Raw genomic sequence first — 57,671 nt, forward strand, 5'->3', positions numbered from 1 at the left:
TGCCATTACTATAAAATGTTAAATTTACAACTTGTTAGGGTTTTGTCTTTTGTCGTAGTTCCTTGTTGGATACTTATTATTAAATTTGAATGTACTTTGTTTGACTTTTCCATAGGTTCGGAGTTTGAATGAAAGGTTTCTCCTTTAATATTCTTTCCCCCTTCCTCATCGCCACCACCATTTCATCTCAACTATCGTTACCCGTTAGCTTAATTTTTCTTCATCCTTGGTTAAAAACATCGCTCTATCTCTGCTAACTAATTCCTAATCATGTCAATGACTTGTTTCGCAAACGCAGCATAGGGTTCGATCAGATCAGGACTCCGATCAATAGCCCACCTGAGGTTATCGAAAGCCCTTAATAGCAGCAAATGCCTCGTTTCAGAAAGGTCTTTTTCACTTATTCCGTACCCGTCCATAAACGCTTTGAATTCCTCAACACTTGCGCTTTCTTCTAGTCCTAGGATTTGGTAATGCATCAATTGAGCAACAGTTGCATGCGGTACCACGCTTACTTCTGCATTCCAATCCAGCAATATAACTTGGTTTGCCTGATTGACAATCGTATTCTTTAAAGAGATATCTCCATGGTTTAAACCGAAGCGGAACGGTTCACTCTTCAAATTTTCAAACAGTTTTCTTACTCTCTGCGATTCCATCTGAGTGATTACTCCAAGCTCAATCAAGCGATCATGCTCAGTCAAACTATTGATATTATACTGCACATACCCTTGCCAACTGCCGTCCGATCCTTCATGAGAAGGTGACTGAAACTCACCATGGACTGGATCAATCAGATTTCCCCCGTATCCTTTCACTGGAATCGAATGAATAAGCCTGGCATATTCGCCAAGCTGCCTCCAAATATCGGATTTGGGAACCATACTGTCTACCCCGTTGTTGCCATCTATAAAAGTTTGAATCATATAGGCTGTTTCATCAACGATACCAATGGACAAAACCTCAGGTCCAGGGATGCCAACTACGGCTGCTTGCTCGATGCACCATTTTTCTTTGATAAAGCTTGGAAATGTATCTTTATCGTTCATGCGGACAACAACTTTGCGACTCTCCGTCTCAACTACGCAAACCTGATTTGTGATGCCTTTACCTATGATCTGATATGAAGTTTTTACTTGTTCCAGAAGAAAATCGCCTGCAATTCGTTCTGCTTGTATAACTACAGAGTCTTCCATAGTTTCTTTAATCCCCCTCAAGTGCCGTGCTTCGAACAGTTTACCACACACTTTTTTGGAAAGTACGTTTATAACTAAACTATACTGCCCGTTAGCGTAATGAAGCAGCCGAACATTGTGGTCGGCTGCTTCCGTTTTTTTATTGAACTATCGTTTCCCCTTAGCTCAATGAATGCCTATCATAACGTGTTTCCATCAATGTACTGAAGTATCCGAATGCCTTCTCTTATGCGGTCGTGTTGTAATGGAGCCGGGTACTTTCGTTCGCATACTGTACTGCATAGCATAGTGGCTGTTCGATGCAGGGAATGAGGAGACAGTCACACCAATCTCGCGTATCTCCTGGATCATCCGCAGCCCCTGCCATACAAAACGCTTGCGTTCCGTTCCCACACATAACCGGGCGCTTCCTCGACCAAATTCATTTTGAGGGCGTACCATGTATTCAGCAAGTACACCAGCGATGTATATTTTTCATTAGCCAGGTAATATTTCTTGCCGTCGCGTTATAAATTTCCATTTTATGAAGCTTGCCGTTTCGTCGAGAGAACCGTATCATAAGTTACGTTGCTATTATTCAAAGAATAAGAAGAGCAGGAAGGATGACTGACATCATGAACATTACTGAAAAACAGATCGTCGTATCCTTGGAGCCCGAATATGAAACCGAATACTTGAAGCTTTTGAATAATTACTTTACGGCTTCCGAGCGAAATATCCGGGCCTCCTCCATTCATGAAAAAAAACAGCTCATGGCGATTAAAGAGCAAATGGCGCTTATGTGCAACCAGAATCCGCAAAAAATGAACATGCTGAGGTCCATCATCCGAGATGTGAGTGACAGAAGGGAAAAGGCGGTCATCATCTCCAAATCGAATGCCGTCACCGCCCTGTTATTTGACGAGCTTTCTGCGGACCAGGACATCAAGGGCGTTCTTATTATTACGACACAGCTTTCCATCCATGAGGTCAATGAGATGATTAACAGATTTAATAAAATCCCGGAATCCACCGTTCTGCTTATTACAGATTCCGTCAACACCGGTCTCGACGTTACGGCGGCAAATCATCTTGTGCACTATGATTATCCGGCCCGCTACTCTGATATTCTGCAGCGCAACAACCGCATATCGAGACAAACTTCATATCATAAAGAAGCGACCATATATTATCTCCTGACGTCGGGCAAAATCGACGAGTTCGAATATCGGGAATGCCGGAACCCATAGTGTAACGCTGCAGCAAGGCTGCCAATCATTTCCGCGGCAGCCTCATGCTGTTGTCTGATGCCCTGCTCCCACCAGCTCCAAGGTGAAACGATCGATATAAATACAAATTATCATTTTATTGTCGATAAGGATCGAGAACGTTTCCTCGTCTTGGTCAGGAATCCATTCAATAACATAAAATCACATCGTACCAAGGGAGTTTAATGAAAATGAGCAGGCTTCGCAGCTCCTGTGAAGCAAAGACCGTCCGAACAATCGTCCGGCTGTCCTTTGGGAATTCTTTTAAGGTCTGACATTTTTCTGACGATGGATCTTACAAGTGCGGGCTGACTCCGCCTTCCTTTTGAACCGCTCTTGTCTCGTCAATCGCCTTGTTCATTTCTTCGTTGGCGACCCGAAGCGCCGTCTGGCTGTCTTTGGATTCTTCAAAGATCAAAGGGTTGAATACATTGCGCACTTTAGGATCGATGAACGTCAACCCGGGTTTGCGGGGAGCCGGCATCGCACTGTCCAGGGCAAAGATCGACTGGAGCTGTTTTCCTTTCATCTCCGGAACGCTTTGCAAATACGCAGCCCGAACGGCATCGCTATTTAATGGCGAACTGATGCCCAGCTTGGACCTTTCGATTTGGATTTCTTCCGAAAGAAGATAAGCGAGCACCTCGAAAGCAAGATCTTTCTTCTTGGACTGATTCGTAATAAACGCTCCGTAAGAGTAGGGTTGATACTTGGAGTTGGACGCTTCCTGAAATAAGGGCACCGGAGCAATGTCGAAATTCAGGTCTTTATAGTTTGTTGCATAATCGACGATGCCTTGTTCGACATCCACCGCCATGGCGATTTGGCCTTTCGGAAAATCTTTAACCGTCGTGAATTGATTACCGGGAATGTCGTAGAACCGCCTGAGATTATTTACGATCTTGCTCCAATTGTCCGATAACAAGGAAGCTTTGTCTTCGATCGGGTCGAGAGCGGGCTCCGAAAGCTGGTTTAACATCATATAATATTCAGGGTGCTGCTGGTACCCTTTATAGGTAATATCTCCTTCCTGACGCGTTAGCTTTTTGGCCAATTCATAAATTTCATCATAAGTCATCCCCGGTTTAGGATAATCCACGCCGAACTTATCGAAAATGTCCTTGTTGTAATACAGCAGGTACTCGCTTCCTTCGAAGGGCAAGGAGTAAAGTTCCCCATCCGACGCGTTTTTCGACATCTGCAGGAAGGCAGGATCCAATTTACTTGTGTCAAAATTATACTTTTTGATCAGTTCGCTCATATCATATTGCAGATTGTACCTTTTCACATACCGGTGCGTATTGCGGCGTACATCCTCAAGGATAATATCGGGAAAGGTTTGTTTCGCTACCAGATCCTCGTAACGGTTGCCATCGTCCCATTGAACATGTTTGACCACAATATTCGGGAACTTTTTTTTGATAAATTGGCCGATGAGCATTTCAAAATCGTCTTCATCCACATAACGTTTGTTAAAAAGCTGGTCCCCCGTATAGATGAACAACTCGTTGTCATTCGTTTCGGCGGATTCCTCATTGACGTTACCAGGCTCTTCGCCGGGATCCTTATTGACGTTGCCCGGTTTATCGGAGGATTCTTCCTTTTCACTGCTGTTCGGCGTATTGGAAGGTTCATTCGTGCAGCCAGCGATAGCCAAAACAGCCATGATGATCAGAAGCGTAATACTGATAAACTTTTTCAAGATCATATAACCTCCATCCAATTTCAATGTTCCAGTCTGTAGTAGCGCATAATTCTCAAAGAAAGTGCTTACATAAAAAACGACATACTCAACAAAAATCCATTTCAGCAAGAATTGAAAGTTCTGCTACCGGCTTTTCATAATTTCACCTCCGGATCATCTCGAAAGTCTGAAATAATGCGACACAGTTGTGATCCCATAAGTTGCTTTTCCAACATAAAGGATGCGCTACCTAACCTCAACGGGGCATTACCGCTATGTTATAGGCTCATTTAACCAACCGACTTCTTTAAAAAATATCCGCTTCTCGGGCTCGATGTAATCTAATCGCTCCAGCTCCTACTTAACGAAGCTGCCGTTCATAACGTCAGCTTCGCCGTAATTGTTTATTGAGCTATGCTGCCCGTTAGAGTGGAAAAGGCAGCCAATCGGCTGACTGGCTGCCCTAGTGTCTTTATCCAGCTATTGTTACCCGTTAGCGTAATGGATGATGGTTATAAAAGAATATCATCTAATGTTAGTAATGTTTTATTATAAAAAAACTCTTTAGTGATTAGTTAGATATCTTCATATATAATTTCCTTACTTATGAATTTACTTTAGAGAGGACTAAGCTATTGATAAAAAACGATGTTCCTAACAATGATTTAGTAATAAAAATTGTAAGTGATTGCCTAAATTCCACAGCCTTTAAAATAGAAAGAGTATTAAGTGGTGTATCTACTTATGTATATCGTGTTCAGTTAGGTGAGAATACCTTTTACCTTCGGATTCTTCCAGAACAAGATATGAGTTTTGGAGTGGAAGTACATGTACATTCATTATTAAAACAAAAAGGAGTCCAAGTTCCAGAAGTTATACACTTTGAACACTTTAATGAAGCCTTAGGCATGTCAATGATGCTTGTTAAAGAAATCCATGGTTCCAATGTAGAAGATTGTTCGTCAATAGATGAATACGAGGACATACTATTTGAGGCAGGAAAACAAATTGCGGTTATAAATCAAGTAAGAGTTGATGATTTTGGTTGGATTAAAAGAGGTAATGATGAATATGGAACTACATTACGAGGCGAGAAAAACTCATTATATGAATACATATATGAATTTCTAGACAAAGATTTATTTTTATTATCAGAGAATATTTTTAATAAGAATGTTACAAACCAAATCATATCCACATTAAATACTGGAACAGCACTAATGTTAAGACACCAATCCTATTTAATCCACGGAGATTTTGATGATTCACATATTTTTTTTCATAATGGAAAATTCACAGGTATCATTGACTTTGGTGAGATTCAAGGAAATAGTCCTCTATATGATTTAGGGCATTTTAAATTACATGATGGTCAGCGTTATCTTGGCTATAATTCCTTAGCAAAAGGATATAACGAAGTTAGAGACCTCTCATACGATGACCAAATAGAAATTGACCTCTGGGCATTATGGATAGGGGTTAGACGGCTTGGAATTGTATGCAAGAGAACTTGGGGAGGTTATCATGAACATTTAATTAAAGCTATAAAGACTCAAATGGATATATTAAATAAAAAATTGTAACTCCTTAAAAGGAATATTAAAAAGAGAAATTTAGATATATTACGGTAACCTGATTCCACCCCTGTCCGAAAGCTTTGTGACACTCATTTTCCTTCTAGCCAGCATCACATCAATATGGATTATAATGGCCATGTTATTCACCTAGACGGTTAAGTCATTTTCTGATTTTATATCTAAGGCATCTTGTAAAATCTTTTGAAGAACAACTGCAAACGCAGCAATTACGCTTGAAGCAAAAGTGCACATTAGTCCCAGTGATATAAAACCTGCTACGTCATCATCAATAAATATAGCTACGAATAGTATTCCTAGTACAATTAAGATACTGATTGTGATTGTACTGTACTTTATATAACTCAAAGCTCTAACAGATAATTCCGAAAAAGCCTTGTTCCTATCTATGTAGCTTAAAAGTTTAAACGCTTGATACAAAGCAACAAAAAATGGAATAGAAAATACATACGCACATACTAAAAAGGGATATTGCAAATAATCAGTCTCTGGATGCGCTGCTGCATCTCTACTGGCTATCCCAGGCAACCAAAAAATACACAAAGCAAGTGCCGTAATTCCAATAAGAACAACAACTCCTCTTAAAAAAACGTTGATCCTCGTTTCATAAAAAAACACCTCACATAGTTATTCTCAATTTGACTTTAACCTATAATTTATCGTTAAACAATATGATTTAACCTTTATACAATATATTATTATTGTTTTATATATTACCCTTGAATTTTATTCAAAGATAAAAAGCATTTCTCATGACAGAGAAATGCTCTATAAATAAACTTGTGGCATCATCTACTCGTGCGGAAGTGAAAGGGATAAACGCGCTGATTGCAGAGTAATCGGCCCTACTTTTTTTACTGCTTACGGGTTCAGTGATTTGAATAAATTGGCATCTCTCATTTCCGCGACCAGCTCTTTCTTTCGGCTTATAATAGATGAATGTCTATTTGGCTTTGAGAGAAGGAGTTTTTGTTCGTTATGAATAAACGATTTGTACGAAAGTGCGTGCTGCTTTGCGGTATCGCGATGGTGCTGTTGAACCTGAGTCCAGCCGGTCTTCCGTCAGTAAGCGCAGCATGGGTCTACACGCCGCTTGTGTCGGAGGTTAAACTCGAAACGGGCTCCGAGATCAAGAAAATGAAAATGGATGATCAACGAGGGTATCTGTATGCAACGGCATCCGATACGAATGAGTTGCTGTTCATCAACTCTAATACGATGAAAATAGAGAAGCGGCTTGCAGTCGGTTCGCATCCGGGCGGGATGGACCAGGTGGGCAATAAAATGTATGTTGCTCTCCAAGGGGCAACCTTAATTGCGGTTGTGAACTTGGATACGAAGCTGGTGGAATCTACGATTATTACAAGAATACAACCTGCGCAGGTTGCCGTAGATGGCAGCAGCTTGTTCTATGCCGATGGCGATCAATCGACCGAGATTCATCAAATTAATATGACAGATGGCACGGATACGATTATCGAACGCAGCCTATATGAACCTGAGCTTGCCGTCGACCGGCTGTCACACCGTCTGTATGCTGGTGAGACAGGTGTTTCAGCTTATAAACTTAATGCCTATCAAACGACTACCGGAGAGAATCTGTGGTCATACAAACCTGAAGGTAACGGATATGCAAGCTCTCTCGTAATCGATAATGGAGCTGTTTATTACGGCAGCCTTCATGTAGATCCGGACAAACTGAGGATCATCTCCATTTCACCGGGTGAAGTGTTGGATGCCGATTCCGCATTTGTCTATACGACAAATGGCATTTACACGAAGAGTGTAGGTGCAACATCCGCCACCTTTAATCCTCTATACGAAAATTCGCTTATTCAAGCGGACAGCAGAAGAAATGTATTCCGTTATGAACCTTTTTCGAAGACCATTAAGAAGTGGGTCTATAACCTGAATCCATCTCAGAAGGCGATAGAATTCCAGCGAAGTGCCGACAGCGGCAGCATTTCGTTTAATTACAATCTTGCTTCCTGGGTACTTGGCAAAAATGAGAAATACATGTATGCCATTTCGCCTGAAGCGAACCGTCTTCTACAGATTGATACTGCTTCGTTTACAGTTACTGGGGATCGGTACGTAGGCTCACTGCCTTCGGATGTGGATATAAAAAATGGCGTTCTCTATATCTCGCTGAAAGGCAGTACGCATATTGCCATAATTGATACACATCTGGAAACAAACTTTATGGCGCCGCTCACTGAACTGGAAGTCGGCCGGTTGACTTCCGACGTTGCTGCAGGGACAGGGAAGGCTTACTACACGACCGACAAAAGCTGGAATGAAGTGCATGAGTGGCCTTCAGCTGCGATTCACTTCACAGGATCTTACAATGATCCATCGCTTTCGCTGAGCCCGGATGAGGCAACGCTTTGGATCGGTGAAACTGGTTCGACAGGAAAATATGGAACTTTTTTATCTAATTTGCAATAATAATTTCCCCCTCATTTATTGGTTCCTCAAATCCATTAAGAAAGGTTGTTAAAATTTCTTCAGTTATAGTAAAAGCTGCATTTGCATCAAAACGTTGGCTTCGTGTCTTTAGGCGCTTTCGCAATTCATCAGGGTGTACTTTCAGATAAATAAGTCTCCATTTCCCTCCAGAGTTTTCAATAAGCTGTTTAATTTCATCCCTTTCTGACCGTTGCCAAAAACTAGAGTCAACCACAACCAGTTTTTTATCTTGTATTAATTTTACTAACTTATTACGTAATCTTATATGCGCTTCATCCAAATACTCCCTGTATTTTTCAGCTGGATAATCAATTCCATAGCGACCATTCGTAGACCATACTTCTTCATCAATAGAAAGACGTACGAAACCATCCTTTTCTAATTTTTGAGAGAAGGTTGTTTTTCCCGAACCAGCTATTCCACACATTAATACGACTAAAGAAGAATCCCCCTCTCTTTCTCGATCAATCAAATAATCAATGCTCGACTTTTCAACCATATTTTATCCCTCCAAATTATCAAAAACCTCCGTTAAAAAGTTACCTGAATTACGCCATAACAGGTAAATAGATTACTCAACTATCCTGCCAGTTAACGTAATGAAGCTGCCCGATTATGCTGGCAGCTTCAAATTGTGAATTAATTATGCTCTCGTATCCGTTAGGAAAGTTTCACATCTATGCGCCATGCAAATCTTCCCGTGCGTTCACGATTCTGAAGCTATCACCCGTGTCTTCCATTTCGTAAAGTTTGCACCTCGATTCAGGCATTTTGAACGGCTGGTGGAGGATTAGCATCCAGGTTCCTTCAAATGTTCGGAAAAGCATCCCGTGACCACTGTCTTCTTTCACTAAAGGGGGGAGTTGTTCCCAAGGACCTTCCAAATTTCCGGTTTTAGACCGCGCGATTGTCTGCACATAACTGCCCGACTGATAGCTCGACCAAAGCATGATCAGACAATCGCCCGAAGTTCGGTACAATTGGCATCCGTCCGTTACGTAAACACGAATGTTGTCGTCGGGCAGTACCTCTTCATTTGTCCATGGTGCTTCTGAAGCATTGAACAGACGAATCGGATCTCCGACCGCTTCGGTTAAATCATCCTTTAATCGGACGCCTTCGACCGTACCGTCAATCGTCTGGATCCACTCATGACAAAAAACCATCCACGGGGAACCGTCTTCTTCCACATATAATGTCCCGTCTAGCGTCATCATCGTTTCCGGCAGAACATGCCCCTCATCTTTCAACAACCTGAACGGTCCTTCCGGTGACTCGCTTACGGATATAACGGTACCTCTCCAATGCTTAGAAAACCCATTTACGGGCTCACCTTCTAGTCGCCTGTCATTATTATGCAACGTGACGAACAGGTAGTAGCGCCCATTATACTCGTGGACCTCAGGCGCCCAAGCTCCATGCTGCGGATGGGCCCACACCCCGTCAGGGACGGTGAATACCACATATGGCCCTTCCCACTGGGATAAATTCGTGCTTTTGTAAGTGATGACCCCGTGACGTTCCATTCCGTTCAACCTAGGTGCCCCTCCGGTATACAAGTAATAAACACCGGTACGGCTGTCAGCTAATACGAACGGGTCGTGTGCGGGAATATCGGCCAAACGGTGCCCCTTTTGCGGTTTATTTACATCGCAGGCGGCATTATAAATAGGCAACTGGAATCAACTCCTTTATCAAAACCATGGCTTTGCTCAAAGAAAGCAATTTTGTATGGATTTTGTATTTAATATATTCTCTTCACAATTTGGATTCCCTTCCATAAAAGTGACCTTGTAACCACGTTAGCCTACCCGTTAACCCAACAAGGCTGCCGTTCTATGCCGGCAGCCTCGTTCCATCCTTTTTGTGCTACTCCTCCACAACGCCAAGCGCCTTATTCTTTTCCTTAAATCGCTCATTATGAGAGGAGACATAAGCCACTTTCGGCGCCTCAGGGTCCATATACAGCTTCGCGCTGTTCACAGCAAGTGCCGCGTCCGTGAACGCCCCAGCGATAAGATTGAGCTTGCTGTCGTAGTTAGCGAAGTCGCCCGCTGCGAAAATGCCCGGGAGGTTCGACTCCAGCTTCCCGTTGACAAACACATTCCAGTCATCCATCTTAAGGCCCCAGTCCTTGATACCGCTGAAGTCAGCTTTCAGCCCATGATTGACGATAACAGCATCAACTGCAAGCTGTTCAGTCGTTCCAGACTCCAGATGAGCAACCGTTACACGGTCAATCATCTCCCCGTTACTGCTGAATAGCTGCGTAAGCTCATATGGCGTCCTTACGTCAACAGATGATTCCTTCATTTTGACAATGTTTTTCTCATGCCCGCCGAATTGCTCGCGACGATGCACGACCGTGACCTGCTCGGCGATAGGCTCCAGCTCATTCGCCCAGTCAACCGCCGAATTGCCGCCTCCGGATATAAGCACGCGTTTTCCGCGGAATGGCTCCAGCTCCTGAACCGTATAGTGCAGGTTAGATACCTCATAGCGCTCCGCCCCTTCAAGCTCAAGCTTCGCCATCTTTAGAATGCCGCGCCCGATCGCCAAAATAATGGTACGCGTCCAATGCTTCTCTCCTTCAGATGTCACCAGTATATAGGTACCGTCTTCCTGCTGATCCATACCATATACCTGTGTGCCGAGTACGATGGTTGGCTCAAAGGTCTGCGACTGCTGCTCCAATTGGCCAATTAGCTTCTCACACAATATCGGCGTGACACCCCCGACATCCCAAATCATCTTCTCCGGGTAGATCAGCATGCGGCCTCCAAGCTGCTCATTCGCATCAATCACCTTCGTTTTCAAATCTCTCATTCCGCTATAGAAAGCAGCATACATCCCAGCAGGACCGCCGCCGATAATCGTGACATCGTATAATTCCAATTGCTCCGTCAACGTATTTCCTCCTGAACTTGTATTTGAGATTGATTCTCACTATAATTGTAGACTTCGGTCTCTTCCAAGATCAATGGACAAACTGTAAGGAGATTTTGTACAAACTTTGCAATTCGCGCACATCTTAGAAGCATTGATTAAGCAAGCGCATGCAAGATATCATCGATTTTTTTGATGTTGGAGATAACGCCGTAATTCATCCATGTCATAAAATCCACCTCATATACGCGGTTGTTCCTTACAGCCGGAAGCGCGGACCATACAGGATGCTGAAGCAGCGCTCTCTCTTCACCTTCAGCCTGACTATGCCATTTATCAAATGTAACAAACAAATGATCAGCCGTTAGCATGGATAGCTCATCCGGCTTGAGCCTTGTCATTCTTGCAGTACTTGCCCCAGCCTCAGCTTTCTGTATCCGGTGTGGAGACAAACCTAGGTCTCCATAAAGTACGGCTGTGGCAAAACCTCTCCCCGTATCCGTGTATTGATGAACGAAATCGGCTGATATTCGCAAAAATGCGACAGTCTCTCCGCTCATGCTGCTCAGCTTGGCGCGGGCCTCTCTTGCTTTTGCCTCGTAACCCGCGATCACTTCCTCGGCCCGCTCCAAGCGCCCGACATAATTGCCAACCATTCGAAGCAGCGACCGCCAATCATCGCTTTGCTCATCCAAAACACAAAGAGGAGATACGCTGCGGCATTGTACATATTCATTGTTCTGATAACGATCCCGCAAAATAATAAAATCGGGATTATACACAGACAGCGCTGTGAAATCTTCTCTGAACTCATCGAATGTCGGGACATGGTGAAGCGCTAAGTAATCCTGCTTCCCCCATTTAGCATGCGAATACTGCACAATCGGCAATATATCAAGCGCGACTAGGAAATCCTCCAAAAACGGAGCCGCCACCCTGGGCTGGTTGCGGTGGCTGCGTCGGAATTTTCCTGGCGATACGCCAACCATTTGCTTAAAGCGCCTATTGAAATAATATTCATTCGTGAACCCGGCATGCTCCGCAATATCGGATAAGCGCTCTTCTCCCCGCATCAACCGGCGTTTGGCTTGCTCGATCCGTACCCCATTCAAATATTGGAGCGGCACTAACCCTGTCTTTTCCTTAAACAGACGGGTATATTTCCAGCGGTCAATTCCCGCTAGGTCCGCCAGTTCCTCAACCGTCAGCACATTCCGGTAATGCTGCTGAATATGGCGAATGGATTGGTCAATGCCTTCCCATTCAGTTGAACCAAACCTGCCGCTTACTGCTGCATGGTCTTGATTCTGACTAATGAGCAGCAGCAGAAGCTCCTGAAAGCGGACATAACAGTGAAAATGTCTCAGCTCTTCTTGCCCATGAGCGCAGCCATAAATATCCTCCATTAGCTCCAGCACTCTGGCAAACGGCGTGCAAGCCAGCTCCACCTTCTCTGGCAGCAATCCCTTCCCTCCACATTCCTCTTTAATCGATCGCAATCCGAATATGAGCAAGTAGTAGGAAACGCCTTCGCCTTCAGGCTCCAATCCGGCAGAAGCCTCTGGTTGTATCAAGAAGCACTTTCCCGTACCCATCGGAAGCGCCTCGCCTTTCATATGAATGCTGCCCCTTCCCCTCGTTACAATGAGCAGCGCATAGAAGCTTTCAGGTATATCCGGTTGATGATCACGCTGTGCATTCCTTATGAACCGGATCGTATGCAGGCTATATTGAGCGGCAGGAGCCGTAATAATAAGTTCGCTGTTGTGTTCTTCCATCGTTGAAACCCCGTTCCAATAATGAGAATGATTATCATTATTTATTGTAACGCAAAAAGAGCGGCTCTTCAACCATAGTTGAAAAACTGCTCTCTTTGGAATTAAGCCGGCTAGTAATACGTTGCCTATTATGATCGAACTGTTAAGGAGCCAACAGTTTCAGCAATTCGTCCATTTTTTTGAAATTCGCTGTGATCGCGCCCGTTTGCCAATAAGATCTTTCGACAGGATACACATGGCCTTCCTTTACAGCAGGAATCGATTTCCATATTGGACTATCCAGCATTTCCTGCAAAGCTTTGGCGTTCTCCTCATCCTCCCAAGCTCCGTTGGAAGGGAGCAGCACGATATGATCCGCCCCAAGCTCTGGTAAGGATTCCTCAGCCAATACCATATTGCCCTCAGTCATCGCTTGTGCATAAGCAGGCGCTTTGAGCTCCAAGTCCGTATAAAGGAGTTCACCAATAAATATGTTCTGAGTGCCAAAAATATTGATGGAATGGTCAACCACATTCATCCGCAGTACGACGAGACTCTCATCTCCAAGCGCCGATTTCAGCTCCTCTTTCACTTGGCTGATCCTACTCTCGTAGTCTTGCAATACCTGCTCGGCTTTCTCTGGCAATCCCAATAGACCCGCAATCACCTTCAATGTTTCACGGGTATCGGACAGCACCTCATTCGTAATGTGGTAGGTAGGCGCAATCTTAGAGTAATTCTCATACTGGGCTGCATCTCCCTCTCCAGCAGTTATAATCAAGTCAGGCTCAGATGCAAGAAGTGCCTCGATGCTGCCGGTCACGTCTAACAATGGAACCTCTAACCCGAGATAGTCCTGCTTGCCCCACATCGGGTTATAATATTGCACGATCGGCGTCACGCCAAGGGCAACCAAATAATCCTCGCGATATAATGCGGTTACGCGTTTCGGTTGTACCGGTATTTCTACCTCGCCGAATTGATCCGTGACGAGTCTTTTTTCCGCTGCCGCATTTCCTGCTTGGCTATTCGTACTCGTTTCTGTCGTTGCTGAAGGCTGCTGTACCACAGCATTCTCCGTTTGATCTCCCTCAGCGCCGCATCCAGACAGCATTATCGCTGCGGATAACAACAATATGTATCCCGCTTTTACTAATCCACGCAAAGCCATGACCGTACCCTCTCCTATGCCCAATCGTTTTGTAAATTCGAATAATGATTATCATTATCACTCACATAGGCTCGATTGTATCGCACAACCATTACAGTTCTCAATGCACATTCTGAACAAAAGTATTTATACAAACTCGGCAGTTGCTTAAATGCAGGGTTTCATAAATCTGATTTAATTCCGCTTTAGCTAAACGGTTTTCGTTCCACACGGTCAGTGTTCGCTCGTCAAGTTCTAGTCGTTCATTAAGCTCATTCGCAGATGCTATCCTCAACTTATCCATGACTAATGAGCTCCAATTGAACATTTCTTTGCTCGTTTTTTCGCGTGTGAACCCAATTGAAATGATAAAACCATCCTACTTTTTCCGTAATTTACTTACTACCCAGACACAAAGCAAGTACAATAAAAATGTAAAAATTGCTCCTACTAGATAAACAGGCCAACTGAGATGGAAAACTACAAAGTAACTGTTTTGATACTGAAAATCCTCAGGCGTCCTCGAAACTATATACCCGACAAGCAGGAAAATAAGGTAAGGGGTTGATAAACTAAGCGTAACACCCAATAAACTCTGCCTTTTTGTAAGCTTCATATCAGTTTCATCCTATCTGTTTAAATTAGTACACCATGCCTTCAATAGAACCGGAAGCACTTATATTGAAACATAAGATGCCTCCTGTTTATGGTTAGCTATTTTTTTCAATATAGCATACGGCTGTCAAGTACCTGTACGGTTTTAACTAAAAGTCAAGCTCTTTATTTTTATCAATACCTATTAAACATCAGCGCAAAATTTAGCTCAAAGAGGCTTCCGTTTCATGCCGGCAGCCTGGTTTTGTTTAAGTTATAGTTACCCGTAGAATGATTTTCAATTTAGTTTAATTTGTTTTCCGTAAAACCCAAGATGATTTTCCAGCTAAAAAACCGTCAATTATACTATATACAAAACCGCATATCGCGAAGACGATAACTGCAGTGAGATCGTTTAAATCATATCCGTATCCCTCAATAAAATTGCTATATTGCTTGTGGAAGACCCACTTGCCCCCAGCCGCCCCCAGTATGCTAAAAATAACCGTCCTTATCCAAAACATCAATCGGCTCCTTTTTCGCAAGAGAACCGACAAGGGCAGGACCGTTACAAAATATAGCGCTGATGCGGGCAGTGAGATAAATAAAAAAATCACAGCTAAATACGTGAACCCTAAGTTTTGCAGTCCGTAATATTCGGTTGTCTTGATTTTCTCCCCTTCCAAAATCTCTAATCCGAATGCGCTGATGCTGACTAAGAGAACAAATACAATCCACATTGCTCCATAATGCTTCGCGAAACGAGACATTCAAATCCTCCTATATCTTTCTATAATACAATTTTATGGTATCAAGTGAAATGGAATCCGCCACGCAATACAGCCCCATGCCGCATAGGAATAAGGTTTATTGTATACTAAAAGAAAAGTACAGAGAAATGTACCGTTGATACACCACCCGCTCCTTAGCAGAAGATTGCATAGGCGTTGCCAGAAATAAAGGGGATGAAGTACTGATATGAACGTTAATGAAGACGATCTCAGTTTACAATATATGAATACAAACATGATTAAGCTTGATATCGGCGAGAGCTGCCTCCTAGCGGCAATCGACTGTCACCGTTTCGGGGTCAGTCCAGACTGCGACCTTTTATTGAAGGAAGATGACGGTCGGGTCACTTCCCATATATTAGCCGGAGATATTTTCTATCTGGCAGCCGGATGTTCCGTATCGCTTCGCAGCAATACGTCATCCCGCACCCGAATCGTCGTTATCGAATTTCAATGCAAGGATGGGCAAGGCAATTTTGCCCCAATCGGAAGTCGGCAGGCTGCGGCTTCTTTCCGCATTCCCCAGATGAAAAACTGGGTGCACGCCTTCACGTCGGACCAGCAGCCAGGCAGCCTCGCGGAGCGATGGCAGCTGCAAGCGCGCCTGTATGCGATAGCGGCGGAATTCGTGAAGTCCTCGTCCGCGCCGGACCATGCAGGGCCATACGAAGCCGAATTGAATACCTATATCGAGAAGACGAAAAGAATGATTCACGGCAGCTACGATTCCGCGCTGGATATGGAGAGTCTGGCGCGCGGATCGGGCGTTGGGGCAAGCCAATTCTACCGGGCTTTCAGGGAACGTTCGGGGCTGAGCCCGCTGAAGTACGTCATATCGACGCGGTTAAATGCGTCGCTCCGCCTGCTTGCGGATCCGGCTGTTTCAGTGTCTGAAGCGGCGCATTCCGTCGGCTACTCGGACGAATATTATTTCAGCCGGCTTTTCAAGAAGCAGATGGGGCTCGCGCCTATCGAATACGCTTCAAAAGCGCAGGTCGCGATCGCCAATCTGAGCGCGATCTTCACGGGCGACTTGCAGGTGCTCGGCATTACGCCTCGCGTCAATGTGCCGCGCGACTGGCATTTGGATCCGAGCCTTAGGAAAAGCTGCATTGAGGCCATTAGAGAAGCGAAGCCGGACCGTATCCTTTCCGGTCCTATCCCGGAGGAGCTGCTAACGGAGCTCAGCCGAATCGCTCCCGTATCCGTCTATCACTGGCGGACTTATTCATGGAAGAAACGGCTGCTCGAATTCGGGCGTTTGCTCGGGATTGCGAGCGTCGCGGAACGGTGGCTGACGGAGTTCGCCCGCAAGACCGATAATGCCCGCAAGCATGTCATCGCCAAATATCCGAATACGCCGTTCCTGCTGATCGGCGTTCGCAAGGATGAGATGTGGATATACGGCTCCCAGCGGCGTAAGTTCACCGATCTGATGTACGACGAGCTAAGATTTGCCTCTCCTCCCGCGGTCGATACGATCGGTTTCCACGGCATCGCGAGCCTAAGCGAGGCGGTCGACCTTGGTTGCGGCAATGCGATTTTCTTGTTCGAATATCCGGCAACCGAAGCGGACGTAGCCGCGCTGGAAGGAGAATGGAGACAGCTTACTGATCCATCCTCACATTTCTTTTCCATCCGCATGCAAGGGCAGTTCCTGTATAATGCAGCGATGCACGAGCAGCTTGTCGACCAGACGGTCGCGCTGCTGCAAGCCAGTGCAAATGGCAAATAGAAAAATCCATTCAGTAATCGGAAAGTCCATTCCGGTTTCTTTTTTTATGCTGTAAGATAGGTAGCTGTAAGTGGTTATGATAATCATTATCAATTACAATCTCTGAAAATTGAACGAAGGAGCGCCGATGAAACTCACTTACTTATGGATCGTCTTTCTTGCATTGTCGCTCGTCTCCTTGTTCGTAGGCGTTACCGACTTGCGTCCGTGGGATCTATTCTCGATGACCGAACAACAAGCGCAGGTCATGCTTGTAAGCCGTATTCCCCGCTTGGTTAGCATATGGCTTGCGGGCATCGGCATGAGCGTCGTCGGCTTGCTTATGCAGCAGCTCGCGCGCAATAAATTCGTGTCGCCTTCAACAGCCGGCACGACCGATGCAGCCAGTCTCGGCGCACTGTTGTCCATTCTGCTCGTGCCGAACGCTCCGCCGATTATGAAGATTTCCATCGCGTTTGCGTTCGCGCTGCTCGGTACATACGCGTTCATGCGAATTCTGGACCGCATTCAATATCGCGAGCCTATCCTAATCGCGCTCATCGGCCTGATGTTCGGCAGTGTCATTGGTGCGGCCACAACGTTCCTGGCGCTTAAGTACGATCTGCTGAACAGCATCAACAGCTGGCTGAACGGCGACTTCTCGGTCGTGCTGAAGGGTCGTTACGAGATGCTTTACTTGAGTATACCCGTTATCGCCATTGCCTACCTGTTCGCCAATCGGTTCACCATTGCCGGCATGGGGGAGCATTTCGCGACGAATCTCGGCTTGGCTTACCGAAGAGTTGTCCGAATCGGTCTCATTATCGTAGCGCTCGTCTCGACGGTTGTTCTTCTGACGATCGGCTCGCTGCCTTTTCTCGGGCTCATCATTCCGAACATCGTCTCACTATATAGAGGCGACGACCTAAGGAGCAGCCTACCGCATACAGCCCTGCTCGGCGGAGTGTTCGTGCTCGCCTGCGATATTATCGGACGCGTGGTCATCTTCCCGTACGAAATTCCGATTGGATTGACCGTCGGCGTGCTCGGAAGCGCGATCTTCCTCTATTTGCTGCTAAGGAGACCATCATATGCGTGAACTTTGGAAACTTCTGCTGCTCGGCGCGCTTACTATTGGACTGATCACCGTCTTTTTGACGATTGACGCTGCCGGCAATTGGGACTATGTGCTGCCGCGAAGAGCGCGCAAGATCGGCGCGATCGCGCTGACGGGCGCGGCGATTGCTTATTCGACCGTCATGTTCCAGACGCTGACAAACAACAAAATTTTGACGCCCAGCCTCATCGGGCTCGATTCGCTCTACCTGCTGCTGCATACCGCCATTGTATTCGTATTCGGCTCAACGGCATTTACGACCTTCGGCAAGCACGAGCAATTCGCGCTATCAGTCGTACTCATGATCGCCTTCGCTATGCTGCTGTTCCGGGTGCTGTTCCGCATACAAGGAAGATATCTTTACTTCCTGCTGCTTGTCGGCATCATATGCGGCACCTTCTTCTCCAGTGTATCGTCGTTTCTGCAGATGCTGCTCGACCCGAACAACTTCCTGCTCGTACAGGACAAATTGTTCGCGAGCTTCAATAACGTGAACGCCGATATTTTGCTGCTGGCAGCAGCGCTTTCGATTGGAGCGGTTGCATTCTTTCATCGCGAGTTCAAGTACTTAGACGTGCTTGCGCTCGGCAGGGAACATGCCGTTAATCTAGGTGTACCGTATGACCGAACCGTTCGCAGGATGCTCATATGCGTCGCCGTGCTCGTCGCCGTATCGACGGCACTTGTCGGTCCGATTACATTCCTGGGGCTGATCGTCGCAAACGTTGCCTACCGCGTCGTCGGCACGTTCCGTCACAGCGTCATCATCCCTGCGGCTGTACTCATTAGCGTTGCGGCGCTCGTCGGCGGACAGCTCGTCGTTGAGCGGGTATTCACCTTCTCCACCTCGTTAAGCGTCATTTTGAATTTCATCGGCGGCGGTTACTTTCTCATCTTGATGCTGAAGGAGAACAAAACATGATTAACATTCGAGGCGTAACAAAACGATACGGCCAGCAGCAAGGCATCCACGACATAAACGTTCAAATCGCAAAAGGCCGCATTACATCGCTTATCGGACCTAACGGCGCAGGCAAGAGCACGCTGCTGTCCGTCATGAGCAGGCTTGTCCCGATGGATGACGGTGAAGTGAGCATTGACGGGCTGGACGTCAACAAAACGGACAGCGAGCGGCTAGCGCGAACCGTATCGATCCTAAAACAAACGAACGACATCAATGTCAGGCTGACCGTCGAGCAGCTTGTCGAATTCGGAAGGTTCCCGCACTCAAAGGGCAGATTAACAAGCGAGGACAAAAAGCGTGTCGAAGAGGCCATCCGCTATTTGGAGCTTGAGCCGATGCGCAAGAAATATCTCGACCAGCTAAGCGGCGGACAGCGCCAGCGCGCGTTCATTGCAATGGTCCTTGCCCAAGATACCGAATATATTTTGCTCGACGAGCCGCTCAACAATCTTGATATGAAGCATTCCGTGCAAATCATGAAGGTGCTGCGGCGTTTAACGGACGAACTTGGACGCACAGTCGTGCTTGTCCTGCACGACATCAACTTCGCTTCCTGCTATTCAGACGCTATCATCGCGATGAAGGACGGACAAATCGTCCATGAAGGCCCGACCGGTCAGATGATCGACGCTTCGGTTTTGAGAGACGTCTACGACATGGATATTCCGATTCACAACATTAACGGTAACAACATTTGTGTTTATTTCTCATGAATCATCGAAGGAATAAGCGATTCCTTTATGACGATAAAACAATCTAATTTAAAAAGGAGCGACCATCCATGAAGAAATCATTTGTAACCATCATCCTTACACTCGTGCTTGCAGTCATCGTGTCCGCTTGTGGCAGCAATAACGCTAACAATAGCAGCGGAGCGACGAACGCATCTACCGAAGCACCGACTGAATCGCCAACCGCGCCTGCCGAAGTGACGATTACGCATTCTCTCGGTACAGCCACCGTCAAATCGAATCCGGCCAAAGTCGCCGTCTTTGACTACGGCGTACTCGATACGCTCGACAAGCTCGGTATCGAAGTTGCGGCCGTACCGCAAGATAATCTTCCTTCTTACTTGGAAAAATACAAGGATAGCAAATATGAAAATGCCGGCACCTTGTTCGAGCCGGACTTCGAGAAGCTAAGCGCGCTGGGGCCTGACGTGATCTTCATCGGCGGCAGAACGTCGGAAGCGTACGAGGAATTGAATAAAATCGCCCCTACGATTCTCGTGTCGGTCGATTATGCAAGCTATGCGCAATCGTTCGAATCCAATATGAAGATGATCGGCCAACTGTTTGGCAAGGACGCCGAAGTTGCGGCAGAGATATCCGCCATTCAAACGGCAAGCGCCGACCTGAGCGCGAAAGCAGCGAACGCCGGCAAGGCGCTCATCCTGCTTACGACAGGCGGCAAAATCTCTGCGTACGGCCCAGGCTCCCGCTTTGGCATCATCCATGACGTGCTCGGCTTTGTCCCTGCCGATGCGGCTATCAAATCCGACACTCATGGACAAAGCGTATCCAACGAGTACGTACTGGAAACAAACCCGGACATCCTGTTTATCGTCGACCGCGATTCCGTAGCTGGCGGTGAAGGCACTCAGCCCGCGAAGCAAGTGATCGAGAACGATTTGATAAAAAATACAAATGCCTACAAAAATAATAAAATCTTCTATCTCTCCCCTGGTTACTGGTACTTGTCCGGCGGCGGCCTGATCTCCGCTAAGGAAATGATAAACGAAGCAGCAAAGGCGGTGGAATAATTATGCTAGTACAGACAAGAACGATTGTTGTAAAGCCGGGTAACGCCGACAGTGTCGTCGAGCGTTTCAGCGGTCCAAGTCCGCTGGACGAACGTGAGGGGTTGCTCGATATCACAGTCATGGTCAATAAGAAGACGAAAGAGCACGAAGAAGTAGTGGTCACTATCCGCTGGGAATCCATTGAAGCGTGGAAGAACTGGGAGAAGAGCCCCGAGCATATTAATGGTCACCGGCAGAACCGCGGCCAGTCGGCACCTGACTACGTGATCAGCACCGATGTCAACTTCTACAACGTCAAAGCCGTTAAAACAGGCGGACAGCTTCGCACCTTCGAAAGCGAGTAAGCTAAAGCCGAATACGGCATACCTATCTGTATCAAATGCCCGGGCATTTGCTTTCCTTTAGCTTCTTAAGTCAGGTTAAAAGTTTAAGACCCGTAAGATGGGCTCTTCATACGCGAAGAGTCCATTCTTACGGGTCTTTGTTTTATTTTAAGAACTATTTTTTCGAACGTTTTTTGGAAGATGTTTTAACATTTTTTCCGCGTTTCACGCTCGAAACCATAACATTTTTCTCCGTATGCGTGTAATAGTGCTGATAGACAGGACAACAATGATGCTGCTTTACCGTTTCAATATTTTGAACGACATTCACGATCTGAGGATGGAAGTAGTTCTCGTATTGCGTAATTGGAGGATCATAAATCGTCTGCGTTGGACAATCGGGACAAAAGCCAGCGTCGGTCATGCCGCCTACGTTGCCCAAAGTATCGTAATTATTTCGGTTCACAGTAATTATCCCCTTCCTGTTTTGGAATACACCTTATTGTATTCACAGTGAAGCCATACGACCTGTACGCTTGACATGGAAGGCGATGGCCTGCCAGGTTTCTGCGGTTAGGAGAGCGGGAGAGTTACCGTGTACCGGTTACATCTTGTGATTTTATTATTTAAAAGGTTTGATGTTTCGTCTAGCTTTCATGAAGCTTTAAATTGGAGAAAACCTGATTTCGACCATTTTGTTTTGCTTTATAAAGGGCTAGGTCCGCTTGCTCGATGATATCGTCCTGATGGCTCCTCGATAAAGATGCAACACCGATTGAAATCGTAATATTAATTCTGTTTCCATCGTTTAATTCAAATGGATGGTCCTGTACGGCAAGTCTGATTCGCTCTGCGATAACAAGTGCATCGTGGTGAGGACATTCAATTAGTAATATTGAAAACTCCTCTCCTCCGATACGAGAGATGACGTCAAAATTGCGAGATGTGACTTTAAGCAGCTCTCCTACCTGTTTTAATAAACTGTCACCGTTTGGATGCCCATAAGTATCATTCACTTTTTTAAAATAGTCGATATCAACCAGCATTAACGTTAGTTCCTGATTTTTATCTATTGCATTTGATAACTTCTTATTGAACAAAAGGTCAAACATGCGGTGATTATTCAATCCAGTTAAATAATCGACTGTCGCATCTCTTTCCATTCGTAATGAATAACGCTTTGCTTTTTCCAAAAACAGGGCTAGATGCGCAGAAAACAATCCTCCTGCAGACATCATCAAGACAAATAAGACCGTTGGACTAAGCCCATGGCTTCCTAAAATCAAGAAGAAAACGATTGAAGTAAGTACATTGCATATCAGCAGTGAATATACCCATTTTTTCCAATAAGAAAAGCCCATGCTGCAAACAATACCTACACCAAGAGCAATGAGCATCGTATTCCAGGTGGCAATCAAAGTATCCGTGGTGATAGAGCCAAAAGCAAATAAACGCATCAAACTAATAATAATTCCTGTTATTAAGGTTGGAACGATACCGCCCGCAAGAGCCGTGAGAATCAACGCAAGCTGCCTAAAATCCAGAATGGTATTATCAAAACTTACTGTAAAAATAATAAGCAGGGTACCTAACAAACCGCCTATCAATCCGATTATAAATTTTTCGGACCAGGTTAGCGGTTCACCAAGACCTCTTTTCTTAAAAAATACTTGGCTAGTCATAAATAAAAATGCTGTAACAATAGCAAAATTAGCGATTATGTCTTGGAAAGTATCAAAAATAACTACTCTCATAATTATCTCCTTATAGAACACCCGGAAACTCCGCGCAGTATAGTCTTGATGTAGCTGTTAGCCATCTTTCACAACTTTTTTAGAAACAAACAATAATAATAACATCAATAGTAAAAAACGGATACAGGTAAAAGAAAAATCATTATTAGCAAGCTGCTGTGCGTTACCCTGCCGTTAGCTCATAAAGAAAGGGAGCAGCTGCCACATAGCAAACTGCTCCTTGTAGATTCAACTATATTGAGCGACCAATCGAAATCGTTATTTTAACTAGAAGCCGCATCATAAGAAGGAACAAACTTCTTCAACAACGCCATACACGTGGAATAAATTCGATAACCAATTAATCCGCCTAATGAATTCAGAATGACATCGTCTATATCGAAGCTTCCAACATGCAAAATCATTTGTGAAACTTCTAAAATAACAATAACAATCACTAGTAATAGAACGAAGCGATTAACATTCCGAGTTTTTTTAAAAAAGTACGGCGAACTAAATCCTAACGGTATAAACAATAAAATATTTCCGAAGAGGTTGTTAAACCAAGTGTTAAAACTGTAATGTTCATACCTTGTAATATACGTGGCAATTGTTTTAAAAGGAATGACATTGTAGTCGTAACCGCTTTGACGGTAATTGCCATTCAACAACATGAATAACCAGTGATCCAAAAACAAAGTCTTCACGACGAACATCACATAAATAATAAACAATCCAACCATAGCAACTGTTGTGAATAATCTAAATAGCCTCATAAACTCCCCTTTGCCACTCTTCGACTTATTTGAAACAGACGCTTTAGATAAGGGGATGGTTGCACATTTCGTTAAAATGATAAAAGCCGCAATTAGCGGCTTCTGAACGCAAAAAAGAGGATCGATAGGCTATCCATCAATCCTCTTTTACCTGGCAATGGCCTCATGACCTAACTGCCAGTATTAGCGTAATCGCCACGGCTAACAAAGGACTGCCTGCGATTAAGCATTAATCCGCTAAAATCGTGTCAATGCGCTGTATAACCTCTTTCGTCAGCGTAAGCTCGCTTGCTTTGCTATTTTCCACTATCTGATCCGGACGGCTGGCTCCGACCAAGGCGCTGGCGACGTTTGGCTGCCGGAGCACCCAAGCGATGGCAAGCTGCGCGGTAGAGAAACCAAGCTCCCCTGCCAATTCTTTCAGCTGATCCACGCGGGATAGATGCCAATCGCTCAAATAACCTCCGATATACATATTAGAGCTTGCGTCCAGCGCCCGGCTGCCCTGCGGCTTTCCTGCTTCCCCGCGGCTGTATTTTCCCGTAAGCACGCCCTGTGCAAGCGGCGAGAACACGACCTGGCTTATGCCGTTACGTTCGCCCAGCGGAATGATTTCCTTCTCGATTGCGCGGTGGAACACATGGTATTGCGGCTGATTAACCACGATGCGGTCAAGCAAATATTTATCCGCTACCTGCAGCGCTTCCTGCATCTGCGCAGCCGTCCACTCGCTTACGCCGACATAAAGCACTTTGCCGGAACGGACAAGATCCTCTATCGTGCGAAGCGTCTCATCCACCGGCGTATTCGAATCAAAACGGTGACAATAATAAATGTCGATATAGTCAAGGCCAAGCCTTTTCAAACTGGCATTCGCCTGTTCCAAAATATGCTTGCGGGACAAGCCGCGATCGTTCGGGCCCGCCCCCATTTCACCAAACACCTTCGTCGCAATGACGTACGACTCGCGGGCATAGCTCCGCAATGCCTCTCCGACGACCTCCTCGGCTTTTCCGCGCATGTATACATTGGCTGTATCGAAGAAATTGATGCCTAAATCATAGGCCTGAGCAATCGTTTCGGCTGCCGTTCTGTTATCAACCGAATTTCCGTACGTCAACCAGCTTCCAAGACTGATTTCGCTTACCTTTAAGCCCGTTCTTCCGAGATTTCTATATTTCATGTCAACCTCCGCTGCTTTCATTATTTTAGCTGTTCATCCTAAAATAGTTCGCTTTTCTACTATTGGCGTGTGATAGATGATAGATCTGTGATCCACGAGATTTCACGCTTCAGCAAGCTCAAAAACTCCGAGTGCAGCAAGCCCTCTTCGCGATGGGCAGGCGTTAGGCAGCTCACTCTTCCGCTGCCATAGGGATGGCGCCAGCCTGCAATGGATTCCCCGTCTTCCGAAGAGGAGCGCAGAAAAACCTCCGTGTTCTCCTCGTCGCAATGGACAAAATAATGCTCATCCACAAAGGCAAACCGCTCCTGCTGTCCGTTGTCCGCCGCAGAATAGCTCACCTGCTTGTTCTGCTCGGGATGCGATAGGAAATAACCGCGCAGCATCTGCGTATAACTGCTATCCGGAGGATAGGAGGCTAACCCGGAATGCCACGCCAACCAGCCTCCGCCATTTTCCACGTATTGCACGATCTGATCCGAAAGAGCCGGCGTCATCCATTTCAAATCCGGCTGTTCAATGGGGGCCACACGGTCCTCTGCGAACAATGCGACGGCAGCCGGTTGATTGCGGAGCTTGCCGATGAGTTGATCCGGATGGCTGACAAAATGCACCTGGAGCTCCGATGCCTCGATCAACCCTGCTAACGCTTTAAGCAGCGATTCTCTGGCGAGCTCCTCCTTGTGATAGAAATCGCCTACGAGCGCGACGAGCGTTTTCATCCTGCGCTTTCCTCCTCGTTCATGCGAATTTGATTACATTTTCATCGGCGCCCCGGTATGGTCGATAAACAGAGCATCCGCTTCGGTTTTCCGTTCTGCGAGGTCAAGGATACCGGCAGCGGATACGGTCGCATCGCCTGGAGCCTGCTCTCCGCCCATATCCGTTCTAATCCAGCCCGGATGAAGCGCATGAACGATAATTCCTGACGGCGCCAGCTCCTTGCGAATCTGAGCGGAGAACATATTCAGCGCCGACTTAGAAAGCGCGTAGGAATAGTCCCCGCCGTATGCGCCGGCAAAGCTGCCTGCTTCCGAGCTAATATTAATGACGCACGGCCTTTCCCCTTTGCGGAGCAGCGGCAAGAAATGCTTCAGAACGACTATAGGACCGTATAAGTTCGTTTGGAAGGATTGCTCTACCAGCTCCATATCAAGCTGTTCGAGCTTCTGGTCTCGGCCAAGCAATATGGCTGCGCTGTTAATGACAGCGTCAAGACTTTGAATGCGGCTCCCGACTTGCTCATAGGCATAACGGACCGAGTTCTCATCGGTTACATCTAGCGGCACTATCGTTACCTGGCCTGGAAAACCCGTAATCAGATCCTGCAGGCCATCGGCAGAAGAACCTGGGCTGCGAACTCCGGCCAGCACATGATGTCCCCGCTTACAAGCCTCGGCAGCAAGCGCAAGCCCTAACCCACGATTTGCACCTGTAATCAATATGTTCATATGGTTTATATCCTCCTATCAATCTATGCTTTGTTTTTGCCGCGTTGCTGAACAAACGGCTGCTATTTTTTGTCGTTCTCCAGCAGCTCAAGCATGATTTTTAATTGTTTAAAGGAATCCATATAAGCGTATCGTCCGCCTGTATACTCCCCTTTTTGTACCAAGGCCATACCTTTCTTTTCCATTGCAGCAACCTTTTCTTTCATTCCATCCACCACAAAAGCAATATGATGCGGACCTTCACCGTGCTGATCAAGATGCTCTCTCCATGTGCTTGGGTGCTCATCCGGCTCGATTAGCTCAAGCTGCAAGGCTCCCATGTCAAAAAAAGCAAGCTTAGCGCGCGCCACCGACGGCTCTCCGTTATATTCAGTCTGCGCTTTGTCTACCGTATCGGTCCAGAACCAAACCGGCTTCTCCACGCCAAAAAAATCGGCATAGGCCTGCGACGTTTCATCAATGTCCTTCACCAATAATCCAATTTGCGTAATCGTGCGTGTTCCCAGCACATTGCTGTCCATGCCCATCTCTCCCTATTCGTTTTTTATGATAGACTTCGTTTCTTCTATTCGTAAAAAGCATTATTGCCTTCTGCTATACAAGCGCGAAATACTACTCTCTTACAAAAGCTACATGCCTATCACCCCTCTCGCTAATGGTAACCGCATCGCATGAACGCGCGTTCATTTTGCAGAAAAGAAAGTTGAAAGAGCTGTCTGATTATACGCATACCGTCTATATGAAATGCACCAATATACTCTAATTTCATTTTTGAATACCGTTATTTGCAGCCAGCTTCCGAATGAAAGCCCATCATTGCGAAGCAGCTTTCCTGCCCATATTGCCGCCTCGGCTCTCTTGCTTATTTTTGCCTGGCACTCCGACCGGAGAAAGATTGCACACAAATACTTTAACAGGAAAATTTCCATCTATTTTGTGCGAAAAAGCGGCTTATCTACGTTTAACTGGAAATTTTCCCTTTAATAATATGTAAACCGCTGCAAACTGGAATAATCAGCTGCATTAGCAGGGAAATTCCCGTTAATTTGGTCTACGGTTTCTAACTCCCCAATCAGGCTGTCGTTACGCTCTGACAGGAATCCCTTACGATCAGCTTGGTTCCCGCTGCGGAAGCTTGGAATGTATCCGTGCCGCGCTCGATGCTGGTGATCAAGGTTTTCGTCAACTGGTCCATCATGTCGACAAAATCAACCTTAATCGTCGTTAAGGGAGGGCTGTGATGCTCACTCCGAAAATGATCGTCAAAGCCGATGACAGACACATCCTGCGGCACGCGGATTCCAGCCTCCTTCAGAGCGCGAATCGCTCCAAACGCTACACTGTCGTTCGCAGCAAATAACGCCGTAGGGAGCTTCGTCCCCGCTTTCAGAAAATCCTTAATGGCCTTATAGCCGCTCGCCTCGTTAAAATCGCCCGGCAATATCCACTCCGGGTTAACGGGCAGGTTATGCCGCTCCATCGCAGTCTGAAAGCCCCGCCGCTTGGACGGCCCCGAATATCGGTTCATATCCCCGTTGATCATGCCAATCCGGGTATGCCCCAAGCTGACTAAATAATCGACAGCCTGGCCTACGCCGGTTTCATTGTCGAAGTTGAATACAATCCGGTTCGGCTCTGTACGGCCGGGTACATGCTGGTCAACGATCGCAACCATGAAGCCTTCCTTGATCAGCTCTTCGATTAACGGTTCATGATTGGCTGCCCCGATAAATACGCCTCCATCAATCCTACGCTGGTAGAAGCTTTCCTTGATGGTTCGGGTTTCCTCCTGCTCCTTCAACTCCCGCACGATATGCGTCAGCACATAATAGCCTTGGGAAGAAGCGCTTTCAATAATTCTCGCCAGCAGCAAGCTCGAGATGCTGTCGCCCGATACGCGTCCGGAGTCGATCATGAATAGACCGATCGTTCTCGTACGTTTGCCGGCAAGCACCTGTGCGGATAAGTTCGGATAATAATTGTATTGCTGAATAACCTTCATCACCTTTTGTTTCGTGTGTTCCGGCACGTTGGCATAATTATTGATGACCCGGCTGACCGTGCTTCTCGATACGCCTGCCAGCCTAGCAATCTCCGTGCTGTTTATTTCCTTATTCAATTGATAACCTCCGCTTGTAAACGCGCGTTTATGCGCATATGGTACCAATGATCGCTGCAGCTGTCAATCCATAATTGCCGCAAGCTCCGAATCTCTTATTGGAGGATGGTTCGACATTTACAAAAGCCTTGCTGTTTCTGCATGATGACAACCCCGCTTTTATGCCGGCTGTACCTGAGCCTATAACCATGCAGCAAAAAAAGGCTGCCCTCCGGATATCCTCCTTCAGACAGCCTCGGCTGAATGCACTGCTAATTCGCTGCTGCTGTCAGCTGCTTGGTGTAAGCATGCCTCTCTTCCGCCAGCAGCTGGCCCCGGGCGAAACGATCGACGACCTCGCCCTGCTTCATAATAATGATACGGTCGCTCATGAAGCTGACAGCCGTTATATCATGCGAAATGAAAAGAAAAGCCATGCCCAGCTCCTGCTTGATCCCGGTAAGAAGCCTTAGCATCTGAGCTTGTACGGTTACATCGAGGCTCGTGTCGGCTCATCGCATATAAGCAATTTCGGTCCGAGACAGATGCCGCGGGCAATTGCAACGCGCTGCTTTTCTCCGCCGCTCAGCTCATGAGGGTACCGATCCATGCCGCAGCTATCAGCTATCTTGTTTCCCTGTGGAGCGTTACGCGTTTGAGCCGCGGGCAGTATTTCTTTGCCTCGAGCCGCTGCGGCGTCGTTCTTTTGTTTTTTGTTGTCGTATAGTTGCGGTCACCCGTTTCTGTACAAGCGAGCGTTACGATGACTCTCACTGCGTTCACCTCCTGTAATTAAAAGTGAAAAATTAATGAATGGTTTGTTCCCATTGCTCCTCCGATGCATTCGGGAATTCATCCGGAAAATCGCTCCAGTCAAGCTGCAGCTCGCTCTCGCTCAGAAGGCAGCTGTCAAGCGAATCCATCAGCTTCGCACGATCCAAGGCAATACCGATGAATACAACCTTATTGATACGATCTCCGTAATCTTCATGCCAAAGCCCCGCTAGCTCCGGATCTTCCCGCAGCACGGCCTCTCGCTCAGCCTCAGGCAAGGCAGCCGCCCATTGGCCGGCCGGACCAAATTGAATGGATGGACCCGCTTGGCTTAAGCTTTGCGCGTAACGGTTCCGGGTTGCCAGCCACACCATTCCTTTGGCGCGGACGATCTCCTCCGGCCACTCCTTCATCCATTCCATAAGACGCTCCGGATGGAACGGCTTCACCCGTTCATACACGAAGGAAGATATGCCGTATTCTTCCGTTTCAGGCGTATGCGCAGGGGCAGCCATTTCTTTTATCCATCCAGCCGATTGGCTCGCTTCGTCGAAGTTAAATAACGAAGTGTTCAAAATCGCCTTCGGGTCTACCGCGCCCTTCGAGGCCCGAATGAACGCTGCGCGCGGCTGCAGGGCACGAAGGACGCCTTCAAGCTCCGCTAGTTCTTCTTCTTCCACCAGATCGCATTTATTCAAAATCAGCACATCGCAAAATTCGATTTGGTCAATCAGCAGATCAACAACCTCGCGGGTATCGTCCTCGCCTACCGCTTGGCTTCTCTCCAGCAGCGTTTCGCCGGATGAATAATCATGCCAGAAACGATAAGCGTCAACGACCGTTACCATACAGTCCAGCTTGCAAAATGCCGATAAATCGACTCCTTGCTCTTCGTCGATATAGGTGAAGGTTTGCGCGACGGGAACCGGCTCTCCGACTCCGGTCGATTCGATTAATATATAATCAAACCGGTTCTCCTTCGCCAGCTTCTCGACCTCCTTCAGCAGATCCTCCCTCAGCGTGCAGCAAATGCAGCCATTGGACATCTCTACGAGCTTCTCGTCCGTCCGGGATAAACCTCCTCCATCCTTAATGAGGCCTGCATCAATGTTTAATTCACTTAAGTCATTCACAATGACGGCGACCTTAAGGCCGTCGCGATTGTTTAATACATGGTTCAAAATGGTCGTCTTTCCCGCACCCAAATAGCCGCTTAATACGGTCACTGGAATTTTGTTCGCTTCCACTGGACACCTCTGTTCCGATCCGATGATGGATTCTAATAATACGTAATCATTACGATTATTCCTCAAATAAAAAGCCTTCTCATCCGACAACTAATAGTAATAATTACGTTTTAGTAGTATAACAACCGTTTTACCTCCCGTCAAGATCGTAATTGTTACAAATAAGGCCCATCCTCTCTACTCTAGCTGCAAAGCGCTAACGGACCATATGCCGACCCTCGGCTTCCTTAACTTTTACAATAAGGATGTAACTTTGCGGCATTTTTTTCGTCTTTATCGGTATGCAGAAGAAACGGGCTGGAGGGATAACCGGATGTTGAAGATTTGGGGCATCATCCTTTTGATTGGAATGACGACAGCATGCGCGAATACCGGCGAACCTGCCTACGATGCGGCGGCGGGATATAAACCATCAGCAGTAAATGAACAATTTGTCGTCCCCCTTCTTTCTGAGCAGGAACCATTCACATTTAGCAATCCCAATATTTTAAAAGGCTCAACGTACAAACTCAAAGGCATAGGCGGCGAACAAGGCCTCTACCCGCCGCTGGCGTATTTCGAAGAGCTTAGCCGATTAGGCTGGGTCGAGCTCGAGGATAAAAGGCTGGGGCATGCTCATTTTTTCATAAAGAACCAGACCGTTATCTCTGTTATTGTCAAAGAAGATTTCATTCAAGTCTATGAATTGAAGAAGGACGCTAAATATTAAGGCTGGCCAAATGAAAAAAGAGCTGCCGCAGTCACTTACCGCGGGCAGCTCTCTTTTGCTAAGGTACAATTTATGGTTTACTCGACCCGAACCGCATGCTTCTGCGCCAGCAGCGACAGTTCCGCCGCCTTAAAGGCATGCTCCTGCGTCATTGCGATTTCCGTGCCGTTCAAGCAATCCAGTATTAGCTGGCCAAAATACGGAAAACCGACCTTGCCCCCCAGCTGCATATGCTGCTCCCCGTCGGCATTAACCAAATACAGCTGATCGCCTTCTTTTTCCCTGCCGATATCGATATATTTGCGCAGCTCGATGTAGCCTTCCGTTCCGAGAATGATGGTGCGTCCGTCTCCCCAAGTGCCAAGGCCGTTCGGCGTAAGCCAATCGACGCGGAAATAGCCAGTAGCCCCATTGTCGCCGACAAGCGTCATATCGCCAAAATCCTCCAGCTCCGGATAATCCTTATTGGCGTAGTTCGCAACCTTGCTGTTCACGACATTCGCATTCTGATTGCCCGTAAAATACAAAAACTGCTCGATTTGATGCGATCCGATATCGCAAATGATGCCGCCGTACTTTTCCTTCTCGAAAAACCAAGCCGGCCGGGATGCGGCATTCAACCGATGCGGTCCAAGACCCATGACCTGCACGACACGTCCGATTGCGCCCTGCTCGATTAATTGGCCGGCAAACACAGCGCTTTCCACATGCAGCCGCTCACTGTAGTAGACAGCATATTTCTTGCCCGTTTCCGAGTAAGCCGCGCGCGCATCCGCAAGCTGCTCCAGCGTCGTAAATGGCGCCTTATCGGTAAAATAATGCTTCCCGCTACGCATCACGCGCACGCCTAGCGGTCCTCTCTCCGACGTAATCGCGGCAGCGGCAACCAGCTGCACCTCGGGATCGCTCAGCACCTGTTCCTCCGACTCGGCAGCCTGCGCCTGCGGATACTGGCGGATAAATGCTTCCACCCGGGCTGGATCGGGGTCATAAACCCACTTTAAGGTTGCTCCCGCTTCAACAAGCCCGTTGCACATGCCATAAATATGTCCATGATCCAAGCTGACTGCTGAGATGACGAATTGTCCGTCCTCGATAACTTTATTCGGCTTCCCCTTCGGAGCGTATTTCATTCCATCCGCTTTACTCATTTGCTTATTGCCTCCTTCTGAAATGACGAGTTTGAAATCCGGTCCTGCAAATGCTGGTGGAACAGCTCCTCATCGATGGGAAGGTCAACCCAGTTGTCGGTCCAAGTAGACAGCAGCATGGCATTTGACAGCATGAGCCCCTTAATGCCTTCCTCTCCCGGAGCAATCAACGGCTCATCGAACAAAATCGCATTCACGAAGTTTTGCGTGATGCCTTTATGGTCCGGATAGCTGCCTTGAACCGGAATTTCGCATTTCCAGCATTCCGGCTGGCCAAAGCCGCCTGTAAAAGTCTTATTGAACTCCGGCTCAGGCGTGCGCAGGCGCCAGAAGGTAAGTTCATTGTTTTCGATGACGATTTTTCCGCGGTCGCCGCTAATCTCAAGCCGGTTCGTTCCCGGCGCCTCGCCGGTAGTGGTAACGAATACGCCGGTGGCCCCGTTTTCATATTCCACGAAAGCCGTCACATCGTCCTCTACCTCGATATTCCGATGCTTGCCGAAATAACAGAACGCACGGACGCGCTTCGGCATCATGCTGATCGTCCACTGCCACAAATCAAGCTGATGCGGATCTTGATTGAGCAGGACGCCGCCGCCTTCTCCCGCCCAGGTTGCCCGCCATGTGCCCGAATCATAATAGCTTTGAGAGCGGTACCAGTTTGTAATAATCCAATTGGTCCGTTTTACCTCGCCAAGCTCTCCCGCGTCAATCAATTCCTTCAGCTTTACATATAACGGATTCGTGCGCTGGTTATACATCATGCTGAATTTCACGTTCGCTTTGCTTCCCGCCTCATTCATCTGGCGAACCTGCTTGGTGTAAACGCCCGCCGGCTTCTCGCACAGCACATGCAGTCCCCGTTCAAAGCAAGCGATTGCAAGCTCTGGATGCGAGAAATGGGGCGTAGCGATAAGCACGCCGTCTACCAAGCCGGAATCCATCATCTCATACGGATCGGCATAGAGTCCCACTTGATCGCCAAGCTTTTCTTTTGCCCACTGAAGATTTGCTTGTATGCTGTCGCTGACTGCGGTCACTTCAACCCCGCTTACTTCGCCCTTCAATAAGTAACCGATATGACCTTTGCCCATGTTACCCAGTCCGATAACTCCCAAACGAACGATCTGCATCCGGATGCCGCCCCTTTATTAAAATGATGTAATCTTATTGTCAGCCTGTTTTGCCTGCCTCTATGGTAACACTTTGAAACCGTGCCGACTTCATTCGCATTATCCTGTTTACGCTTTTATTTGACTGTGGTTGGTGTATAATGAGGGTAATTATAAGGGGGAGTCGATCGCATGAGCACGCAGCACCGAATCAGCGAACCTTTTACAATGGGCACCAGCTCTAACTTTAACGGTCAGGTTCAATACCATACCCACTTCCATTACGAGGTTTATTACTTCCATGGCGGCAAAGTGAACTATCTCATCAATGACCGCATATACGTTCTTGAACCCGGCGATCTTCTTCTGATGCACGGCATGACGCTGCACCGTGCACATATCGATCCCAGCGTGGCATATCACCGCTCCACCCTTCATTTTGATCCGTTTTATTTCAAGCAATTTATCCAGCCACCTTTTGCAGGGGATTTGCTGGAGCCCTTTCAGAAGCTTCATAATGTGAGGCTGCAGCTTCGCGGTGCCGAGAAAGAAGAGATCGAAGCCTCGCTGCATCGCCTTGGGCAGCTGTATGCGCAGAAGGATACTTTTTCAAACCAGCGCTTTCAAGCGCAGCTGCTAGACTTGCTGATCTTAATTAATCAGCTGTGCCAGAAGCCGCTAAAGGAAAAACAAGCTTTTCCCTCCTCTAAGGAGCAGCATGTCCAATCGATCATCTCCTATTTGGATTGCCGTTTCAACGAGGATATTACGCTTGAGGGTATTCAAGCCGAGCTGCATTTAAGCAAATTTTATTTGGCAAAAACATTCAAAGAGGTTACGGGCTTTACCATTTTTCAATTCCTGATGCAGCGCAGAATTTACCAGGCCAAAATCGAGCTGATTGACGGCGTTCAACCCATTACTGACGTTGGCTACGAGGTCGGATTCAAGCATCCTTCGCATTTCAGCCGTGCTTTCAAGCTTCATACGGGCTTTACACCCGAGCAATATCGCAAGCAGAATCAACTCCGTCAAGACAGCGCGAAATAAGCTTCAGTCCCTTTTTGCGGATTGGAGCAGTTGACTCATTTAGTTGATAAGCGTATTATTGTTATAACAACTAAATGAATAGAGCAGGTGATAATAATGGAATTCAAGCAATCGGTCGGTTATGTAATCAGCAATACGGGACGCCGTTTAAACCAACGGCTGCAGCAGCTTTTTCATGAGCATGACATCACGCCCGAGCAATGGTCGCTGCTGATGTGCTTAGACGAACATGACGGTATTACGCATAAAGATTTAGCTCAGCGTACGGACAAAGATCCTGCTAACATTACGCGGTTAGTCGATCAGCTCGAGCGAAAAGCACTTGTTAAGCGGGCAGCGAACCCTAATGACCGGCGCTCGCAGCTTCTATATATTACGGAAACTGGCAGGACAAGCGCTCATGAGCTTGCGCCGATTGAGGCAAATTATGTACAGCAAATGCTAACGGATATCTCGGACGAGGAGATTCAAGCCTTTATGGGCTTTATGGCCAAAATCAACAAAAATGCAGCTGCCCATTGACCATTAATGGTCGAAATCCACAAGGGCATGACTATCATCCGAGAGGGGAACTCGCATTGAATACCAACAAATTATGGAGTGCCGACTTCATAAAAATATGTTTAAGCAGTTTTTTCTTGTTTTTCTCGTTTTACACGTTAGCCACGGCATTATCCGTTTACGTCACGAACGGACTCGGCGGATCCGACACGCAGGCCGGTTTATCCATGACCGTATTTGTGATTGCTTCCGTTCTGCTTCGGCCCTTCGCAGGCCAACTTATGACCAAGTACGGCGAACGTAAAATCGTCGTATTGTCTTTGCTTCTCTTTTTATTATTTTCGGTCGCTTACCTCGGCGTTTTTGGTTATGCCATGCTGCTGCTTGTCCGTTTTTTTCATGGCGGCACCTTCGCGATAGCAACCACCTCAACGAATACAACGGCAATCGGTATTATTCCGGAACATCGCAAAGGGGAAGGCATCAGCTATTTCAGTTTGTTTATGAGCTTAGCTATGGTGATCGGGCCGTTTGTTGGCTTGACGATTACGACACATGGCGGATTTACGGCAATGTTCGTTTTATGCGCGGTTTGCTCGCTTATCGCCTTCGTGCTGGGCGCATCAACAAGGCGCCAAACCCGTGAGCAACAGATCGTTTCCGCAGCGAACGAACAACCCCGCTCAAAAAGCACGGGCAAGCTGCACTTGCGCGATCTCGTGGAACGGAAGGCCGTTCCGATTGCGCTCAGCGGCTTTGTTGTCGCGTTTGCCTACAGCGGATTAGTAACCTTTATGTCGGTCTATACGCATGAGCAGGCCCTTGATCAATATGCGAGCTATTTCTTCGTCTGCTTTGGCATTATGATCGTTTTGCCGCGTCCTATAGTCGGAAAATTGCTCGATCGCGTCGGCGAGCACATTATTGTTTACCCTAGTATTGCCGTTTTTACGGTTGGTATGCTGCTTCTGAGCCAAGCCAGTTCGCCTGCGATGCTTCTAGCTTCCGGTGCCGTCATTGGCCTCGGATACGGCGCCCTGCTGCCCTGCTTTCAGACAATCGCCGTACTCGCGGCTCCCGCACACCGCAGAGGACTCGCTACCGCAACGTTTTATTTGCTGTTTGACCTTGGTTACGGAATTGGCTCTTATTCGCTCGGGGCGCTGGCTGCAGGCTATGGCTACAGTGCCATGTATATGCTGTGCGCCATTATAATCGCCTTTTCCTCCGTCATCTATTTCATCCTTCACCACAAGCGCAAACGATTAACGGCTGCTGCCGGCGATCATGCCTTAGATCCATCCGAGGCTTAAGCCATGTTTGCTGCCTGAACCGGCAAAATAATTTCAACGACCGTACCCTCATTGATCACGCTGCTGAGTCGAAGCGTACCCTTATGCGCTTCGATAATGCGCGTGCTGATCATAATCCCCAGACCGGTCCCTTTTTCCTTCGTCGTCACGAAAGGCTCGCCGATCTTCTTTATCAAATCCGCGGGGATGCCGATACCGCCGTCCTTGACCAGGATATGCACGTTACCGTCTTCCATCGTGGTAACTGAAATAACTACTTCTCCCCCTTGGGGCATGGCCTCAAGGGCATTTTTTATCAGGTTCAAAAACACCTGCTTCAGCTGATCCGCGTTGCAATAAAGCATCGGTCTCGTATCGTCAAAACAAACCTTCAGCTCCACATTCAACAAAATCGCCTGTGTTTCCAATATCGAGAGCACGCTTTGCAAAATAGGCTCAAGCGGTTCATTGTTAAATTGGGTGAAATGCGGCTTCGCCAGCGTCATGAATTCATTAACGATCAGCGTAATGCGGTCAATTTCATTAGCCATAATGGTAAAATAATGCGGATGTTCGGGATATTTGGCACTCAAAAGCTGCGTAAAGCCCTTTAGCGCAGTCAGCGGATTTCGGATCTCATGCGCTACGCCGGCTGCGAGCTGTCCAATTACAGACAGCTTCTCCGAACGGATAAGGACCTCCTCGGAGCGCTTGCGGTCGGTCAAGTCCCGGATTACGCTGAGCATAACATCCTTGCCCATGTAATTATTGATTCGGATACTTGATATTTCCACATCCATGAATTGACCTCCCTGACGAACGATGATTCGTTCTTGAAAGGGGGTTGCATCATCCGAGGACATGATATTATCGACCGTTTCAAGGGTCGCGTTATGCATGCTGGGATGAATAAATTCAAATATGCTTTTATTAATAACTTGGCTTTCTTCCTCTAATCCGATCAACTCCAGCGCGAGCTTGTTTGCATAGACGATGATACCTTCATCGCTTATCACAATCGGTTCGGGCACAAACTTGATCATTTTCTGATAGAGCTTCGCGCTGTCCCTAAGCAGCTTCTCCTTCTCGCGTTTAAAGGTCACATCCTGTACCGTACCAAGTAAGGATGGAAGCCCATCTACCATAATAATGGAGCTGTTACCTTCCACATAGATATAACTGCCGTCTTTTCTTTTTCCTTTAAACTTGAGCGGGAATTGTAGAATACCGTTAGCCAAACTCTGCATCACTTCGTATTGAAGCCGTTTAAGATCTTCCTTCGCCATCAAATCGTTTGGCGATATCGTTAGCAGCTCTTCTTCCGAATAACCGAACATTTCACCCAAATAAGGATTGGCGTATACGATATTTCTTTTTTGACCTACAAAAACGCCGGCTACGACATTCTCCATTAGGCTTTTGTATAAAAAATCCTTCTCATGCAAAGAAGCTTCCATACGAATCCGGTTGGAGATGTCACGAATGATAAGCTGTACAGCCTGCTTGCCGTCATACATCACTTCGACCGCTCTCAGTTCCACTTCAAACGACTCCAGATTTAGGCGAAGCAGCTTATAATTGATTAATTTAGACGGATTTGCATCTCGAATAAGATAATTAATATTGACTGGAAATAATTCCAAGAAATCGGGATGAACGAATTTGTTTATGGGATGCCCGATGATTTCATCGAGCCGGCTCACACCGAGCATGCTCAATGACGAACGATTCGCAAATACGATATATCCTTCACAAAAAATAATAAGCCCGTCGGGGAGCATATGGACCAGATGCTGGTACCGTTCTTCGCTTTCTCGCAATCGATCGTTAAGTTTAACGCTTTCCATCCGCATGACCATCCTTATTGGAGCAATTAACTTTATCTGTTTGTTACTTTCAACATCGCCTGCCTTCTTCCTGCTCCGATTTAAGATTTAAATATAAAAAAACATATCCGAACAATCATCATGCCATTAGCAGCTCTGACCTATGTGCAAATTCTCATCATTCCGGCAAGCATAATCTCTTTTTTTCGACAACTTTTTCACTCTGTCGAATTTAGGCAGAATTTCTGGTAAGCGTATGGCCTGTTACAAAAAAAAGGACCGCCCTTAAAGTAGAATGATCTGCTTCAAGGACGGTCCCTCTTTTAACTTATAAATATTCGATTAGCCTTCAAGAAGAAGGGCTTCCGGATCTTCTAGCAGCGCTTTAACCATAACAAGGAAGCGAACCGCTTCGCTGCCGTCTACGATACGGTGATCGTATGACAAGGCAATATACATCATCGGACGGTTTTCCATGCGGACGTCGTCGATAGCTACCGGACGAATTTGAATTTTGTGCATGCCGAGAATACCAACCTGCGGCGCGTTAAGAATCGGTGTCGACAGCAGGGAGCCAAATACGCCGCCATTCGTAATCGTGAAGCTTCCGCCTTGCAGATCAGAAATCGCAAGCGTGTTGGATCTTGCTTTTCCTGCAAGCTCAACGATATTTTTCTCGATTTCAGCAAAGCTTAGACGGTCAGCGTCACGAACAACCGGAACGACAAGACCTTCCTTCGCGGAAACCGCAATACCGATGTCAAAGAATTTTTTCGTGATGATATCTTCACCGTCGATTTCTGCATTAAGCAGCGGGAATGCTTTAAGTGCGCCAACTACGGCCTTCGTGAAGAATGACATAAAACCAAGATTCACATCGTTTTTCTCAAAGAAAGCTTGCTTGCGGCGTTTGCGCAAATCAAGGATCGCTGTCATGTCCACTTCATTGAAGGTTGTCAGCATTGCTGCCGTACGCTGTGCTTCAACAAGGCGGTTAGCAATCGTCACCCGGCGGCGAGACATGCGTTTGCGTTCCGTCGGTTTGCCGTCTTTGCTTGCGCTAGCCGGTTCAGCTTGCGAGAGCGGGGCGGATTTAACCGGAGTCGCTACTGCCGGTGCAGGTGCTTGTCCTTGCGCTTGCGAGAGATCAATGCCTTGCTCGCGAGCACGCTTGCGCGCTGCAGGAGAAGCGTTGATCGCTGCAGCGCTGTCGTTTGAAGATACGGCTTGCTGCGGAGCAGGTGCTGCAGCCGGCGTGGCTGGTGCCGCAGGAGCAGCAACCGCTGCCGGTTCTGCCGCAGGAGCAGCCGGTGCAGATGCGCCGGCTCCTTCGCCGATCGAACCGATGGCTTCGCCTACAAGCACGACATCTCCGTCTTGCTTAGCGATGCGAGAAACCACACCGCTGTTGTCCGCGCTGATTTCAATGTTTACTTTATCGGTTTCAAGCTCTAGCAGGACATCTCCTTGACTAACGGAGTCGCCTTCCTTCACGAACCATTTGGTAATCGTGCCCTCAGATATGGACTCGCCTAATTCTGGTACTATAATTTCAGCCATTAGTCACTACCCCCTTATCAAACTTTCAACTGGTTTGCCGTTCAATGCTGTAGAAAGAATCCACTTCTGTTCTGCGGCGTGCACCTCTTGGTGTCCGCTTGCCGTACTCGAGCGATCAGGTCTGCCGACGTAACGGACAGCTGCCTTCTTAGGCGCCAATGCGCGCAGTCTAGGCTCCATAAAGCTCCATGAGCCCATGTTTTGCGGCTCTTCTTGTACCCATACGATCTCTTCCAGCTTGTCGAACTGTTTCACGATGCGCTCGATTTCCGCATGAGCGAACGGATACAGCTGCTCGACTCTTGCCACGCGCAGCCAATCAAAGTCCTCTGCGTTTGACGAAGCAAGCGCTTCTTCGATATCGACAGCAACCTTGCCTGTGCAAAGCAGCAAGCGTTTTACTTTATCCTTCTGATCCTTCGGCTCCGTCAGGCTAAATTGCGGCAGCACGGGCTTGAATGAGCCTTCGCTTAAATCAACGCCGTGTGAAGCAACGCGAGGATTACGGATCAAGCTTTTTGGCGCCATTAGTACGAGTGGACGAACCTGCTCGGTGCCTAATAGCGAGGCTTGCTTACGCAGCAAGTGGAAATATTGAGCGGATGTTGTCAGGTTGGCAACCGTCCAGTTGTTATCAGCCGATAGCTGAAGGAAACGCTCAAGTCTTGCACTGGAATGCTCCGGACCTTGGCCTTCATAGCCATGCGGAAGCAAAATCGTAATCCCTGATTTTTGCGACCATTTCGCACGGCCAGCTGAGATGAATTGGTCAAAAATAACCTGTGCGACGTTCGCAAAATCTCCGTATTGCGCTTCCCAGATCACGAAGGTTTCTGGCGCGAATACGTTATAGCCGTACTCAAAGCCAAGCACTGCCGTTTCTGACAATGGGCTGTTATGAACCGCAAAGGAAGCTTTCGCTTGCGGAAGCATATGAAGCGGCGAGAATTTGGCTGCATTGGCATTATCGTTAAGCATGATGTGACGGTGCGCAAACGTACCGCGCTCCGAATCCTGTCCGCTTAGTCGAATCGGCGTGCCGTCTGCGAGAATCGTTGCGAACGCAAGCGCCTCCGCATGCGCCCAATCAATCTTTTCACCATCGTTCAAAGCGGATGCTCTGCGCTGCAAAATACGTTGAAGCTTCGTATACTCCGTGAAGCCCTCAGGACGGTTAAGCAGCTCCAAGTTAATTTCGCGAAGTGTTTCAAGAGGTACCGCCGTGCGGGCTTCTTCACCTGTTGGAATCACTGATTTCCGCTGCTCGCCGCGAATCTGCGGCTGGCCTTCCTTTGCTTTCATCGCATCGTAGGCTGCTTGCAGCTTTCCGTTGGTACGCTGGCGCAGCTCCTCGATCTGGTCTTCCGTGATCGCTTTCTCGCCTTTCAACTGATCGGCATAAAGCACGCTTACCGTCGGGTGATTGCGGACCTTCGTGTACATAAGAGGCTGAGTTACTTCCGGATCGTCCATTTCATTATGACCGAAACGACGGTAACCGATCAAATCGATGACAAAACCTTTATTGTAGCGGAGACGGTATTCGCAAGCTAGGCGTACAGCAGCCAAACAGGCTTCCGGCTCATCCGCATTTACGTGTACGATAGGAATATCGAAGCCCTTCGCCAGATCGCTGGCATAATGCGTCGAACGCGAATCGATGCTGTTCGTCGTGAAACCGAGTCGGTTATTCGCGATGATATGCAAGGTACCGCCATTGTGATAGCCTTGCAGCTTGTTAAAGTTAAGCGTCTCAGCTACAATGCCTTCACCAATGAAAGCAGCGTCGCCATGTACGCAGATCGTAACGGCTTTGGATGGATCCTGCTTCGGCATGCCCGGCTTGCTGCGATCCTCTTGCGCGGCCCGCGTGAAGCCTTCGACCACCGGATTAACAAACTCCAGATGACTCGGATTGTTGGCAAGGGTAAGATTTGCGCGAATGGTTTCGCCTTCCTTAATCGCCCGGTCTGCTCCTAAATGGTATTTCACGTCGCCGGTCCAGCCATAGTTAAGGCCCATAGATCCTTCTGACGGAATGAGTTCCTTGTTAGGCGCATGGTGGAACTCGGAGAAAATTTTCTCGTAAGGCTTGCCTAGTACATGCGTAAGTACGTTTAGGCGTCCGCGGTGAGCCATACCCATCAGAATATGGTTTGCTCCGTCATGTGCTACGGCACGCACGATTTCATCCAATACGGGCACGAGCATATCTACGCCTTCGATGGAGAAACGTTTTTGACCCACAAATGTCCGGTGCAGGAAGTTCTCGAAATATTCAACTTCCATAAGACGCTCAAGCAATGCCGAACGTTCCCTTGCCGACAACGGTGCCGGGAAGCTGCCCGATTCCGCTTGTTTATGCAGCCAGTTCCGTTCATTTTCATCATGGATATGTGTAAACTCATAAGCCGCTGAGCGGGTATATATTTCTCTAAGACGGTTAATCGCTTCCCAGCCGTTCGAGATCGATGCCGGAGCATTATCCCAAATCAACGATGCCGGAATAGACGCCAAATCCGCTTGCGTAAGACCGAAGGTTTCTGGCTCGAGCAGCTTCGTATCTGCTGCCGGACTAAAGCCGAGCGGGTCTATATCCGCAGCTAAATGGCCGTATCTGCGTATGTTCAGCATAAGCTGATGCGCAGCGACAACCTTTTTCAACATATTCGAATCAATCGGACCAGGCGCTGCTGCACTTGATGCAGCCTGTTGCTCGCTTGGCTTGCTTGTAGGAACTGCCCCCATCGATACAGCCGGAGGTGCTCCAAAACGTTCAAACAGTTCTCGAACCGTTGACTCAACGGAAGTTGGATCGGTTAAGAAACGTTCGTATTGCTCCTGCACATACCCAAGGTTGGGTCCATAGTAGCTTTGCCAAGGCGAATAATTACGCTCATCATGGTTGCTCATTGCAGAAAATTCCACCCTCTCTATTCATTGCCATCCTATTATTTTCAAAGGCGAAGCCCAGCATGCATGCCCGCCAGCTTACTAATGTTCAAAAACGTTTCAACATGCATTTAATATGAATGGTTATTAAGTTATACCGTATTTTCTAGTGCAGGTTTCATATTGCGTTAAAGTATGGGATACCGCTTTATAACTCCTTTATATTTTAGTACATAGTAAGCTCGCTATCCATGATCATATTGGCATCGATATCATCCATTTGAAGCATTGATTGTCGTTCTCGGACAAGAAATCGGGCATGAATCGGCTGCTGCCCGATCGACTGGCTCAAATGCTTCATATCTCAGCTTTTGAACGTTTGCTGCAGGAACAAAATCGCTGCGCGGGTTTGATATTCACTTACCTCATGGCCCGAAAATGGATAATCATTCAGCTGTTTGCGCGAACGAATGCGGTTGTATACCGCATATACCGTTTCTGGCAGGCATACGGTGTCCTTCCAACCTACCGACATTAAGACCGGTGCTTTGATCCGGTCTGCCAAATTCAGTAGATCAAAATGGGCGAGCGTCCCCAGCACCGCGTTCAAGCGTTCTGGATAACGCTTAATATGCTGCGCGATTTCCGTCAGAGAGCCCGTCGAATGCATAATGCCATAATCCATATGGCACATATTCGGAATATCGGAGACGACCGCGCTTACCTTCGAATGAAGAGCGGCGGCAAGCAGCGCAAGTCCGCCACCTTGGCTCCCTCCGACAACCGCGATTCGGGCAGGATCCACCTCTTCTTGTAGCAGAGCGACATCGACAGCTCTTACTGCATCCATCGTTATGGCTCTGTAATAACTTTGTTCGATGCTGGACAGCCCCTGCGTTACCCAGCCTTTGACCGCACCTTCTTCCGAGGTCAGCAGATTTCCGGTTTCGCCACCTTGCCCTCTCGCATCGACCGCAAATACGGCATAACCAAGCAGCAGCCATGCGGCGTAGCGCTCAGGCAGGCCTTTATCTCCCGTATAGCCCTGATAAATGATGACGCAAGGGAGCTTCTCGCCAGCCAAGCCTTGCTGCGGCACGATATACAAGCCATGGATAGGCGTATCGTCACTTCCCTTAAAGGTTAGCCGTTCCGTCCTTACGGCAGCAATTGGAGTATCGAGCAGCTCCCTGGCAATCGCAAACGGCTTGTCCGCATAGCTTTCTAATACGGCTTGCCAATAATGATTAAGTGCAGCTGCATCCATGGTTAACGGCGGATGATAAGACAGCAAATCATTTCTTCTACGTTCTAATGCATGCATATCAGTATACCCCTATTCCCCTATGTATTTTCGTCCATTTTCGCAATCGGTTAAAAGAATCCAAAGTTCCTGTTCGTCATCCGCAATCAAAAAGGCTATCTCTTGAACGACTCAGCAAGTCAATCAATAAATAGCCCGAAACACAGCTTCTGCCTGTAAAACACGCATTAGCCCATAATTAGCAGATGCATGTTTTTTTCTTCACGCCCGCCTTGCCCATCGACACTGCTTTCTCGATATATTCAGCTGCGATAGGCACTTTGCATGCGGTATTGCCGACATCGACATGTACTGTTCCGATGCTCTCCCCAACAGCCAACGCTTCTTCCCGCAGCTCTGCAACATAAATGCCAGTCGTCATTACAAAGGCATTCATGGTATATCGGACACGGTTTTGTTCGGAATGAATGGTGCTTTGAACACGCTTCAGCAAATTTCCGATTTCGTCTAGGTCCAGCTGCTCATCCCGCGTTATGGAAATATAATTCGCATAAACGCTCCAACCGCAGGTAGCTGTCATCTCAACTGCCGATTCTATCCATTCGAGCGCGAGTTCACGGGCAAATGGGCTTTCAGCAGCCACGTTTGCAACCGTATATTCCGCCGTCATGTACCAATAGGCTTGCTTTACCCAGTGCTGAAGCATCTCTTTGGACATGGTTCTCGGATTGACGGTTAATCCCGCCAAATACATGGCATCGCTATTCTTCGATTCAAAAAGCTTAAGCGCAAGCTCCTGGTCCTTTTTCACCGATTTCACGAGTTTCTTTAAGTCCCCGATTTTTACCCCGAACAACGGTTCCATCGCCCCGTGCCGAATGAAAGTCATTTTTGTTTGTTCGTTCCCCAGGCGTTCCAGCTCCTGCATAACTTCTTCATATGTCATGTTCTTGTCCCCTTTTTAGGCCATATGAACCTTAATCGCGCTCTACTTTTTCCCCTTCAATACCATAGGTCCAACCGCAAGCGCCATGACCAGCAGCAATGCCCCTGTAAACATTGAAATGCCGTAGCTTTGCACCCAGTACGGGCTATCCTCTAAGCGCTTATATATCCAACCGCCTAACAGCGGACCGATAAACCCCGTAATGCCGGTTAGCGCGGAGAAGACAGCGATATACATTGGACGCTCCGATTTAGGCGTATCCCCGATAATAAAATTAAAGGCAAGCAGATTGTATCCCCCAATGCCAATCCCTAGGACGCAATGAACGATAACTAAAACAAGGATCGTTGGCAGCAGCTCCATACCGGACCAGAGCAAGCAGGCAAAAGCGATGATCGGAAGCGCCCATCTAAGCAAAGTGCGCGTCGCGAATTTGCTGTTCAAATTTCCCCAATAGTAATAGCTGAACATCATTACGATCATCTGAATCGTTGTGATGACAGTCACCCAGGTGTAATTAAGCTTCACGATATCCAGCATGACATAAGAGAAGAGCGGAACCGCAATGTTCTGAATCAAAATAAAGGTCGCCAAAAAAAGAGTAGCAAACAAATAAGTGCGGTCACCTAGCGGTTTTTTAAGCATTTTCCACTTTGACGTTTCAATCGAGCGCTCCAGCGGCAGATTAGGATAACGGAAAAGCTCGATACCGTTCCATACCGTGGCTGCTGCGCAAATCACATATAACACTACAAAGCCGCTGCCTTCCGGCATGCGGTTCAATATTTGGCCTCCAATGAGCAGGCACAGGCTTGCCACCGCCCAATGGATCGTATTCCTTATGCCAAAATAGCGTCCGCGAACCTGGGCAGGCACCATATCCGCAACAAGCGATGTCCAAAGCACCCCGGCTGACTGAGCGCAAATAAATGAAACCGTAAACATCCCGATATAGGCCGCAACCCAGTAGCTCTCAGGCACCCAGAAAGGAATAAGACCCGTTGCGACCCACAAGATGCGATGAACAAGGCTGAACATCAAGACATAAAACCGGCGATTCTCAAAACGGTGCATATAAAAGGCAATAACGAGCTGAAAAAGGTTGGCAAATGCAGGGATCGCAAGCGCTGCGCCAATGGCGTCCGACTTTGCTCCCAAATAAAGGAGGTACGCCGTAAGCAGCGGACCTCCGAGTAAATTTCCGATAATCGTAGCGGGAATACCTTCCACAACAGCCGTGTGCAAGCCTCTCCGCTGCATGGACATTCTCCGTCTAGGCAGCAGGATGTCCTTTAACATAGTAACCCTCTCCGCTCTGCTTACTCGTGGTGAACAACCAGTTCAATCAATGTCCTAACCATGACGCCTGTCGCTCCCTTAGGCTCCCAGCCACGGCTCGATTCCAGCCATGCGGTTCCCGCGATATCCAGATGGACCCAAGGCAAGCCTTCTGCAAAATGCCCGATAAAAAGGCCGCCGGTTATCGTCCCGCCATATCGGCCCCCGCTGTTTTTCAAATCGGCAGCATCGCTCATAATCTGCTTCTTGTACTCCGGATAAGAAGGGAGCTGCCAGATTCTCTCGCCTGCCCGCTCCGACGCCGACTGTACCTGCTTGAGGAGACCCTCATGATTTGTTACTGCACCGGTTGCTTGGGTGCCAAGCGCAACTGAAACGGCACCCGTCAGCGTTGCTACGTCAATCAGCTTCGTTGCGCCTCTGGTAATCGCGGTGGTGAGCCCGTCAGCAAGCACCAATCTTCCTTCGGCATCCGTATTTACAATCTCAACCGTATGTCCGCTCATCATGCGCAGCACGTCTCCCGGTTTAATAGCCCGGTCGGACGGCATATTCTCGGCGGTTGGAATAACCGCAATAACGTTTATCGCGGGCTTCAGCTCTCCGATGACGCGCATTGCTCCAAGTACGGCTGCGGCGCCGCCCATATCCGAGATCATCTCCTGCATTCCTTCCGCTCTTTTCAACGAGATGCCGCCGGTATCAAAGGTAATCCCTTTGCCAATGAAACCCCAAGTTTCCTCGGAGCCCGGATCGCCCTTATAGTGAATAACGATCATTCGCGGCGGGTTTATGCTGCCTTGACCGACACCAAGCAAACCGCCCATCCGCTGCTCCGCCGCGCTCCACTCGTCAATAACCTCAATTTCCAAATCAAGTTCCCGGGCCAGCTCCTCCGCATGATGCGCAAGACGCTCCGGAGTAAGATCATTACCAGGAAGATTTGTCAAATCCCTGGCTAAGTTAACGCCTTCCGCATAAAGCTTTCCTTTAGCGATGCCCTGCTCCCACAAAGCAGCTTCCTCTGGCGTAGTTGCCGCTGCCTGCGGCACAAAAGCGACTTCCTTCAGCGTAAATCTTTCATTCTGCTCACGTTTCAAAGGCTGACGGACATGAAGCGCAAGCAGCAAACCCTCCGCCAGCGCTTGGGCCGAACGTTCGGCGCCGAGCTTAGCCTGCGAGCCCTCCAGCAAAGCCTCTGATAACAGCACCTGGACCTTTTCCGCACGCATTTTTTTCAATGCTTTTGCGGCAGCCGCAGCGGCAAGTCGCAGGCCCGTTGCTCCGCCATCCTGCTCAAGTCCCACAAACACGATATGGGCCGAAGGATAGAGGCCTAAAGTCGGCATTACTTCGATCTGCTCTGCATCTGCCTTAAACAAACCTTTGGCATGAAGCGCACGAAGCGCATCATCGATCTGCGGCTGTATGATCTGCGCGGCCGTATCTCCTGGAATGAGTTCCTTTTTGCTGACAAATCGAATAACCGCATCCACGGCCGCTTGCTCAGAATCCCGAACCCCGTATGTAAATTTAACGCTCATTTATATGTCCTCGCTTTCTTCATGGATTGCCATCCATTCGGCATGATTCTATAAAACATCTTTTTCCAAACTCATTATACCTAACGTCTAAGTACTTTTCCATGTTTATAATTGGAGGCATACTGCTGCTTTTATCCTGGTTTAAAAATACGAAAAGCCCTTCTTTCCAGTTGGAAGAAGAGCTTTTATATTATCCAAATCTCATAGGGATGCGGCTCCGATTAGGCTAACGGCAATGTAAGGATGAATTCCGTCCCTATGCCAGGTTGGCTTTCGACTCGGATCGTTCCGTTATGGTTGCGGACAATCCGGTAGCTTACCGATAGACCGAGTCCCGTTCCCGATTGCTTCGTCGTGAAAAAAGGATCGAATAACCGGCTCATCGTCGCTTTATCCATGCCTTTGCCATTATCTTTTATGATAATTTCCGCAAACTGGCCGTTGCTGCGCGTAATAATGTCGATGAGGCCTCTTCGTTCGCCATGAACCTCTTCAATGGCATCGAGCGAATTTTTGATAATGTTTAAAATAACTTGCTTAACCTGTTTTACGTCAATCGACACAAGATGCTCTGAACAATAGCATTCCGACTTGATCTCGCAATTCCGCATTAAGGCTTCGCTTTCCGTCAGCAGAACAACTTCCTTTATCAAATGATCGATGGACACCAATTGTTTCATGGGTGCCGACGGCTTGGACGAGTTTAAAAATTCATAAATAATATCATTAGCCCGGTCAATTTCCGTTAAAATAATGCGCGCGTATTCTTCTTTGCCTACCTCCAGCAAATAAGGACGCAGCAGTTGAATAAAGCCGCGGATACTCGTTAAGGGATTGCGAATTTCATGTGCAATTGCAGCTGCGATTTTGCCTAGCATGGCAAGCTTGTCATTTTGCAGCGCCGTCTGTTCTATTTGCTTGTATTCCGAGACATCCTTGACGCTAATTAAAAAATCACCGTCTAATTGATCACCGTAAGTAACCGTTACTAGTAGATGTTTGCCGTCTTTGTGCTGGAATTCATAGTACCGACTGTGCATGAGAAACATTTCTTTATAAAGCCTTAGAACCGTTCTCTTGGTGCTGCTGGTGAGCTGCCTATGCCTTAAAATCTCTTTAATTGTACAGCCAATCAAGGTTTTGCGCGGAATATCCAGCAGCTTGGCCATTTGCACATTGATAAACGATAAAATACCGTCACTGTCAAACAGGGCGATTCCGCTGTCCATGTGCTGCAGCACATTTTCGTATTTATTCTTCACCTTTTCAAATGAACGGTTGGAACGGAAAAGCATCTCCCGCATCTCCGTAAATTTCTGCTCCGTCGATCGTTCGGGCTGTAAACGAAAGCGGCATGCGACCATGATTTCCATCAAAAATACAAATGAGCGATTGTATAATCTTACAGCCTCCTCAGAATCGACATTCGCGGCTAAAGATTGTATACATTCCTCGTGTACGGCAATTATTTCTTCGGGGTTTATTCCGTAAAGCTCCTTGCCAAGCTCATTGGCGTGGAATAATGATACTTCCTTACCACTTCTTATATACTCGGCAAGCGCCGGGAAATAGCGCTTTCGAATGGCCAACATCATGTACTCCTCCCCGGCAATATCTCTAAATAACGGTTACAGTTACTACTAATCATAGGGCGAGTTTACAATCGCTGTCAATCGGAAATACTGTCGAAATTTGTTAAGCAAATAGGCAAATAGCATCGCCCTATGTCGATTAGGACTTTAGTCTATTTGCCTGATTACATCCTTTAATCATGCTTCTACGATCAAAAAACCAGCCCATTTAGCCCTTGCCAGCTTCGTTCAAACCGCTATCCTGTTAATTGTTTTCGTTATCATTCTTCTTGTCGTTATCTTTATCACGCTGCTTATCATCACTCTTGCTGTCCTTTTCTTTATCATCCTTCTGATCATTGTTACGGCCGTTTCGATCATCATTGTCCCGGCCGTTATCCTCGTCATCATTATTGCGATCCTGATTGCGATTGTCGTCTTGATCTCCATACTTGTCATCCTGCTTATCGGTATTCGGACGATTTGGCCGATCAGGCTTATTTGTTTTTCCGGGCGTTACCGTAGGCTTTTTGTCCCATTCACCGTTTTTACCCGGTTTAGCCGTTTCGGACGGTTTAGCCGACGTACTTGTTACTGGCTGTTCAGGTTTGGCGGCTTTTACAGGCTTATTCGATTTCGGGGTTGCCGAAGGCTTAACCGCATTCGATTGATCAGCCTTTTGCTGTTTGGCCTTTTCCGCTTTCTCCTTGGCGACCAGTTCTTTCAATTTCTCTTTGCTCTTATCTTCCGCATTATCTACAATCGTCTTTACTCCGCCGATTGGCTCCGTTATTTTATCGATGGACTGCTGCTTCAGCTGTTCGATTTCAATCGAGTAACCTTCTTCTTTTGCCATTAAATACACAGCCATCTTGCCGGAAGAGATCCCGTTCGCAGACGCTTCCTCACGGACCTCATTCGGGATCGACATCGTTGTAATATTCGCGCTTGCCGCCTCGGCAGCAAGATTTGTCAACAATGCCCGAAGAGTTTCGTCGACTTTTCCCGTCAAAATATTCTCATAATCGAGTTTAAGTGCGGAAGGGTCGCCTAGCAGCACGCTTGTAATAAAAATATCTTTATTAGGCGTATCAAGATAATGTGAGCCTTTAGCCCTCTCCAAAATGGCAGCGGCTACCGTTTCAACGTTAACGCCTTCGAATTGAAGGCCTTTAATGATTTGCTCGCCGTCCTCATTCAAAGCGCGCAGCTCGCGTACTTTCTCATTCTCGTCCACGCCAAGCTCTACGCTTGGATTAATATCCATGCTCACATAGGCTACTACTGGATGCGCATCACGCTGCATGATCAAGAGAAGCGGCAGGAACAACACCATAATAATTGCGGCGGCGCTGCCATACCAGTAAACAGGTTTAACCGTACGCGGCTTCTTGTATTCCTCTTCGAAAATAATCTCTTCGCCAATCTGCGGCATGCCTTGAATAGGGGCTTGCAAGAATTGACCGTCTGCCGTCATGACGACTGCATGCTGCTTATGAATACTCATCACAACTCCGCGTTTCATTTGCTCGCCTCCTTATTCGTATCGATTGTTTCACCGGCAATTTGTAAATAATCATGCATGAATGGATAAGTCCCTGAAATGACAAGTGCAATGGCAATAATATATTTCCGGTTTCTTTCCACCGTTTTCCGGGAAACGCCGCACATTTCCGTTAACTCTTTAACAGACAGCTTATTCGTTTGCCTTAGCGAATCTAACAATTGGGGTTCGCTCACCAGGGTTTGCGCAATACCAATCAAAAGTCTTCTGGAGTCTGCGTGCTTTGGTGAATTTTCAACCAGCTCCGCAAAGGAAATGCCAAACCGTTCAAGCTCATGATCAAGCTCTAATATTTCAAGCCTTCGCTCATCCTCGGTCCGTTTGACTTCAAATGCATTTATCGCTTGTCTGGTCTCGACGGAATTATATTGAGGCTGCTCATCGTCTTCCGAATCAAACATGCTGTAGGGGACGACCTTCGAATGCCTTTGTTCTTTTCGGACATGGTCAATAAGCCGACGGCGAATGACGGTTTCAGAAAATCCGATAAATGATTTCCCTGCGCGACTCTCGAACTGATTGATGGCCTCATTAAAAGCAAGCAGCGCTATGCTGAACTCATCATCTCGACTCGGGTCTATATACCGTTTGCAAAATCGACTTGTTACTTTCATGATATAAGGTTTATAGTCTGCTATGAACTGCTCGCGCTGCTGTTCGTCACCTTGACGAATGCGAGCAACACATTGTTCGGGAGTAAGCTTCTGCTCAACCTCCGCAGCTTCGGCAGAAACTGGCTTCCGCAGAAAGCGTTTGAACAATACAAGTAACAACCGCTCCACCTCACTATTAGTATGATTCGTTTCTGTCTGCCCGGTTCGGGGGGTACATTATGAGAAGATCTTCATTTATTTTAAAAAAAAGAAAAGCCTCCAAAAAGGAGGCTCACCATTCGTGTTTAAATAAACTAAACGGAAGTACGGCGTTGACGTAGCTTATTCCTTCTGTTGTTCAGCATCCCCAGACGCTTCTTCAGAACAAGCTGCCATTCCGTATCCTCAATCTGCTTAGCGAAGCTAAGCAAATCAAGTGCCATATCGATTTGACTGTGAACGACATCCATCGGATCCTCGTTCTCATTATTTACGCAGTTTTCAAGCAGCGCCTTGCCTTCTTGCTCAACATACTCCTGAAAATCAACTTCAGCTGCGCCATCGCCATGCGCATATTCGGCTAATATCTCATATTCGTTTTCAACTAAATAATGAATATCTACACGGTGGCAGACCGGGCAAAACATGATAGGCACATTATGTATATGCGTCCGAAAATGTTTTAGCGTTCCTTTTGTTCCAATCATGCTAGCTCCACAGCAAAAACTCATTGACGACTCCTCCTTAAAGGTTTGCGAAGCAAACCTACTTCGTAAGCATCATCTTAGGTTTGCGAAGCAAACCTGAATCATAAGCATCAACAACCGGTTAAGTATGCAGACATTGAATTCTTATATGTCCTGTGGCTATATACCTTATTCGCTTTATATAAGCGAAATTCCTGCTTTCTTATTATAATATCTGCTTTGCGGCCTTATAAATAAACAAAACCCGCGCCAAAATGGCACGGGTTTTGTTTATTTATAAGCGAAATATTATTTTGCTACCAGGGTTTGTTGACCTGGTTTCCAGTTGATTGGGCAAAGTCCGCCGGATTGCAAAGCTTGCAATACGCGAAGCGTTTCGTCTACGCTGCGGCCAACGTTGTTGTGGTTAACAACTTGGTATTGTACTTCGCCTTCTGGGTTGATGATGAAAAGGCCGCGAAGAGCGATACCTTCTTCTTCAATTAGCACGCCGTAGTCACGAGCAACGCTTTTCGTGATATCAGCTGCAAGCGGGAATTCAAGTTGGCCTAGGCCATTATCGTTAACCGGCGTGTTGATCCATGCACGGTGGCTGTGTTTGCTGTCAATGCTGACACCAAGAATTTCAGTGTTCAGTTTTTTGAATTCAGCAGCTGCAACGCTCAACGCAGTGATTTCCGTTGGGCATACAAATGTGAAGTCAAGCGGGTAGAAAAACAATACGAGCCATTTGCCTTTGTAATCCGCAAGTGATGCTGTACCGAAATCTTTACCGTCGCCTGTTGCTGTTTCCATCGAAAAATCTGGGGCCTGACGGCCTACCAAACGCTCTGCCATAATAGAAAACCTCCTTGACCTATCCATAAATTTTTATTTTTCACGTCACTTCATCTGTGTGACTTACCTAGTAAATAGTATCACTAGTCTAGAATGAAGTCAATATTATAATCAATATTTATTTATAATAATTATAAACTAGGAACTACTTTCTAAGAGCGGCTACGATCAAATCGCCCATTTCTGTTGTTCCGATCGCTTTGCTCTTATCAACTGCGATGTCACCGGTACGGTGTCCAGCATCAAGCACTTCTTTAACTGCAGCTTCAATTGCCGCAGCAGCTTCGTGATATCCGAAAGTTAGACGGAACATCAGTGCTACCGAAAGAATCGTCGCGATTGGATTGGAGATCCCTTGACCTGCGATGTCAGGAGCGGAGCCATGTACCGGCTCGTACAAGCCGAAGCTTCCTTCACCCAGCGAAGCAGACGAGAGCATGCCAATTGAACCAGTTAACATAGCCGCTTCGTCGCTTAGAATATCGCCGAACATATTTTCGGTTACGATGACATCAAAGCTCGAAGGACGGCGAAGCAGCTGCATCGCGCAGTTATCAACGAGTACGTGCTCCAGTTCAACCTCTGGATATTCAGGAGCGATCCGGTTTACCACTTCACGCCATAAGCGCGATGTTTCCAATACGTTCGCTTTATCAACCGAAGCCAGGCGTTTGCCGCGAGTCATTGCGATATCGAATGCTTGACGAACAATACGCTCGATTTCTTGGACGTTGTATACGCAAGTATCAACCGCTTCCTCGCCGCCGGCACCCTCGCGACGGAATTTCTCGCCAAAGTAAATGCCGCCTGTCAATTCGCGGACTACAATCAGATCCGTGCCTTCAAGAACTTCCGGCTTCAAAGTCGATGCTTCTTTCAAGCAATCGAACACTGTTGCAGGACGAATATTCGAGAAAAGGCCCAATGCTTTGCGAATGCCCAGCAAGCCTGTTTCCGGACGAAGCTCTTTAGAGTTGTTGTCCCATTTCGGTCCGCCTACCGCACCCAGCAATACCGCATCCGCGCCTTTGCAAAGGTCAAGCGTTTCTTGCGGCAGCGGCGTTCCTTTTTCATCGATTGCAATACCGCCGAACAAGCCATTCGCCGTTTCGAATTTATAGCCATAAAGCTCTTCGGTTTTTTTGAGTACTTTAAGCGCTTCGCCAACAACCTCAGGGCCGATACCGTCGCCGGCAATAACTGCAATTTTTTTAACGTCTGACATAATAAATGTAACACTCCTCTTTTTCAATTAAACTTGTCCATTCAACCATTCGGATAACTTCTGGCGATAAGCAAGTTTTCACACTCATTCTCATTCTATTATCATTTGTACCATAAAAACGGTCTGATTACAAAGATATAAAATCTATTTACTCTATAGACTGAAGCTATAAAGAACCGAAAAGACGAAAGCGAAATTAGATTGTACTCGCCCATTCATGGATCATATTTAACCCGTAGACGATACGACCGTAATGTTACGGCTTGCTGCGAGATCATGCTCGTAGGGCGCGTGTACCTGGTGGCCGTCTGCCTCCCTGATGATTGGCACTATCGGACGATTCGCAATGCTTGTTTGTTAATCCAACAATACCATTTCCGATGCGCACAAAATATTACCCGCTTGGCTCCAAATAGGTATCCAATGGTATACTTTAATCCGCAAAAAGATGTTCGTGTCGCAAAACGTCTCTTCGTGTAAAATGAAGCTAATATACGGTTCCCCTTACAAGCAGGTGGTAAGAAATGGCGCAGGATGCAACGCAGGATGAACTGGAAAGCAGGTTTCTAGTCGGGCGTAAAGAAGAAATAGCTGTATTTTTAAACGAGCTCACCGAGCCGCCGTTAAGCAAAAAAATAATAAACCTGTACGGAACCGCCGGCATCGGTAAAAGCTTTTTGCTTGATGAATTCATCAGACTTGCCCATTCCAAACAGGCCCTCGCCGTTACGATTGATTGCGAAAGCTTCGCCGTAGCTCCGGGAGGTGCCCGGCTAGCGCTGAAGCATTCGTTCATGCAGCGGCTGAAAGGCCGGATGAAAAAGACCCCATTCTAAGCAGAGAAGATATTTCGCCTCGCGAGAAAGAGGTTGCCAAGCTCCTAGAGCAAGGAATGACTAACCTTGAGATAGCGGCGAGGCTTTATTTAAGCGAAGCGACGGTCAAGAAACATATGAAGTCCATGATGACGAAGCTGAATGCTGCCAACCGCACGCAGCTGCTAAAAAGGCTGTTGGAATCATGATTATCGATTTTACCAAGAAATCAAAATAGGACAGTCCCTATGGTCATGTATCGACCTTGCGGAACTGTCCTATTTGGCATTGATATGTTCTTTTCTAGATCAAGCTCATCTTGTCGCGGCGGCCAGGCGTCTTGCGCTTCTCGATCAAACGGTTCAGCGCGTCGATATAGGCGCGCGCGCTCGCTTCTAGGATATCCGTACTAAGTCCGCGGCCTTGGGCAGAAACTTCATCCTGCTTCAGAACGACATGAACCTCGCCTTGGGCATCCTTTCCTTGCGATACCGATTTAATCGAGTAGTCCTCAAGCTCCACAGCTTCCTTGGTAACCTTGTCGATCGCGTTATATATCGCGTCAACGGAACCGTTGCCGATCGCTATTTCTTCTACGACTTCGCCTTCCGCGCTGCGGATCCGAACGGAAGCGCTTGGCGTTGATTGGTTGCCGTAGCTGACTTGGATCGTCTCCAGGCTGAATACTTCCGGCGTATCGATCAGCTTTTCTTCCAGCATAGCGAGAATATCTTCATCGCTAACGGTTTTCTTGCGATCGGCCAAATCCTTGAATTTAGCAAACGCCGCGTTAACCGCTTCATCCTCAAGCTCATAGCCTAGATCGATCAACTTCTCGCGGAACGCATGGCGTCCGGAGTGCTTGCCGAGCACCAGCTTAGATTCTTTCAGACCGATCGTTTCAGGTGAAATGATCTCGTATGTCGTTTTCTCTTTCAGCATGCCATCCTGATGAATGCCAGACTCATGCGCGAACGCATTGGCTCCTACGATGGCTTTGTTGCCTGGAACAACCATTCCCGTCAGCTTGCTGACAAGCCGGCTCGTCTTGGCGATTTCCTTCAGATTCAATGTCGTTTGTGCACCAAAGTAATCCGGACGCGTCGCAAGCGCCATTGCGATTTCTTCAATCGCCGTATTGCCTGCACGCTCCCCGATTCCGTTAATGGTACCTTCGACTTGATCCGCGCCGTTCAAAATTGCCGCAAGCGCATTAGCCGTAGCCATGCCGAGATCATCGTGGCAATGTGCGCTCAACTGAATCGTTTCGATATTCGGTACGTTTTCCTTCAGCGTTTTAAAGATATTGCCGAATTCATGCGGGTTCAAATAACCAACCGTATCCGGGATGTTCACGACCGTTGCTCCCGCTTTAATCGCGAGTTCCGTTACCTGGCATAAAAAATCAAGCTCGGTACGACCGGCATCCTCAGCCGAGAATTCGACCTTGTCAAAGTATTGCTTTGCGTAACGAATAGCGCGCTCTGCCGTTTCAAGCACCTGATCCTTCTCCATCCGAAGCTTATGCTTACGGTGGATAGGGCTGGTAGCAAGGAATACGTGAATGCACGGATCCTGCGCACCGATAAGCGCTTCGCGCACTGCATCGATATCCTGCTCGCGCGAGCGCGACAGACCGATTACCGTAGCATTCTTCACTGCGCGCGCAACCGCGTTAACCGCAGCAAGATCACCTGGCGAAGCAGCTGGGAAGCCAGCCTCAATACGGTCCACTCCAAGCTTCTCAAGCTGAAGGGCAATCTCTACCTTTTCCTTCGTGTTCAGGTTTACCCCGGGAGATTGCTCTCCATCACGAAGCGTTGTATCGAAAACATAAATTTTCCGCATTTGTGCATTGCACCTCCGTGAACAGAATGATCCCGGCACGCGCATGGGGCCGCCGTACGAAACGTGATCCGCTTCGTACGGAGATCCGGCGAACCGGGATATGGTCGTTCATTCTATCTGATATTACTTCTTGATCCAGTGCATCAATTCGCGAAGCTGTGCGCCTGTTTGCTCAATTGGATGAGCAGCTTCGTTACGGCGCGTAGCTGTAAGCATTGCACGGTTCGATTGGTTTTCCAAGATGAAATCACGAGCGAAACGGCCGGATTGGATATCTTCCAATACGCGTTTCATTTCTTTTTTCGTTTCTTCCGTAACAATGCGAGGACCAGTTACATAATCGCCGTATTCTGCAGTATTGGAGATGGAATCGCGCATCGACGAAATTCCGCCTTCATACATCATGTCAACGATCAGCTTAAGCTCGTGCAAGCACTCGAAGTAAGCCATTTCCGGAGCATAGCCAGCTTCAACAAGCGTCTCGAAGCCTGCTTTAACAAGTGCGGAAGCACCGCCGCAAAGAACGGCTTGCTCACCGAACAAATCTGTTTCTGTTTCTTCTTTGAAAGAAGTTTCGATAACGCCAGCACGCGTACAGCCGATACCTTTAGCATATGCAAGGCCGATAGCTTTAGCATTGCCAGTAGCATCTTGCTCGATTGCAATTAGACCAGGAACGCCAAAGCCCTCTTGGTAAGTACGGCGAACCATGTGACCAGGGGATTTTGGAGCAACTAGGAATACGTCTGTATCTGCGTTAGGCACGATTTGGCCGTAGTGGATGTTGAAGCCGTGAGAGAACATAAGAGCCGCGCCTTTTTTCAGGTTAGGAGCGATTTCTTCGCTGTATACTT

At 47.4% G+C, this 57,671-nt stretch carries 53 protein-coding genes and 1 pseudogene (1 of these 54 cut by a window edge); 15 read left to right on the plus strand and 39 right to left on the minus strand.

Annotated elements, in window-relative coordinates:
* Nucleotides 1-257: 257 nt before the first annotated feature.
* Complete coding sequence (locus MRBLPE1_RS08290) at nt 258-1,196, minus strand: aminoglycoside phosphotransferase family protein (RefSeq protein ID WP_364143880.1); 939 nt, start codon at nt 1,194-1,196, stop codon at nt 258-260.
* Nucleotides 1,197-1,810: 614 nt separating this feature from the next.
* On the opposite strand from MRBLPE1_RS08290, the gene MRBLPE1_RS08295 reads away from it, so the two are divergent.
* Nucleotides 1,811-2,425 carry a C-terminal helicase domain-containing protein gene (locus MRBLPE1_RS08295; RefSeq protein ID WP_364143883.1) on the plus strand — a complete coding sequence of 205 codons (615 nt, stop codon included), beginning with the start codon at nt 1,811-1,813 and terminating at the stop codon, nt 2,423-2,425.
* Nucleotides 2,426-2,738: 313 nt separating this feature from the next.
* Here the strand turns inward: MRBLPE1_RS08295 and MRBLPE1_RS08300 are convergent, their stop codons facing one another.
* Complete coding sequence (locus MRBLPE1_RS08300) at nt 2,739-4,151, minus strand: ABC transporter substrate-binding protein (RefSeq protein ID WP_364143885.1); 1,413 nt, start codon at nt 4,149-4,151, stop codon at nt 2,739-2,741.
* Between the two features lie 611 nt (nt 4,152-4,762).
* Here MRBLPE1_RS08300 and MRBLPE1_RS08305 point away from each other — a divergent pair.
* Nucleotides 4,763-5,710, plus strand: coding sequence for a phosphotransferase (locus MRBLPE1_RS08305; RefSeq protein ID WP_364143888.1), 948 nt, complete (start codon nt 4,763-4,765; stop codon nt 5,708-5,710).
* A 45-nt stretch (nt 5,711-5,755) separates the two neighbouring features.
* Here MRBLPE1_RS08305 and MRBLPE1_RS08310 read toward each other — a convergent pair.
* Together MRBLPE1_RS08310 and MRBLPE1_RS08315 are read right to left on the minus strand one after the other, a co-directional pair.
* Nucleotides 5,756-5,851, minus strand: a pseudogene (locus MRBLPE1_RS08310) (transcriptional regulator); the annotation flags it as partial.
* The gene (locus MRBLPE1_RS08315; RefSeq protein WP_364143891.1) at nt 5,852-6,340 is read right to left on the minus strand and encodes a DUF2975 domain-containing protein; all 489 of its coding nucleotides are present in this window, start codon (nt 6,338-6,340) and stop codon (nt 5,852-5,854) included. It lies immediately after the preceding pseudogene.
* Between the two features lie 360 nt (nt 6,341-6,700).
* Here MRBLPE1_RS08315 and MRBLPE1_RS08320 point away from each other — a divergent pair, with 360 nt between their 5' ends.
* Nucleotides 6,701-8,170 (plus strand): YncE family protein, encoded by a 1,470-nt coding sequence (locus MRBLPE1_RS08320; protein ID WP_364143894.1) that lies wholly within the window; start codon nt 6,701-6,703, stop codon nt 8,168-8,170.
* Here MRBLPE1_RS08320 and MRBLPE1_RS08325 read toward each other — a convergent pair.
* The 5 genes from MRBLPE1_RS08325 to MRBLPE1_RS08345 all read right to left on the minus strand — a co-directional run bounded on the left by MRBLPE1_RS08325 (nt 8,157) and on the right by MRBLPE1_RS08345 (nt 14,005).
* Nucleotides 8,157-8,690 carry an AAA family ATPase gene (locus MRBLPE1_RS08325; protein WP_364143897.1) on the minus strand — a complete coding sequence of 178 codons (534 nt, stop codon included), beginning with the start codon at nt 8,688-8,690 and terminating at the stop codon, nt 8,157-8,159. The two genes, MRBLPE1_RS08320 and MRBLPE1_RS08325, sit on opposite strands and share 14 nt — an antisense overlap.
* A gap of 178 nt (nt 8,691-8,868) precedes the next feature.
* Nucleotides 8,869-9,867: a glycoside hydrolase family 43 protein gene (locus MRBLPE1_RS08330; protein WP_364143900.1), complete on the minus strand. Its 999-nt coding sequence runs from the start codon at nt 9,865-9,867 to the stop codon at nt 8,869-8,871.
* Nucleotides 9,868-10,060: 193 nt separating this feature from the next.
* Nucleotides 10,061-11,098, minus strand: a complete 1,038-nt coding sequence (locus tag MRBLPE1_RS08335) for an NAD(P)/FAD-dependent oxidoreductase (protein ID WP_364143903.1) — start codon at nt 11,096-11,098, stop codon at nt 10,061-10,063.
* A gap of 137 nt (nt 11,099-11,235) precedes the next feature.
* Nucleotides 11,236-12,855 carry an AraC family transcriptional regulator gene (locus MRBLPE1_RS08340; RefSeq protein WP_364143906.1) on the minus strand — a complete coding sequence of 540 codons (1,620 nt, stop codon included), beginning with the start codon at nt 12,853-12,855 and terminating at the stop codon, nt 11,236-11,238.
* A 142-nt stretch (nt 12,856-12,997) separates the two neighbouring features.
* Nucleotides 12,998-14,005 (minus strand): ABC transporter substrate-binding protein, encoded by a 1,008-nt coding sequence (locus MRBLPE1_RS08345; protein WP_364143909.1) that lies wholly within the window; start codon nt 14,003-14,005, stop codon nt 12,998-13,000.
* A gap of 1,551 nt (nt 14,006-15,556) precedes the next feature.
* On the opposite strand from MRBLPE1_RS08345, the gene MRBLPE1_RS08350 reads away from it, so the two are divergent.
* The 6 genes from MRBLPE1_RS08350 (at nt 15,557) to MRBLPE1_RS08375 (ending at nt 21,270) form a co-directional block, all read left to right on the plus strand.
* A complete protein-coding gene (locus MRBLPE1_RS08350) occupies nt 15,557-17,104 on the plus strand; it encodes a helix-turn-helix domain-containing protein (RefSeq protein WP_364143912.1) in 1,548 nt (515 codons plus the stop codon).
* 127 nt (nt 17,105-17,231) lie between these two features.
* Complete coding sequence (locus MRBLPE1_RS08355; RefSeq protein WP_364143915.1) at nt 17,232-18,182, plus strand: ABC transporter permease; 951 nt, start codon at nt 17,232-17,234, stop codon at nt 18,180-18,182.
* Nucleotides 18,175-19,122, plus strand: coding sequence for an iron chelate uptake ABC transporter family permease subunit (locus MRBLPE1_RS08360; RefSeq protein WP_364143918.1), 948 nt, complete (start codon nt 18,175-18,177; stop codon nt 19,120-19,122). Before MRBLPE1_RS08355 ends, MRBLPE1_RS08360 begins: the two co-directional genes overlap by 8 nt.
* Complete coding sequence (locus MRBLPE1_RS08365; RefSeq protein WP_364143921.1) at nt 19,119-19,877, plus strand: ABC transporter ATP-binding protein; 759 nt, start codon at nt 19,119-19,121, stop codon at nt 19,875-19,877. The genes MRBLPE1_RS08360 and MRBLPE1_RS08365 overlap by 4 nt, the downstream gene beginning before the upstream one ends.
* A 68-nt stretch (nt 19,878-19,945) precedes the next feature.
* A complete protein-coding gene (locus MRBLPE1_RS08370) occupies nt 19,946-20,926 on the plus strand; it encodes a siderophore ABC transporter substrate-binding protein (RefSeq protein WP_364143924.1) in 981 nt (326 codons plus the stop codon).
* 2 nt (nt 20,927-20,928) lie between these two features.
* Nucleotides 20,929-21,270 carry an antibiotic biosynthesis monooxygenase gene (locus MRBLPE1_RS08375; protein ID WP_364143927.1) on the plus strand — a complete coding sequence of 114 codons (342 nt, stop codon included), beginning with the start codon at nt 20,929-20,931 and terminating at the stop codon, nt 21,268-21,270.
* Between the two features lie 154 nt (nt 21,271-21,424).
* Here the strand turns inward: MRBLPE1_RS08375 and MRBLPE1_RS08380 are convergent, their stop codons facing one another.
* From MRBLPE1_RS08380 to MRBLPE1_RS08435, 12 genes are all read right to left on the minus strand, one after another.
* Nucleotides 21,425-21,715 carry a hypothetical protein gene (locus MRBLPE1_RS08380; RefSeq protein WP_364143930.1) on the minus strand — a complete coding sequence of 97 codons (291 nt, stop codon included), beginning with the start codon at nt 21,713-21,715 and terminating at the stop codon, nt 21,425-21,427.
* A 181-nt stretch (nt 21,716-21,896) separates the two neighbouring features.
* Nucleotides 21,897-23,003 (minus strand): GGDEF domain-containing protein, encoded by a 1,107-nt coding sequence (locus tag MRBLPE1_RS08385; protein ID WP_364143933.1) that lies wholly within the window; start codon nt 23,001-23,003, stop codon nt 21,897-21,899.
* Nucleotides 23,004-23,266: 263 nt separating this feature from the next.
* The gene (locus MRBLPE1_RS08390) at nt 23,267-23,758 is read right to left on the minus strand and encodes a VanZ family protein (protein WP_364143936.1); all 492 of its coding nucleotides are present in this window, start codon (nt 23,756-23,758) and stop codon (nt 23,267-23,269) included.
* A 229-nt stretch (nt 23,759-23,987) separates the two neighbouring features.
* Complete coding sequence (locus MRBLPE1_RS08395; protein ID WP_364143939.1) at nt 23,988-24,941, minus strand: aldo/keto reductase family protein; 954 nt, start codon at nt 24,939-24,941, stop codon at nt 23,988-23,990.
* A 59-nt stretch (nt 24,942-25,000) separates the two neighbouring features.
* Entirely contained in the window at nt 25,001-25,663 is a 663-nt protein-coding gene (locus MRBLPE1_RS08400) for a ThuA domain-containing protein (RefSeq protein ID WP_364143942.1), read from the minus strand.
* Between the two features lie 33 nt (nt 25,664-25,696).
* Nucleotides 25,697-26,392, minus strand: a complete 696-nt coding sequence (locus tag MRBLPE1_RS08405) for an SDR family oxidoreductase (protein WP_364143945.1) — start codon at nt 26,390-26,392, stop codon at nt 25,697-25,699.
* Between the two features lie 62 nt (nt 26,393-26,454).
* Nucleotides 26,455-26,913: a VOC family protein gene (locus MRBLPE1_RS08410; RefSeq protein ID WP_364143948.1), complete on the minus strand. Its 459-nt coding sequence runs from the start codon at nt 26,911-26,913 to the stop codon at nt 26,455-26,457.
* 551 nt (nt 26,914-27,464) lie between these two features.
* Nucleotides 27,465-28,511 (minus strand): LacI family DNA-binding transcriptional regulator, encoded by a 1,047-nt coding sequence (locus MRBLPE1_RS08415; protein ID WP_364143950.1) that lies wholly within the window; start codon nt 28,509-28,511, stop codon nt 27,465-27,467.
* A 251-nt stretch (nt 28,512-28,762) separates the two neighbouring features.
* Nucleotides 28,763-28,927 carry a hypothetical protein gene (locus tag MRBLPE1_RS08420; protein ID WP_364143953.1) on the minus strand — a complete coding sequence of 55 codons (165 nt, stop codon included), beginning with the start codon at nt 28,925-28,927 and terminating at the stop codon, nt 28,763-28,765.
* A 53-nt stretch (nt 28,928-28,980) separates the two neighbouring features.
* Entirely contained in the window at nt 28,981-29,100 is a 120-nt protein-coding gene (locus tag MRBLPE1_RS08425; protein ID WP_364143956.1) for an ATP-binding cassette domain-containing protein, read from the minus strand.
* A 14-nt stretch (nt 29,101-29,114) separates the two neighbouring features.
* A complete protein-coding gene (gene rpmG, locus MRBLPE1_RS08430) occupies nt 29,115-29,264 on the minus strand; it encodes a 50S ribosomal protein L33 (protein WP_364143959.1) in 150 nt (49 codons plus the stop codon).
* 32 nt (nt 29,265-29,296) lie between these two features.
* A complete protein-coding gene (locus MRBLPE1_RS08435) occupies nt 29,297-30,511 on the minus strand; it encodes a GTP-binding protein (protein WP_364144576.1) in 1,215 nt (404 codons plus the stop codon).
* Between the two features lie 313 nt (nt 30,512-30,824).
* Here MRBLPE1_RS08435 and MRBLPE1_RS08440 point away from each other — a divergent pair, with 313 nt between their 5' ends.
* Complete coding sequence (locus MRBLPE1_RS08440; RefSeq protein ID WP_364143962.1) at nt 30,825-31,220, plus strand: hypothetical protein; 396 nt, start codon at nt 30,825-30,827, stop codon at nt 31,218-31,220.
* 77 nt (nt 31,221-31,297) lie between these two features.
* Here MRBLPE1_RS08440 and MRBLPE1_RS08445 read toward each other — a convergent pair whose 3' ends face one another.
* Nucleotides 31,298-32,371 (minus strand): Gfo/Idh/MocA family protein, encoded by a 1,074-nt coding sequence (locus tag MRBLPE1_RS08445; RefSeq protein ID WP_364143965.1) that lies wholly within the window; start codon nt 32,369-32,371, stop codon nt 31,298-31,300.
* On the minus strand, nt 32,368-33,504 hold the full coding sequence (locus MRBLPE1_RS08450; protein WP_364143968.1) for a Gfo/Idh/MocA family protein: 1,137 nt from the start codon (nt 33,502-33,504) through the stop codon (nt 32,368-32,370). The genes MRBLPE1_RS08445 and MRBLPE1_RS08450 overlap by 4 nt, the downstream gene beginning before the upstream one ends.
* 171 nt (nt 33,505-33,675) lie before the next feature.
* On the opposite strand from MRBLPE1_RS08450, the gene MRBLPE1_RS08455 reads away from it, so the two are divergent.
* From MRBLPE1_RS08455 to MRBLPE1_RS08465, 3 genes are all read left to right on the plus strand, one after another.
* Nucleotides 33,676-34,533 carry a helix-turn-helix transcriptional regulator gene (locus tag MRBLPE1_RS08455; protein ID WP_364143971.1) on the plus strand — a complete coding sequence of 286 codons (858 nt, stop codon included), beginning with the start codon at nt 33,676-33,678 and terminating at the stop codon, nt 34,531-34,533.
* A gap of 96 nt (nt 34,534-34,629) precedes the next feature.
* Nucleotides 34,630-35,055 (plus strand): MarR family winged helix-turn-helix transcriptional regulator, encoded by a 426-nt coding sequence (locus MRBLPE1_RS08460; protein WP_364143974.1) that lies wholly within the window; start codon nt 34,630-34,632, stop codon nt 35,053-35,055.
* Nucleotides 35,056-35,111: 56 nt separating this feature from the next.
* Nucleotides 35,112-36,347, plus strand: coding sequence for an MFS transporter (locus MRBLPE1_RS08465; RefSeq protein WP_364143977.1), 1,236 nt, complete (start codon nt 35,112-35,114; stop codon nt 36,345-36,347).
* Here MRBLPE1_RS08465 and MRBLPE1_RS08470 read toward each other — a convergent pair.
* From MRBLPE1_RS08470 to leuB, 14 genes are all read right to left on the minus strand, one after another.
* Nucleotides 36,344-38,173: a PAS domain-containing protein gene (locus tag MRBLPE1_RS08470; RefSeq protein WP_364143980.1), complete on the minus strand. Its 1,830-nt coding sequence runs from the start codon at nt 38,171-38,173 to the stop codon at nt 36,344-36,346. The genes MRBLPE1_RS08465 and MRBLPE1_RS08470 overlap by 4 nt on opposite strands.
* Nucleotides 38,174-38,494: 321 nt before the next feature.
* Nucleotides 38,495-39,712, minus strand: a complete 1,218-nt coding sequence (odhB, locus tag MRBLPE1_RS08475) for a 2-oxoglutarate dehydrogenase complex dihydrolipoyllysine-residue succinyltransferase (protein WP_364143983.1) — start codon at nt 39,710-39,712, stop codon at nt 38,495-38,497.
* A gap of 6 nt (nt 39,713-39,718) precedes the next feature.
* Complete coding sequence (locus MRBLPE1_RS08480) at nt 39,719-42,625, minus strand: 2-oxoglutarate dehydrogenase E1 component (RefSeq protein WP_364143986.1); 2,907 nt, start codon at nt 42,623-42,625, stop codon at nt 39,719-39,721.
* 205 nt (nt 42,626-42,830) lie between these two features.
* Entirely contained in the window at nt 42,831-42,965 is a 135-nt protein-coding gene (locus MRBLPE1_RS08485; RefSeq protein ID WP_364143989.1) for a hypothetical protein, read from the minus strand.
* 3 nt (nt 42,966-42,968) lie between these two features.
* Nucleotides 42,969-43,928: an acetylxylan esterase gene (locus tag MRBLPE1_RS08490; protein ID WP_364143991.1), complete on the minus strand. Its 960-nt coding sequence runs from the start codon at nt 43,926-43,928 to the stop codon at nt 42,969-42,971.
* Between the two features lie 178 nt (nt 43,929-44,106).
* Nucleotides 44,107-44,814: a DNA alkylation repair protein gene (locus MRBLPE1_RS08495; protein WP_364143994.1), complete on the minus strand. Its 708-nt coding sequence runs from the start codon at nt 44,812-44,814 to the stop codon at nt 44,107-44,109.
* 42 nt (nt 44,815-44,856) lie between these two features.
* A complete protein-coding gene (locus MRBLPE1_RS08500; RefSeq protein ID WP_364143997.1) occupies nt 44,857-46,113 on the minus strand; it encodes an MFS transporter in 1,257 nt (418 codons plus the stop codon).
* 20 nt (nt 46,114-46,133) lie between these two features.
* On the minus strand, nt 46,134-47,657 hold the full coding sequence (locus tag MRBLPE1_RS08505) for a leucyl aminopeptidase (RefSeq protein ID WP_364144000.1): 1,524 nt from the start codon (nt 47,655-47,657) through the stop codon (nt 46,134-46,136).
* A 221-nt stretch (nt 47,658-47,878) separates the two neighbouring features.
* Nucleotides 47,879-49,249, minus strand: coding sequence for an ATP-binding protein (locus MRBLPE1_RS08510; RefSeq protein WP_364144003.1), 1,371 nt, complete (start codon nt 49,247-49,249; stop codon nt 47,879-47,881).
* Between the two features lie 244 nt (nt 49,250-49,493).
* The gene (locus MRBLPE1_RS08515; RefSeq protein WP_364144005.1) at nt 49,494-50,753 is read right to left on the minus strand and encodes an anti-sigma-I factor RsgI family protein; all 1,260 of its coding nucleotides are present in this window, start codon (nt 50,751-50,753) and stop codon (nt 49,494-49,496) included.
* A complete protein-coding gene (gene sigI, locus MRBLPE1_RS08520) occupies nt 50,750-51,565 on the minus strand; it encodes an RNA polymerase sigma factor SigI (RefSeq protein ID WP_364144008.1) in 816 nt (271 codons plus the stop codon). Before sigI ends, MRBLPE1_RS08515 begins: the two co-directional genes overlap by 4 nt.
* Nucleotides 51,566-51,699: 134 nt before the next feature.
* Nucleotides 51,700-52,116 carry a hypothetical protein gene (locus MRBLPE1_RS08525; protein ID WP_364144009.1) on the minus strand — a complete coding sequence of 139 codons (417 nt, stop codon included), beginning with the start codon at nt 52,114-52,116 and terminating at the stop codon, nt 51,700-51,702.
* A 264-nt stretch (nt 52,117-52,380) separates the two neighbouring features.
* Nucleotides 52,381-52,929, minus strand: coding sequence for a peroxiredoxin (locus tag MRBLPE1_RS08530; RefSeq protein ID WP_364144012.1), 549 nt, complete (start codon nt 52,927-52,929; stop codon nt 52,381-52,383).
* A gap of 145 nt (nt 52,930-53,074) precedes the next feature.
* Nucleotides 53,075-54,154 carry a 3-isopropylmalate dehydrogenase gene (gene leuB / locus MRBLPE1_RS08535; RefSeq protein ID WP_364144015.1) on the minus strand — a complete coding sequence of 360 codons (1,080 nt, stop codon included), beginning with the start codon at nt 54,152-54,154 and terminating at the stop codon, nt 53,075-53,077.
* 524 nt (nt 54,155-54,678) lie between these two features.
* Between leuB and MRBLPE1_RS08540 the strand changes: the two genes are divergently transcribed.
* Together MRBLPE1_RS08540 and MRBLPE1_RS08545 are read left to right on the plus strand one after the other, a co-directional pair.
* On the plus strand, nt 54,679-54,990 hold the full coding sequence (locus tag MRBLPE1_RS08540) for an ATP-binding protein (RefSeq protein ID WP_364144018.1): 312 nt from the start codon (nt 54,679-54,681) through the stop codon (nt 54,988-54,990).
* On the plus strand, nt 54,891-55,178 hold the full coding sequence (locus tag MRBLPE1_RS08545) for a response regulator transcription factor (RefSeq protein ID WP_364144021.1): 288 nt from the start codon (nt 54,891-54,893) through the stop codon (nt 55,176-55,178). Before MRBLPE1_RS08540 ends, MRBLPE1_RS08545 begins: the two co-directional genes overlap by 100 nt.
* Before the next feature lie 94 nt (nt 55,179-55,272).
* Here the strand turns inward: MRBLPE1_RS08545 and MRBLPE1_RS08550 are convergent, their stop codons facing one another.
* A complete protein-coding gene (locus MRBLPE1_RS08550; RefSeq protein ID WP_364144023.1) occupies nt 55,273-56,817 on the minus strand; it encodes a 2-isopropylmalate synthase in 1,545 nt (514 codons plus the stop codon).
* A gap of 123 nt (nt 56,818-56,940) precedes the next feature.
* Nucleotides 56,941-57,671 carry the 3' portion of a ketol-acid reductoisomerase gene (gene ilvC, locus MRBLPE1_RS08555; RefSeq protein WP_183567566.1) on the minus strand. It continues 262 nt past the right edge of the window, so 731 of the gene's 993 nt are visible here — the last part of the coding sequence; the start codon falls outside the window, past its right edge; the stop codon is at nt 56,941-56,943.

Origin of the sequence: Paenibacillus sp. LPE1-1-1.1 (assembly GCF_040676435.1) — a bacterium.
Classification (GTDB): Bacteria; Bacillota; Bacilli; order Paenibacillales; family Paenibacillaceae; genus Pristimantibacillus.

What these genes read in the sequence shown, in the direction of transcription:
- MRBLPE1_RS08525 (WP_364144009.1), bottom strand. Translation starts at nt 52,116, where the DNA reads ATGAGTTTTTGCTGTGGAGCTAGCATGATTGGAACAAAAGGAACGCTA.
- MRBLPE1_RS08375 (WP_364143927.1), top strand. Translation starts at nt 20,929, where the DNA reads ATGCTAGTACAGACAAGAACGATTGTTGTAAAGCCGGGTAACGCCGAC.
- MRBLPE1_RS08345 (WP_364143909.1), bottom strand. Translation starts at nt 14,005, where the DNA reads ATGGCTTTGCGTGGATTAGTAAAAGCGGGATACATATTGTTGTTATCC.
- MRBLPE1_RS08445 (WP_364143965.1), bottom strand. Translation starts at nt 32,371, where the DNA reads ATGAGTAAAGCGGATGGAATGAAATACGCTCCGAAGGGGAAGCCGAAT.
- MRBLPE1_RS08295 (WP_364143883.1), top strand. Translation starts at nt 1,811, where the DNA reads ATGAACATTACTGAAAAACAGATCGTCGTATCCTTGGAGCCCGAATAT.
- MRBLPE1_RS08470 (WP_364143980.1), bottom strand. Translation starts at nt 38,173, where the DNA reads ATGGAAAGCGTTAAACTTAACGATCGATTGCGAGAAAGCGAAGAACGG.
- MRBLPE1_RS08500 (WP_364143997.1), bottom strand. Translation starts at nt 46,113, where the DNA reads ATGTTAAAGGACATCCTGCTGCCTAGACGGAGAATGTCCATGCAGCGG.
- MRBLPE1_RS08400 (WP_364143942.1), bottom strand. Translation starts at nt 25,663, where the DNA reads ATGAAAACGCTCGTCGCGCTCGTAGGCGATTTCTATCACAAGGAGGAG.
- MRBLPE1_RS08350 (WP_364143912.1), top strand. Translation starts at nt 15,557, where the DNA reads ATGAACGTTAATGAAGACGATCTCAGTTTACAATATATGAATACAAAC.
- MRBLPE1_RS08290 (WP_364143880.1), bottom strand. Translation starts at nt 1,196, where the DNA reads ATGGAAGACTCTGTAGTTATACAAGCAGAACGAATTGCAGGCGATTTT.
- MRBLPE1_RS08300 (WP_364143885.1), bottom strand. Translation starts at nt 4,151, where the DNA reads ATGATCTTGAAAAAGTTTATCAGTATTACGCTTCTGATCATCATGGCT.
- MRBLPE1_RS08395 (WP_364143939.1), bottom strand. Translation starts at nt 24,941, where the DNA reads ATGAAATATAGAAATCTCGGAAGAACGGGCTTAAAGGTAAGCGAAATC.
- MRBLPE1_RS08370 (WP_364143924.1), top strand. Translation starts at nt 19,946, where the DNA reads ATGAAGAAATCATTTGTAACCATCATCCTTACACTCGTGCTTGCAGTC.
- MRBLPE1_RS08495 (WP_364143994.1), bottom strand. Translation starts at nt 44,814, where the DNA reads ATGACATATGAAGAAGTTATGCAGGAGCTGGAACGCCTGGGGAACGAA.
- MRBLPE1_RS08355 (WP_364143915.1), top strand. Translation starts at nt 17,232, where the DNA reads ATGAAACTCACTTACTTATGGATCGTCTTTCTTGCATTGTCGCTCGTC.
- MRBLPE1_RS08460 (WP_364143974.1), top strand. Translation starts at nt 34,630, where the DNA reads ATGGAATTCAAGCAATCGGTCGGTTATGTAATCAGCAATACGGGACGC.
- MRBLPE1_RS08325 (WP_364143897.1), bottom strand. Translation starts at nt 8,690, where the DNA reads ATGGTTGAAAAGTCGAGCATTGATTATTTGATTGATCGAGAAAGAGAG.
- odhB (WP_364143983.1), bottom strand. Translation starts at nt 39,712, where the DNA reads ATGGCTGAAATTATAGTACCAGAATTAGGCGAGTCCATATCTGAGGGC.
- MRBLPE1_RS08550 (WP_364144023.1), bottom strand. Translation starts at nt 56,817, where the DNA reads ATGCGGAAAATTTATGTTTTCGATACAACGCTTCGTGATGGAGAGCAA.
- MRBLPE1_RS08340 (WP_364143906.1), bottom strand. Translation starts at nt 12,855, where the DNA reads ATGGAAGAACACAACAGCGAACTTATTATTACGGCTCCTGCCGCTCAA.
- MRBLPE1_RS08450 (WP_364143968.1), bottom strand. Translation starts at nt 33,504, where the DNA reads ATGCAGATCGTTCGTTTGGGAGTTATCGGACTGGGTAACATGGGCAAA.
- MRBLPE1_RS08490 (WP_364143991.1), bottom strand. Translation starts at nt 43,928, where the DNA reads ATGCATGCATTAGAACGTAGAAGAAATGATTTGCTGTCTTATCATCCG.
- MRBLPE1_RS08320 (WP_364143894.1), top strand. Translation starts at nt 6,701, where the DNA reads ATGAATAAACGATTTGTACGAAAGTGCGTGCTGCTTTGCGGTATCGCG.
- MRBLPE1_RS08455 (WP_364143971.1), top strand. Translation starts at nt 33,676, where the DNA reads ATGAGCACGCAGCACCGAATCAGCGAACCTTTTACAATGGGCACCAGC.
- MRBLPE1_RS08440 (WP_364143962.1), top strand. Translation starts at nt 30,825, where the DNA reads ATGTTGAAGATTTGGGGCATCATCCTTTTGATTGGAATGACGACAGCA.
- MRBLPE1_RS08480 (WP_364143986.1), bottom strand. Translation starts at nt 42,625, where the DNA reads ATGAGCAACCATGATGAGCGTAATTATTCGCCTTGGCAAAGCTACTAT.
- MRBLPE1_RS08540 (WP_364144018.1), top strand. Translation starts at nt 54,679, where the DNA reads ATGGCGCAGGATGCAACGCAGGATGAACTGGAAAGCAGGTTTCTAGTC.
- MRBLPE1_RS08360 (WP_364143918.1), top strand. Translation starts at nt 18,175, where the DNA reads ATGCGTGAACTTTGGAAACTTCTGCTGCTCGGCGCGCTTACTATTGGA.
- MRBLPE1_RS08410 (WP_364143948.1), bottom strand. Translation starts at nt 26,913, where the DNA reads ATGGACAGCAATGTGCTGGGAACACGCACGATTACGCAAATTGGATTA.
- MRBLPE1_RS08515 (WP_364144005.1), bottom strand. Translation starts at nt 50,753, where the DNA reads ATGAAACGCGGAGTTGTGATGAGTATTCATAAGCAGCATGCAGTCGTC.
- MRBLPE1_RS08425 (WP_364143956.1), bottom strand. Translation starts at nt 29,100, where the DNA reads ATGGATCGGTACCCTCATGAGCTGAGCGGCGGAGAAAAGCAGCGCGTT.
- leuB (WP_364144015.1), bottom strand. Translation starts at nt 54,154, where the DNA reads ATGTCAGACGTTAAAAAAATTGCAGTTATTGCCGGCGACGGTATCGGC.
- MRBLPE1_RS08420 (WP_364143953.1), bottom strand. Translation starts at nt 28,927, where the DNA reads ATGGCTTTTCTTTTCATTTCGCATGATATAACGGCTGTCAGCTTCATG.
- MRBLPE1_RS08505 (WP_364144000.1), bottom strand. Translation starts at nt 47,657, where the DNA reads ATGAGCGTTAAATTTACATACGGGGTTCGGGATTCTGAGCAAGCGGCC.
- MRBLPE1_RS08485 (WP_364143989.1), bottom strand. Translation starts at nt 42,965, where the DNA reads ATGAAGCATTTGAGCCAGTCGATCGGGCAGCAGCCGATTCATGCCCGA.
- MRBLPE1_RS08510 (WP_364144003.1), bottom strand. Translation starts at nt 49,249, where the DNA reads ATGTTGGCCATTCGAAAGCGCTATTTCCCGGCGCTTGCCGAGTATATA.
- MRBLPE1_RS08405 (WP_364143945.1), bottom strand. Translation starts at nt 26,392, where the DNA reads ATGAACATATTGATTACAGGTGCAAATCGTGGGTTAGGGCTTGCGCTT.
- MRBLPE1_RS08530 (WP_364144012.1), bottom strand. Translation starts at nt 52,929, where the DNA reads ATGGCAGAGCGTTTGGTAGGCCGTCAGGCCCCAGATTTTTCGATGGAA.
- MRBLPE1_RS08390 (WP_364143936.1), bottom strand. Translation starts at nt 23,758, where the DNA reads ATGAGGCTATTTAGATTATTCACAACAGTTGCTATGGTTGGATTGTTT.
- MRBLPE1_RS08365 (WP_364143921.1), top strand. Translation starts at nt 19,119, where the DNA reads ATGATTAACATTCGAGGCGTAACAAAACGATACGGCCAGCAGCAAGGC.
- MRBLPE1_RS08385 (WP_364143933.1), bottom strand. Translation starts at nt 23,003, where the DNA reads ATGAGAGTAGTTATTTTTGATACTTTCCAAGACATAATCGCTAATTTT.